The following is a 57,671-nucleotide window of genomic DNA, read 5'->3' as shown; positions in this document are numbered from 1 at the left end:
AACTGACCTAAATGTATTTTTATCACAATACAAGGACGTGATAGAGATGATTTATGATAGATACAAAAGGATAGATGAAATGGAAACAGCAAATTTGGTAGAAATTTTTAAAGAAAACTATACTGCGGCATCGGAGATAGCAAATAACTATCAAGAGACGAGAAAGAAGATAATAGATGAATTTTTTGAAAATGTAAAAGAAAATTTGGAAAAAGACGAAGCAATAAAAGGCACATATAGTATCGAATTAAATAGCGTAGCTTATAGACCTATAGCAATAAAGAATGTAAAAACTCAAGATGAAAAATGGAAAAATTTTTACTTCACAGTCGAATTTCAAAAATCAAGCACGTATTCTGAACCATTTGTCGGCTTTCGCAAAGACGATGATAAAGAAGTTAAAGTCTCAGATTTTGATAAACCAAATATAACGCAATTAGGAGAACAAACAAAATATTTTTTGGCTTATGGCAAGTTATTCGATGATGATATTTGTAAGAATATAATAGACGATAAGCCTAGTCCAGAAGATTTTGCAGGGACAATAAAAGACATTTTAGAGCAGTTTGAGAAATATAACTTATCCCAAAAACCAAAACAAAACTAACCCCAAATTTTAGTGGCTCTATGCCACTAAAATCTCAAATTTAAGACCAAAATTTTACAAAATAAGACATACAAAAGTCCAAAAAGCCAAGTATCATCTCAAAAATAAAAAAAGGAGATGAGATGAGAAATTTTGACAGACTTGTTACATTTTATCTGTTGCGTGCAGTGCTTTATTACGGGCTGTTTGACAAAGTAAATGGACATACAGCTGATAGGGCTATAGAGGGTCTTGGCTATGGCGAGGAGCAGATAAAAGCGATAGGCGGTATGTCAAATTTCTTAAAAGAGCTAAAGAAAAGGCATGATGATATCTTAAAAAATATGCCAAAATTTCCTGCTTTGTTAGATAAAAACCTACAAATGCTTAGCAAAAAGTTAAATTTAGATGAGACGCAAAAGCAAATTTTAGGCTTTTTGATCGTCGTATCAAACTCAAGCACGCTTGAAAACACTATCGGCAAGATCGAAGATATACACAATAGTGATTTTAATAAAATGATCGCCACTATCTTAAATTTACCGCAAAGCGCTGTAAATAACGCACTAAAATATGATGCAAAATTGCTAAGCTCAGGGCTACTTGTAATAGAGAGATATAAAATCAATTTTCTTGCTAAATATAGCTTTTTAAATGATGACTTTGCTTTTGAGATGTTTGATACCAAAAACTATATAAGCAAAATTTTCTTAAAAAGCGTAGTGCCTTGTGGCAAGGGCGATCTAAAGAGCTGTGACTTTGAGCACATAAAAGATGAGCTAGCTCTTATGCTTGAGTATCTTAAAAATGCCATTAGCACAAAAAGGCATGGGGTAAATATCTTGCTTTATGGACCTGCTGGCACTGGCAAAACAGAATTTGCAAAGCTAGTGGCAAAAGAGATCGGCCTTGAGCTTTTTGAAGTGGCTTATAATAAATTTGAAAACGACAAAAGGGCTACAAAGAGATATCTCGCCTACACGGCGGTGCAAAATATCTTTTCTAATAATATTTTATTGATGTATGACGAGGCTGAGGATATATTTAGCCTAGATAATGGCATCATGATAAACAAGGCTGCGATAAATCGAGCCCTTGAAAACAATAAAATAGCGACTATATGGATAACAAACAAGGTGCAAGATATGGACGAGGCTGTCTTAAGACGCTTTGATATAGCCATAAATTTACCTATCCCAGATGAAAAAACACGCAAAAGGATAATAGAAAAATACTCAAACGGCCTTAGTACAAATGAGAGCGTAAAAAGGCTTTTGGGATACACTTCTCTATCGCCAGCTGTCATACAAAAGGCAGCCAAAGTGGCGTTAAGTTTAGATAAATTTGACAAGCAAAAGGCGTTTGAAATGGTGATAGATAACACGCTAAAGTCGCAAGGGCATGACAAAGAGAAAATCGCCGATCAAGGTCTATCTTTGCCGCAAAGCTACAATGTGGAATTTATAAACGCAAGCACCGATCTTAACAAACTTGCTTGTGGCATAAAAGAGAGCTCTAACGCTAGGATATGTATATACGGCGCAGCTGGCACTGGCAAAAGTGCCTACGCCAAATACATAGCAAAGTCGCTAAACAAGCCGCTTGTTCTAAAAAAATCAAGCGATCTAATAAACCAATATATCGGCGAAACAGAAAAAAATATAGCTCAGGCTTTTAAAGAGGCTAAAGAAAAAGGCGCTGTGCTTGTTTTTGATGAGGTCGATACCTTTTTACAAGATAGAAGTAATGCGGTTAGAAACTGGGAGGTAAGTCAGGTAAATGAGATGCTAGTGCAGATGGAGAACTTTGAGGGCATATTTATCGCTACGACAAATTTGCTTGACAGGCTTGATAGCGCGAGTATGAGGCGTTTTGATATGAAGATAGAATTTAGCTATCTAAAAAGCGAGCAAGCACTCAGCCTTTTTAAAAAAGAGTGTGAAATTTTAGGGCTAAAGGCTAGCAGTAGCGATCTAGAGCTTGTTGGCTCGTTCGCCTTTTTAACGCCTGGAGACTTTGCAGCTGTGCTAAGAGCAAACAAATTTAGTCCGCTAGCAGACGCAAACGAATTTGCAAATCGCCTAAATGACGAGATCAGATATAAAAAGATAGAAAACGAAAGAAGGGTTGGGTTTTAGCTTAAGCCTAGATATCTAGGCTAAATCCTGCTCATAGTCTATTATCTCATCAAAAAACTCATCCTTTGTCTTTTCAAAGCCCACATTTAGCCCGTAAAATCTTGCTTTATCTACCTTATCTTTTGATAAATTTCTCTTTACAAACTCAAAGTCGCTTATTACTAGCATGTCTGCATTTTTGGAATTTTCATCATCCATAAGCGCAAGTTTGCTAGGCAGGACATTTTCTAAGTCTCTGCCAAGCCTTACGCCATCAAATTTGGCTATTTTTCATTTCTCTTTTGCGCGATAACGCAGAGCATATCCTTTATAAGCCTTTTGTAAAAAGGCACCATCTCCTTATGACGTGTATCTTGAAAAGGATCTGAGCTAATGCAAACACAAAGAGGCGTTTTGCTATCTCTTGCCAAAGTAGTCACGACCGCATCACGCTCGTTTAGCAAATTCGCATCTACATTAAAAAAACCAGACGTCATAGTCACATCTGAGCTATAGATGATGAGATCTGGCTTTATATTGCTTATAGCTTTGCTAAGCCCATCTTTTATATTTTGTAGATATTGTTCTTTTGTGGTATTTGGCAAGACAGAGTCACAATAGACATTATCTAATTTGGGGCATATATCCTTAGTAGCTTCATAGCCTCTTGTATAGACCTCATAGACCCAAAGGCTCTTATCATCTTGCGCTAGCTCAAAGACGCCTTCGCTTTTTTTGCTACCAAAATTTACATATAAAATTTTAAGATCTGGCCTATCTTTGTGAAGCTTTATAACGCTTAGGGCTATATCATTATATGGGGCTCTTACTGCACCAGAGTTTTTAGTGGAGTACCCAAAGCCACCACGAGCGTTTATGGCAAAGCCTAGCTCAAGCGCTAGCTTGCACGCATGTAAAGTCCCTTCGCACATCGCTTTATATGCGTCTAAAACACTCCTTGCGATCATGTTTAGCGGTACATATTTTGATATCATAAGCCCAGTTATTTGCTGAGCAAATTCATAGTCTTTGTATAGTTTTGATAAATAATCCTTGCTGTGAAAACTATCTAGATCTATAAAGCTTTGAGTTGGCGTTTGTCTAGAGCGTGTGATAAAATTTTTATAACTTTTTGGCAAAATTTTATATTCAAAATCAAACCAAGAGGTCAAAAAACTGCTACGAATATACATATTGTCAAAGTCTTTAAAGGTGCCTGCCTCTCTAACGCCCTTTGGCAGATATATGTTGTAGTCGTCAGAGCTTACAATAGGCATCCAAATGAGTTTCTCGTTGAGCGAGGCACCTATTTTTTCTTTTTTGTAGTATAGCCTTGGCTCAAAATGCCAACATATATCATCAATAGACAAAATTTCTTCTATAGTCATTGAGGCGCTAGACATCTTAGTGAGTATGATCGAGCAGTCAAAGCCATGTGGTCGCCCGTCATAGCATAGCTCTATACCACTAAGATCATCATCTTCAAAGTAAAAGTCATGTAGCTCAACAGAGAGAATTTCCTCCTCGTAGTCTTTCATATAAAAACTAACCTCGCAGACAATGTCTATCATATCTTTATCATGGTCAAGATATGCCTTGAAAAGCTTTTTAAGACGCAGATACTCTGCCGTCATCTCGCGCTGTATCTCAAGAAGCTTTTGATCAAAAGCTACCAAAAGCTCTTTTTCTTCTTTGGTGCAAACCATTTTTACCTCCTAAAAATTTAAGCGGATATTAGCAAGAGTTAAAGACAGAAAAATGTCTGTTTTTTGGATATTTTATAGACAAATTTTGTCCAAATTTTTATTTATAATAAAAACATAGGAGTAAAAAATGAGCGATCAAGAACTTTGGCAAGAGTATGATGAGTTTTCTTTTTTGGCACAGGCTAAATCAAGCTATGACTACGTAAATAATGCAAATTTTATGAAATATAGCAACACAGAGATGTCAAAAGATTTTTACAGGCAAGCTGTCAAGGCATTAAGCAACCCTCATGATGTCGTTATTGAAGCTAAATTTATACTGCAAAATCTAAAAAACGACTTTGGATGTGAGAGCGAATTTATAAAAGAGATATGCTCTCAAATTTTAGATACAAAAATGACGCCATACGAGCATCAAGAGGTGGCTAAAATGATAAAGAGCTATAGCTCTATCGCTTGATAAAATGGCTCTTTTTCGCCACTACTTGCTGAGTTATAAATTTTAACTCCGTTTAAAATGTCTATGTGAGATTTTGGCTCGTGGATATGCCCACAAAGGATGATCTTTGCCTTTAAAAGATTATTTTTTATAAGCCTTGCAAGCTCTATATCTCCGTGATCTTTGCCCTTTTTGCTAATGCTCGTATTTGTCTTTGCTGGGGGAACGTGGGTCAGTAAGATATCACACTCTGCAAATTCAAGTAGGTCATCACACAAGTATGGCGCGCAACCAAATTTAACGCCGTTTATAGTCTTTATGGTGCCATCAGAGTATATGCCATTTATGGAATTTAGCCAAGAGGACGGCATATCATGGTTGCCAGAACATATAAATACAGGCTTTTTAAAGCTTTTTAGCCACAAGGAGGTTTGCTCTTTTTCTTGCGCGCTCTCTTTGTATAGAAAATCGCCACTAAAACAAAAGATGTCAAATTTGTCTTGAAGGGCTAAAATATAGTCAAAATAGCCAGCGCCAAAGTGCAGATCGCTAGCGTGGAGAAGTTTTAAGCCGCTCATTTGTATCTATCAGCCTTTAATCCCCGAGCAAATTTGTGATCAAATTTACCACCATATCTTTTTGCTTTGGCTCACTTTGCGCTACAAATAATGCAAGTGCAACAAGGGCATTGTCGCTCATCCTGTGCTCGCCGTTACTTTTAAAAAGCAGTTTGCATTTTGACAAAAACAATATGAACATAAATGATCCGATGCGTTTGTTGCCGTCGCTAAAAGGATGGTCTTTGATGATGTAGTAGATCAAATTTGCCGCTTTTTCTTGTGGGCTTGCTAAAAGATCACGTCCGCCAAATGTCTGATAGATATTTTTTATTATCCCTTCAAATTCATCTGCCTTTTGAACGCCAAAGATATCTGACGCCTCGCCCTTTTTCATAAGCTCTCTTTTTAGCTCACCCACTGCCATTAGCGCTTCACTATATCCAAGGATGAAATTTTCGCCCACTTCGCTTTTGCAAAGACCAAGCGAGCCATCATCAAATTTTTGCAGTAGCGACCAGCTCTTTTTGTAGTATCTGATAAGCTCTAGCGTATCTTTATCGTTGCTGCTCATAGCGCCTCTTTGGTTAGAAATTTATCTCTTTTAGATACTCGCTGACATCTTTTTTGACCTCGTCAGCCAGCTCTTTTGGCTCAAGTACCTTGATAAATGGCAGGTAGTAGTATATGAGCGGTTTTATCTCCATTATGTGTGTAAATTCTATCTCTATCTCGACTGAGCCGTCGCTATCTTGACCAGTTATGCGCTGCTTTGCGTGTGGCTTTCGCTCAAAGTATTTTGCCACTTCAGGCGCTAGCAGTAGCCTTGCTATTTTTGGAGCTTCTAAATTTGCCCATGCCGAGTTCATCGCCTTTATACGCTCATCTAGCTCGCTACTTAGCTCAAATTTCTCCCCGCTATGCTTTATATCTTTTATGCTCTTTAGGTGAAATTTCTTAAATTTATTACCCTTTTTGCTATCAAACAAGAGCAGATACCAAAATCCCTCAAAAAGTGCTAGTTTTAGAGGCTTTACAAGAAACTCAAAGCCGTTATACGTGCATGTTATCTCCGCTTTTTCTCTTATAGCATCCTCAAGCGTTTGAAAATTTACGAGGTCATCCTCGCTTAGCTTTTCGTTGTTTATGTTTGTAAGTATCGGGTGGTTTAGCTGCTGAGAAATTTGCTCTAAAAGCACGTGAGCCTTGCTGTAAAAATTTGAGCCCATATTTTTTGCCACGTTATCAAGGATATTTAGCACCACTCTATCATCTCCGTCCAGTCCGTCGCTCGCCTCTTCGTCATTTATGCTCCAGTAGTGCCCCTTTTTGACGGCGCCATACTCTCTTAGCGTGTCGTAAAGGTCGCGCTGGATGGTCTTTGAGGTCACTCCAAGCATGGCTGTTAGCTCTTTTATCGTGTGCGGTCTCTCTCTTAGCTTTAGGGCTATTAAATTTATGCGTTCAAATTTGCTGTTTTCTTGTTTGGTTATGATGGGTTTCATTTGCTCTCCTAGTTTGGGGATTATATCCAAATTAGGACTAGAGGATGTCTTTTCTAGCATAATATCTGCCTAAGACCATCTAGCGCGCCACATTTTAGACTTATGCCGAAATACTGCGAGATGTAGTTATCTCGTGGGTTTATGCGAATAAGTGTTGCTTTTTTGGAGCGCTTGACAAATTTCTCACCAAAATTTCTGATTGTTGGCACCGCAAGCCCAGCGCCTAGCTCTATGATCACAAAACGGCTATCTTTGTTTTGCTCTAGCCACGCTTCATATCTTCTATACTGCTCGTTTATGCGCCTTGTATTTACCATCCAGTCGTAAAACATCACGATATTTGGGCGGCTCACACAGCCACACTCTGGGCAAACTGGCATATCTAAAGCGATAAATTTCTCTTCATCTATTTTGACGTCGCTACAAGTTTGCCATATAGCGCCATCACGCTTGTGGATGCACTGAGAGTAGTGGATAGAGCCGTGGCACTCGTAAATTTTCTCTTCGCTAAAGCCAGCCTTAGCAAAGTGTCCATCGACGTTTGAGGTATAGACGAAGTAGTTTTCGTTTTTACTTTTTACAAGATCTAAAAGTAGCCTAAAGCCCTCATGTGGCTCTGTGTTTTTGTATAAATTTAGCCTGTGTCCGTAAAATGCCCATGCTAGCTTTGGATCGTCTAAAAACCACTGCGGATTTGCCATATCTTCAAAGCTTAAATTTTTATCCCTTAAAAGTGGATACGCCCTCCAAAATCCCACATCTCCCCTAAAATCAGGCAACCCACTATCCACACCCATGCCAGCACCTGCTGTGATGATGATAGCATCGGCCTCCGCGATGATCTTTTTGATCCTATCTATCTTCTCTTGCATTTTGATCCTTTTAAAGAAATTTGGGTAATTGTAGTGAACTGATCAGACATTTTTATGTCCGTTGTTTTTAATATATTTACTTTATAAAAGTGATATAATCGATTAATTAATTTTTAAAAAAGGGAGAGATAATGAAGGCAAATGAAAAAGATTTTTCATTTATGGCAACAGAAAATAATATAGAAATACCATTTTTTCAACGTCCTTACGTATGGAGCAAAATTCAATGGGAGCAACTTTTTGATGATCTACTTTATAGTTTTAAAGAAAGTAGATCGCATTTTCTAGGATCAATCATACTAAAACAACTACCAACTAGAACTGGAGAGTGGACTCGTAAAAGTTTAATAGATGGGCAGCAAAGACTTACTACATTTTCTATTTTAATTAAATCTATTTTTGACATATTGGAAAAAAATACTATTGGCGGTTACAGGCATTTTTTATATAAAATAATGCCAACAGAAGAAGATGCTCCCAAAATAAAACACTCTCAAATCAATAGAGCTTCTTTTGATGCTATTATAAAAGCCAAAGATTATTCTGAAGTATGTGATTTAAAAAATGATGATAAATTACTTGCTTGTTATAAGTATTTTTCAGAAAGACTAAAAGATAGTGTTTTAGAAAGAAACGAAATAATAAATTTTCTAAATTATATACTAACAACGAAACTGTGGGTTGTGATAGATTTGGAAGGTAATGAAGACGAACAAAAGATATTTGACTCTATAAACTCGGCAGGTTTAGTTTTATCGTCAATGGATATTATCAAAAACGCAATATTTGATAGACTTATAAAATCTGGAAATATGGGTGATGAAAAAGCAAAGGAAATATACGATAAGTGCTGGAAAAGTATATTTGAAGGTTCAAATGAACGTTTAAAATTTTGGGAAGAAAAAGCTTCAAGAAGATATAGAAGCGAGATTTTACTTTATGCTTATGCTCTCATAAAAGGCTTTTTTAATATAGAAAAGCATACGCAAGATGGACTTAGTATGCTGTATAAAGAGTATATAAAAGATAAAAGCCAAGACGAGGTTTTGGATATTATAAAAGAGATAAATTGGTACGCAAATCTTTTTTATGAACTTCCTTGGGCGGATAAGGGTGAAACCTTTAAATTTAGCGATAACGAAAAAAGATTGCTTCATATAATGAGTATATCGGAATATAATATTTTTATACCTCTCGTGTTAAAGCTACGTAGTTTAGAGCTTGATAAAAAAGAGCTTGACGAGTGCTATGCAATACTTGAAAATTTTATAATCAGACACTGGATGTGCGGGAAAGTAACAAATAGCATAAATAAAGTTATCGGTAGGAATATTAAAAATATCAAAGGTAAAGTTGATATGCAAAAATTTATCGCTAACTTTGAAATAACCAACAATGATGAGATAAAGGAAGCATTGTTGGATATAGACAATAAACGTGCCAGCTTAGTGCTATTTTGGATAGAGTTATATAATTGTAGAAGCGAAAAAAATGATATTAGCGAGTTGCAATATACCTATACGCTAGAACATCTTATGCCGCAAGCTTGGCAAGAAAACTGGTCAAATGTTGGTAAAAATGAGGAAACGGCAAATGAACTAATATATCAAATAGGAAATATGGCGCTTCTAAAAAGCAAGCTAAATACCGCTATACAAAACAACAACTGGGATAAAAAAAGAGAAGAGATACAAAAACATGCAATGCTTAAAATAACGCAAGAAGTTATAAAAAATAGAGTTTGGAATAAAAGTAAAATAGAAGAACGCTCAGAAAAAATATTTAATGATTTTCTTGAAATTTGGCAAAATCCAACTATAAATTAACTCTCTAAACTAGAATGGACATTTTTTGTCCATTCTAGTCGCTATAATTTCACAGATCGCAAAAAATGTATCGGCGATAAAAATCAAAAAAGGATAATCAATGATCTACGAGCAACTTAAAATTCTCACACAAAACAGCGATAAAAAGGCGCTCTCAAAAGCACTTGGCTATGTTAGAGAGCAAAATTTCACAAGAGCACTTGCAAATTTAGAGGCAGCAAAGAGCCTTGATGAGTTCATCACAAAGGGGCACTTTGACTGGGCGCATAGCTCAGAAACGCTCATCCTAGCTCTTAGCAAGCACTTTGCCCTTGACATAGACGCTGAGCTTAGCGAGGTGCAAAAACTCTACAACGAGCGAGTGAAATTTAGAGGCTCATATATCTATATAGATACGGATTTTAGGCGCAAGGGCGAGCCTATATTTGCCCTTGCTATGGCGCAGCATCTAAGATATATCAGCCTAACGCCATTTTTAGATGAGCTTTGTTTTAAAGCATTGCACGAGCAGCTAAAAGTCATCTCAAAGATTACCAAAAACTACTATCAAAAAACGAAAACTCTGCCTATGTTTGGAGCTATAACTGGCTTTAAGCTCTATTTTCTAGGCAAAAACTACTCGATTGATACGGATGGCAAATTTGTTGATAAAGAAATTTACGAACAAGTCGCGACGATTAAATTTTAAAGGACAAAAATGGGACAATTTACGCAAGAGCAAAGGCGAAAGCTAAATAGCATAAACGAAAGGCTCTATGACCTTGAGCGCCGTGTCGTGCCACGTGCAAAGCAGATAAGTGTATCTGTAAAAAATATAAAAGATGCATGGGATCATGAATGTAGCCTACTGCTCTCTTTTTACTCAAAAGATGAACTTCTTATGCGATATTGGGAGTATATGAAACTCATAGATGACTACTTTTTTACTGAAAATCAGAGCGAATTTAAAAACTGGCCAACGCATGAGATGTCTGGCGAGTGGCACTGCTGGTTTTATCACTGCTTATATGACCATACGGATCTTAGCTGGGATGAAATTTTAACTATCGACAGGATGGATGGTAAGCTTCGCTCATGGTATGACTATACGCCTATAGATCTTTGCCTGGAGAAGCTAGAGTGTAGCGAGAGGGAAGAGTATATCTCTGATGCCAGCAAGGATCAGTGGGAGCAAATAGAGAAGATAAATAAAGCTCTAGCTAGTTACCAAGATATCCTAATAAGAGATGCAAAAATGCTTGAAAACAGGCTAAAAGCAAGGGTTGAGGGTGGATTGATCGAAGACTATGCTATGGAATTTCGTTTGGTCTTTCGCTTGCGCGAAGACGATCCAGATTATGATGAAAATTACGATAATTTCTTAGCTATCATCAACGAGCCTATCGTCCCTGGCGAAATGAGCAAGAAAAAGAGCCGTTGGACGCAAAACTGTAATGAATATTTTGGTAGCTCTGTCTATTTTGATAAGGAGGCATATTTTTGCTATCTATTTGCAGCTTTTGAAAACAACACACATATCAATAAGATCAAAGACATACTGCGCATAGGCTCTGTTGATATGGCGCTTTGTTGGGATGAATACTATGAAATTTAAAGTAAGATAAAAAATATTAAATTTTTAATTCAAATTTCTAGATATAGACATTTCTTGTCCATTTTGCCTGTTATAATTTCACATGTCACAAAGATATCTTGACAAAAGCGATTAAAACAAAGGAGAAAAAATGTCAAAGAAAAAAGTTGTTAAAACCGCTCCTATAATTGAGCAGTTTGTAGATTTAGCTAGCACACAAAGAGAGCTAGCAGATGAACTAGGAGCTAAGTTTTTAGAATTTTGCAACACATACCTAAATGAAAAATGTGTTATTGCCAAAAATGAATTTACTTACCAAGACTCTTTTTTGCCAGCAAACCTAACTATCGAAGCCTACACTAAAAAACCGACTGCTAACACAACAATGGTAGATGCATACATTGGTAATGTGCATTTTAGGTTAAATTATGCTTATGTATATGAAGAGTATGATGAAGATGACCATTTTAAAGATGAGTTAGTTAAGTTCTTAAATAAATAACATTTTGCAGTAAAAATGAACCTACAATACAAGATCGCGCTAGTATAGTGCAAAAGATCTAGAACTGCCATATGGCGGTGATACGCTAGAGTAAATAAAGAGCGTTTTAGGACGCTCTTTTTAAATTTATCTCTCACAACAAATTTCTCAAATTTTATCTTTATGGACATAAAAATGTCTTTTCTGCTAAGTAAAATAACTTCAACAAAAGTAAAAAGGAGCTTATCATGCAAAAAGAAAATTTTTTCGTAGATAATGAGATATATGAGCTTGCAACACTTTGGGTGCTTCGTGCCATTTTTTATGCTGGAGGAGAGAAAGAGTTTTTAAGATGCAGAAGTGATGATGTTTTAGAGTTTTTGGATATATGCACAAGTGAGCCCAAAGAAGAAGACATTGAGGCTCTAAAAAATAGGCTTTGGCTCCTTGAAAAAAGCAAAATTTCATGCGAGCTAAAAGAGCTTGAGCACAACCTAAATTTACTTCAAGAAAATTTAGGTCTTAATGAGACTGAGAAAGATATCTTAAGATTTGCCGCGATCATGTATAACTATGAAGTAGTCTCAAATGCTTGTGATCTGCTAGGAGAGCTAAACACCAGACAGGCTATAAAAGCGATCTCAAAGATACTAAAACTTAAATTTAGCGATGTGCAAAATGCCTTTAGAAAAGATGGAGTTTTTGCTAGGACCTCGATACTAAAAATAGATAGTTACGGACGCAGTCTAAGGTCAAAAACCGATGTTATAAATAATAGTTTCATGGGTGACTTGTTTGTTGAGTGCAAAAGCATAGACGAGATATTTGAAAGTGCGATAAAGCCATGCAGCAAGACAAATTTAACCACAAAAAACTACCCTCACATAAAAGAAGATGTGAAAATTTTGCTCTCGTTTCTAAAAAACGCTATTCGCAAAAAGCAAAAGGGAGTAAATGTGCTCCTTTATGGCTCTGCAGGGACTGGTAAAACTGAGTTTAGTAAAGCAGTAGCTAGTGAGCTAAATTTAAAGCTTTATGAAGTAGCTTACGATGATGGAGATGGCTATGCAAATGAGTACCAAAGGATAAGATCATATTGCCTTGCACAAAGTGTATTGTCTGCTAGGTCAAATCTACTCATGTATGACGAAGCAGAAGATATATTTAATACCAAAAATGATGAGAAAAGGCAGTATGGCAAAGCCTTTATAAATAGATCTCTTGAAACTAACGAAGTGCCAACTATCTGGATAACAAACAATATCCTTGATATGGATGAAGCCGTAGTTAGAAGGTTTAATCTAGCCATAGAGATAGGCATACCAACTGAAGATGTAAGAGAAAAGATCATAAAAAAATATAGTGAAAATTTGATAGATAGTAAGCTCGTAAAAAAGCTAGCTAAAAATCAGTTTGTAGCTCCAGCAGTCGTTAGTAACGCTAGCTTGGTCGTTTCAAATTTAAACACAAAAGATAAAAACAAAGCCTTTGAGCGAGTGATAAGCAACACTCTAAAAGCACAAGGCTACGACGAGATAGAAAAAGACGAGAAGCCAAGCGTTGATCTGCCAAGTAGCTATGATCCAAATTTCGTAAACTCAGACTGCGACCTAACTGAGCTAATGCAAGGCATAAAAGAAAGCAAAAACGCAAGGATATGCCTTTACGGAGTGCCTGGAACTGGCAAAAGCGCTTACGCTAAATTTATCGCTAAAAGCCTAAAAAAGCCGATCATCATCAAAAAAGGGAGTGACCTTTTATCTATGTATCTGGGAGGAACTGAGAAAAACATAGCTCTAGCTTTCAAAGAAGCCAAAGATAAAAAAGCCGTGCTAGTCTTTGACGAAGTCGATAGCTTTTTACAAGATAGAAGCTTGGCTGCAAGAAGCTGGGAGGTAACCCAAGTAAATGAGATGTTAGTGCAGATGGAGAGCTTTGATGGCATTTTTATCGCCACGACAAATTTGATAGATAATCTTGATAAAGCCTGTCTTAGAAGATTTGATCTAAAGCTTGAGTTTGGATACTTGCTGCCAGAGCAAGCAAGAAATTTGTTTAAAAAAGAGTGTGCGCTACTAAAGGTCAAATTTGACGAAAACGCAAGCAAAAATGTCTCAAGTCTTGGCTTGCTAGCACCTGGAGACTTTGCTAGCGTGAGAAGACAAGCTAAATTTAGACCTATAAAAAATGGCGACGACTTTTGCCATAGACTTGAGCTAGAAGTCGCACTAAAAAATGAAGAAAGGAGTGTGAAGATAGGGTTTTAGGGATGATCCCTAACGAGGTCTTTTGTCTGACTTGTCAGACAAAAAAGTATCCTCGCCCAGATGATATAAAAGAGCCTTGTGTGGTTTTGGTGTCATAATTTGGCGAAGTTTTCGTGTAAATTTGTTTATTAATACCAATGCCTCATCGCTTAAAAAATTTATATATCTCTTTTCTTTATATTTAATATGCCATCAAACCTAGTTCTTATTCTCTTTATTCATCCTAGCTTCATTTTAGGCTTTTATAATGCGCTCATCCAAACAAAAGTTGGAAATCAAAAATAAAAGGATCAAAAATGAAAAAGGCATTAGGCGCAGCAGTTTTAGCAGTAGTTTTGGGAGCGATAAGTTTGCAAGCAGCCATCACATCAAAGGATGCTTTAAATATAGCCGAGAAAAACTTTCCAGGCTCAAGCGTCAAAGATATCGAGATGAACGTCAAAAAAGGCGTGACATTTTATAAGATAGAGTCTTTTAAAGACGGCGTCAAACAAGAGATCAAGATCGATGCTAACAGCGGTCAGATCGTTAAAGTAGAGAATAAAAATAAAAAACATATCTTGCCAATCGAAGCAGTAGATTTTTCAAAATTTGCCCTAAGCATAGACGAGGCTGTGGCCAAAGCTCAAGCGCTCGAGGCTGGCTGGAGTCTTGATGAGGCAGAGCTTGATAATAAAAATGGTGCTTGGATATACAAAGTAGAGCTTAAGCGCGACAGGAGCGAGAAAAAAGTGATCATAAACGCTCAAACTGGCGAAATAATCGATACTTACACAAAGTGATCTAACGCCCTTTTTGGGCGTTAAATTTTTATAAAGGTGAAAAAGATGAGTGAAAATTTAGAGCAAAATTTAAACGATAACGTTGGCGAGCAGGGTTTAGAGAGAAATTTGAATAAAAATTTAAGCGAAAACGAGATAGAAAATATAAGTGAAAATGTTACTAATAAAAATAGTTACGAAAATTTAGGCAAGAGCGAGCAAAGCCCTGAAAATTTGGATAAAAATCCTAGTGAAGAAAGTAGTAGCGCAGAAATTTTAAGTCAAGCTACCTCAAAATGCAAAGTTCAGAATTTATTTAAAAAGACGCTTGAGCTTTCACTTCAAGGTGTAGCGGATGCGCTCATCTACACTGGCAAGGCTGGAGTGTGGCTATCAAACGCTTCAAACTGCCTAAAAGACGAGGCGCAAAGGGCTGAGCTATCAAAGATAAATGAAGAGCAGGCCAAATTTGAAGGGCTAGCTCACATCTTGCCAGAAAGAGTTAAAGAGCTTATCATTGACCGTCTAAAAACAAAGCCAGAAGAGGTGGAGTTTTCGCCGATCTATCTAGCTAAAAAACAAAGTTTTGGCACGCTTGGAGCGGAGTATTTTTATGACGCAAGGGCTAAATTTAACGGCTTTTTATATGATTTTAAGATAGGCGCAGCAAATGGCGAAATTCTAAATCTAAAAATAAAAAGCCAAATTTGATAAAATAGCTGGCAAAACCAAGTGAGGCAGGTAAGGCAGGGATGAAAATTTTAGTCGTCGAGGACGAAATAGACCTAAATAACGTCATCACAAGGCACCTAAAGAAAAATGGATATAGCGTCGATAGCGCGTTAAACGGCGAGGAGGCGATGGACTTTACCGCCGTGGCGCACTACGATCTCATCGTGCTTGATCTTATGATGCCAGTGATGGACGGACTTACATTTTTGCAAAGATCGCGCGCCGCAAAGCTAGCGACCCCTGTGCTGATACTAACGGCAAAAGACGATGTAGACGACGTTGTAAAGGGGCTTGACGCGGGTGCGGATGACTACTTGGTCAAGCCATTTGACTTTAAGGAGCTGCTAGCTAGAGTGCGCACGCTCATTCGCCGAAACAGCGGCAACGTGGCTAGTGAAATTTACGCAGGTGAGCTCAAGATCGACCTTTCTAAAAAGTCAGTCGAATTTAGCGGCGAGCAGATCGATCTCACCGGCAAAGAGTATGAAATTTTAGAGTTTTTAATGCTAAATAAGGGCAGAATTTTAACTCGCGACCAGATCAAAGAGCACGTCTGGGACTTTGACTACACGGGCGGCTCAAACGTCATCGACGTGCTTATAAAAAACATAAGAAAAAAGCTTGGCGAGTGCGAGGTGATCCAGACTAAAAGAGGGCTTGGTTATGTTGTTAAAGACTAAACAAGCACTTGCAAACATCCCGATAACCGCGCGCATAACGCTTTGGTATTCGTTTTTTATCATAGTTATCGTGGCGGCTCTCATTGCTATCTCGGCGGTCGTGGCGGATGAGGTTTTTGAGGACGTGAGCCAAAAAAAGCTAGCCAAATCAGTCACCAAAATAGCCAATGATATGGATGAGTTTGAGCCATACGATGATGGGATATTTTTTATAAAATATAACGCAAAAGGCGATGTGATCGGTGGTCTAGCACCAAAACACTTTCAAATTTCACTTAAAATGAATAGCGGTGCAGTGCGCCTTTTTGAAAACGGCGAAAACCGCTTTTACTATTACGATATCGCAGCTAGAGGCAAAGGGGTCTGGGTCAGAGGCGTGATAAATGCGGAGAAATTTTTTAAAAAAGAGAGGCTATTTTTACTAGCGCTTGGCGTTTTTGTGCCAGTTTTATTTCTCTTTGTGCTTTACGGTGGCTATAAAACGATAAAAAATGCGATGAAACCAGTCGCTACGATGTCTAAAACTGCGCTTGAGATAGGCAGTAGTAAAGACTTTTCAAAGCGGATAGACCTGCCTGCTGGCAAAGACGAGCTGCACGCGCTTGCAAGCGTTTTTAACCAGATGCTAGACTCCCTAGAAAAGGTCTATCAAAGCGAGAAACAGCTCACCTCAGACGTCTCGCACGAGCTACGAACACCGCTATCTGTCATCATGGCTGAGAGCGACTACGCTAAAAACTACTCACAAAATTTGGGCGAGGCCAAGGAGTCGCTGGAGGTCATCTCTAGGCAGTCAAGAAAGATAACCTCGCTGATAGATCAAATTTTGGAGCTTTCAAGACTGGAAGCTGGCAGAAATTTGGAGCTAAAAGATATAAATTTAAGCGCTATCTTGCAAAATTTAGCCAGCGACTATGAGAAGCTAGCAAGCGCTAAGGGGCTAAAATTTAGCTGCGTTGTAGCGCCAGATGTCCAAATTTTAGGCAATGAGCTGATGATCTCAAGGCTGGTGGATAACTTTTTAAGCAATGCACTAAAATTTGCAGAAGCTAAGATCGAGCTAAATTTAACCCTCGCAAAAACGCACGCACTTTTGTCTGTAAAAGACGATGGTGTCGGTATCTCTAAAAAAGATAGCGAGCTAATCTGGAATAAATTTTATCAAGTTGAAAGCTCGAGAAACAAAAGCCAAAACAAAGGTAGCGGACTGGGGCTTGCTATCGCTGCAAATATCGCTAAAATTCACAGCGCAAAGCTTGGCGTAAAAAGCGAAGCAGGAGCTGGAAGCGAATTTTGGGCTGAATTTGAGCTTGTAAATTTAAAGCAAGCATAAATTTAGGTAGTTTGCTAAGACAAAATTTATACAAGAGTAAAACAAATATAAGAGCGAATTTAAATTTCATACAAAACGGCGTCTATTCACAAGCACAAAACTATCAAGGCTATGAGATAGATGAATATTGAGCAAAGTATTAAGATATCTGATTTAAGCCAATTTAAAGGGCTTAAAAAGAGTTTGTAAAAAGATGTTTTGCAAAGTAATGTGAAGAAATTCTCTACACTCTGACTACGAATAAATCGCTTTTTTCTATGCCTTTTATAACTTTAATATCTAAGATAACTTTACAAAATTTAACTAAGAACCAAGAGCTGCAAGGCATGCATGCCGTAAGCCACGAACCACGCAAGCTACAAACCAAAAACCAAAAACCAAAAACCAAAAAGACACTAAATTTAGTGTCTTTTATCGCTATCTTTCGCCAAGCTTCCCGCATGCATCAGCGCGGCATCTACTGCAGTGCGTCATCTGCTCTATATCGCCGCCTATCGATCTGCGAATGCGGTGGATCTCCTCGGTTGAAGGGGACTTTAAATTTTCAAAAGGGGTGTCATGCACCGGTATCATCGCCATGCAGTTCATTATGTCAGCTCCCCACTGCTTTGCCTTTGCCGAGATGCTTTGAACGTGATTTATATTGACCCCAGGGATGACTACGGTGTTTATCTTTACTAGCATGCCAGCCTCTTTTAGCTTGCGGATGCCCTCGTCCTGGCGTGCTAGCAGTATCCTAGCAGCCTCCTCGCCGTAGTAGTTTTTACCTTCATATCTCACCCACGAATAGACCTTTGAGCCAACATCTGGCGTCACGGCATTTACAGTTACTGTCACGTGGCTCACGCCAAGGCGCACGATCTCATCAACGTGCTCAGGTAGCGCTAAGCCATTAGTCGAGAGGCAAAGCAGGGCGTTTGGGAAGTGGGACTTGCACTTTTCAAAGGTCGCTAGCGTCTTGTCAGCATCGCACATCGGATCGCCAGGTCCAGCGATGCCGATGACTGAGATGTCTTGTCTAAATTTAAAGAGCTTTTCTAGAAATTTCACCGATTCATCTGGCGTTTGCACCTTTGCCGTTACGCCAGGGCGATTTTCATTAGCGCAGTCATATATGCGGTTGCAGAAGTTGCACTGGATGTTGCAGTGAGGTGCTACTGGCAGATGCACGCGTCCGTAGTTAGCGGAGGCCTTTTTGTTAAAGCATGGGTGGTTATCTAGATCAGCTTTGGTGCGAAAGATCATTAGCTCTTTTTCCTTCCAAATTTAATGGCATTTGCATGGCAAACATTTAGGCAGTCTCCGCAGTTTGTGCAGTTTATCTCATCAGGTCTTGTCCCCATTTCGCACTTGCGCAAGCATGCGTCGCAGTCGTCACAAGCACTTGTTTTATAGACGCGAAATATCGAAAATTTACGCAAAATTTCAAGCACGCCACCTGATGGACAGACGAAGCGGCACCAAAGGTTGGCTATGATTAGAGAGGCTAGCATGACCGAGATGATGATCGCCGTGCGTGTGACCCACTCCCATTCGCCAAAGCGAAGTGACAAAGTAACGGCAGTTAGATACTCGTCGCTCGTTCTTATAGGTATCATCATGCGAGGATTGCCCCAGACGAAATAGACCCAAAGGCTGATTGCTATGGCAATTAGTATGCCTATTTGAGCGATTATCAGCTTTTTGCTGCGGATTTTTAGCTTGAAAAAGGCAAATTTACCAAGCATTTGATTGACAAAGCCTGCTGGACAGACCCAGCCACAAAATGCCCTACCAAAAAGGATGACAAGCGCTGGGATAAATAGCCAAAATCCAAAAAACAGCGATGTGATCCGCCCCCAACAGGTGATGATAGGGCAGTTTTGGCAATTTACAAATGGCACCACAAAAGGGCATCTAAAAATGCCGTAATACGCCCATTGACCGATGCCTGCTATAAAGATGAGCTGTACTAGGCGTCTTATCTTTGTTGTGGGAGAGTTTTTGCTTTTCTTTTTTAAATTTACATTGCCGCATGCACTGCTATTAGAGCATGCGCTATTACAGCTACTACACATCTTTTACACCAAACCTTTCTATAAGCTCTAGCCCACGCGCTGAATAAATGGAGGTAAAGCCATGTTTTTCAAAAATTTCTTGCCCCTCAGTGCCGCAAACAAAGTCTGCAAAGTCATTTGCGAGCTTTTCATCTTTTACATATTTCATTATATTTAGCGTAAAAGTGAGCGGTCCAGGCGGGATGAGCTTTTCATCGATGGGCATATACTCTATCTTGTCTTTAAACCTATCGTGCGTTGTTAGGCGCTTTTCGATGATCGAAGCGTCACCCTTGCCATCAACTAGCTCGCACATCATATTTATGACGCATGATCCGTTTGCGACCATGTTTTTCATCACCGCATCGGTTAGGTTTGAGTTTTTTAAGATCCCTTTGACTGGGCCACTGCCAGGGGGCGATGATCTAAGAGGCAGCATCACTCTAACTCCTGGCTCAGCAAGGTCCTTTAAGTCGCGAATGCCTGCTGGATTGCCTTTTGGCACGACTAGGACGTAGTCAGTAAAGCATAGCGGCCTAAAATGGAGGCTAAGACCAGCTTTGCGAAGTTTTTTAGAAAGCTCTAAAACCCTTGCTCCAAAGAGCTCGGTCGTGCTTTGAAGTGCTAAAAGCGACTTGCCAAGAGCGCCAGCAAAAGCGCCGGTGTATTGGATGTTGTGCCCTGTTCTTGACTCGTAAATGGCATTTAACTCGTTAAAAGCTTCAGACAAGCCTCCACACGACCAAACTTGAAGCGAGTCAGACTTAAATGGCGTAAAGCCAGCCAGCATCGTTTGTGGCGTGGCAGCAGCAGCTGTGGCTAAAGCACCTTTTAAAAAGCCACGGCGTGATATACCGGTTTGTTTTAATTCCACGAAATCTCCTTTTGGGATTTAAGAAATGTAAATTTGATATTTTCGGCACGCGAAACTTGTGAAATTTGACTTTTGAAATTTGCAAAAATGGTAGTTGAAGGTAAATTTATGCAAATGTAAATTGCGACCGCAATCTAAATTTGAGTGATTATAGCCAAATGCTAGCTTAAAAATCGAGATAAATTTAAAAAGGGCAGGGGTAAATTTGCTAAAGTAAATTTATCGTTTAAAAAATAATTAAGATTTTAATCATCAAAAGACTTAAAAAGGTATATAATGCCTCTTGTGATTTAAATGGAATTTATCTTAAAAATGGAGGTTTATCTTGAAAAATAATCTTAGCATTTCTCTTGTTTTATCTAGCATTTTATGTAGCTGTTTAGACGCTCAGGTCATGGATATAGGGACAAATTTTTATAGAGATTACCTCGATCTTGCGCAAAATAAAGGCATATTTAAAGCCACAGATGCACCACTAGAATTTACGCAAAGAAACGGCACTAAATTTACGTTTAATAAGATCCCAAACAACAATGCAAGAAACAATAAAGGCAACTTTACTGCGCTTGGACGAAATTTTGTAGTGACGGCAAATCACACACTCCTTGCCTCAGCTGCTACAAATTTTAATGAAAACAGAGGCTGGTTTGGCAACACACTTTATGAATATGCAACAAATTCTACGCAAAAGCTTTATGGCGCAGACACAACGTATCTTCGCACTTCAAAATACATAGTCGAAGGGCAGATCGATCCTTTGGATGTGCCAAATTTGGAGATCTCTAGCCAAGATCAAACAAAAGATGAGGCTAATACAAAAAAGATAGAAGATCGTTTTAGAGAGATAAAAAATAGCGGCGGAGCTAGCGGCGAGAACATCCTTGCATACGAGGCTGGCACAGGCTCACTTGCCCTTGAAAAGCCAAAGAGCGATTCAGATGGCTTTGCTGAGGTGATGAGCGCTACTGAGTTTGAGCACCAAAATATAGTAAATAACGCACTTGGCGCAAGCGTAAATGAGATAGGAGTGGCGTATTCTGCGGTTTATAAGAGCCATTACTCAAGTGTAAGCAAACCCGGGGTTTATCTATTTATGACTTCAAACAGAGGCTTTAGAAATAGACTTTTGCCAGGAGATAGTGGCTCTGGGTTTTTTGTCTATGACACGGTAGCTCAAAAATGGGTTTTAGTAGGCGTTTTAACCGGAGTTGAGGATAATAAAAACTACGCTTCTATCGTTACTGCAAGAGATTTTAACGACTATAAAAAAGAGTATGAAAATTTAGTAAGTGGCGTAAATGTCCTAGGCAGCGCGCTAGTGCAAAATAAAGATAATATATTTAGCAGCGCAAATGGCTCAAACATCACGCTAAACTCTAATCTAGACTTAGGGCATGGCGGTATCGTCGTAAATAGCGGAGATATTACGCTAAATAGCACAAATGGTAGCAAGATAGCGAAATTTGCAGGTTTTGACATAGCTGGGGGTGCTAGTTTAAATTTAAACGTCGTTTCAGACACAAGCGTGCATAAAGTTGGCAAAGGCAGCTTAATAGTAAGCTCAAGTGGCAACAAACCACTAAGGCTAGGCGAAGGCGTGGTTGAGCTAAGAGCTTTAAATGCCTTTGATAAAATTTATCTAACAAGTGGCAGGGGGCTCTTAAGGCTTGGCGTGAATGAAAATTTAAATGACAAAATTTTCTTTGGTAATGGCGGTGGAGCGCTTGATCTAAATGGCTTTGATCAGACTTTTGACAACATATCAGCCAACTCAAGCGACGCAAAGATAACAAATGAAAACTCACAAAGAGCAACGCTTGCTATAAACGGCGAGAGTGGCAAAGATACGATATTTCACGCAAGCATCGATAAAAATATAGAGCTAAAACATAGCGGGCAGGGCAAGGAGCTTGTTTTTGACGGAGGATTTGACATTGATGGTTCTTTAAACCTAGAAAATGCCAAAGTTACGCTCCAAGGACATCCAAAGACACACGCCATTGGCGATGCTAGCGTTTTAACTCCCCTAGCAAAGAGCAAGATAGCTGCAGCTGGTCTAAGCGAGCCAGCCTATATGGATCTAACTCGCCCATCCACACTCTCTCAGCCTGACTGGGACGAGAGAAAATTTAGTGCAAAAGATGGCATAAAGCTTAAATCATCAGAGCTTACCATAGGCAAAGATGCTAAGCTAAATGGTGACATCACGGCTAAAAACTCGGTCATAAATTTAAGTGGCGAGCTAACTCACTATATAGATAAATTTGATGGCTCAAATACCTACGATGACGGCTTAAAATACCGACAAGATGTCCAGAGTGGAAATTTACTTGTTAAAGACGTTAAATTTGACAATAAAATCGTCATGGATAGCGATAGTCTGCTAAGAGTAGGAGGTGGCGTTACTAAGCTAAAAGAGCTGGTTGTAAATGGCAAAGATACACCTTTAGCTAAAGATGTGCTCTTGGGAGATGGTAAATTTGAGGTAGAAAATTTAGAGGTTAGTGGCGCGCAAAAGCTTGGCTTTGAGCCTGATAGCCTCATAAAAAAGAGCCTAAAGATAAAGAGCTTTGGCAGTGAAAATGAGCCAGTACTTGACTTTAAAAAGGTCCTAACTCTTGGTGCTGGGATGAAATTTGATGTTGATTTTACTGCAGCACTTAAAGGTGGCATGGCACTTGATAAAACATATACCTTAGTAAGCGCGCAAAATATCATAAATGAGGGCGCTATCTTTAACAACGAGCAAAAACTTGGGGATTTGTTTATGACCTACGCCATAAGTGACGGCAAGATCGTGATGAAGCTAAGTGATAAAAATGGAGAAAATCCGGCTGTTTCGTCCAATGTAGTGCAAGAGAGGGTTTCTAAATTTAGCCAAAGAGAAAATAAAATCCTAAGTATGCTAAAAGGCACGCCTGAATTTGTGCAAGCAATCTCAAGCGGTGACGATGAGGCACTAAGAAAACTAGCGCAAAAAGCAGATAAAGATATGAAAGAAATTTCTACTTCGTCGCTTAAAGTGAGCATGAAAGCCTTGCAAAACAGCAATGAGCTGATGAACTCTAGGTTATTTCAGGTCACGCAACTAAGGGCAAAGGCTGATATCTCGCAGTTTAAGCTAGCTGGACTTGAAAGTGACATCATGCCAAGCGCGAAGATGGCTTACGAAGCAGCAGAAGCTAGCAGGGAGAGAAACAACTTTTGGGCAAATGTAAATGGTGCTTATTTTAAGGACAAGCAAAGCGATGGCGACCTTAAATTTTATGGTACAAATATCGGCTATGACAGAGGTTATGACGAGTTTATCCTAGGTGTAAGTACTGGAGTAAGCAAGGCTAAATTTAGCTCAAATGTATTAAAAGACGATGCTAAAATTTATAGTTTTGGTGCGTATGGGCTTTTTGAAAGAGGAGCTCACGAGATACAAAGTAACTTAAATTTTGCCTTTATAAACTCAAAACGCAGCCTAGATGAGGCGCAAAAAGCTAGCACAAAAGGCAGAGGCATCCTCTCAAGCAACTACTATAAATATAAAATTTCGCTCTCTAAAAGTGGCGAGTTTGAGCAAAGCATAAAGCCACTACTGGCACTAGAGTTTGGCGCTAACGGCATTGATGGATTTAAAAATGACCGATATGACCAAAAGAGCGTAAATGACTTTAATGTGGCTGTAGCAGCGGGAGTAGAATACGCTTTAAATAGCGATAAAAACGCATTTAGCGTGCAATTTTTAGTAAAGCAAAGTGTGTATAACTCAGAAGATAAATCTTATGTTTCGCTTAATAATTCAAGCGAGTATGTTGATTACAAGCTTGATAACAATAAGCTAAGCTATAAGCTTACTTTAAACTCAGATACCAAGTTTAGCGAAAATTTAGTCCTCTCTTCTCAGCTAAGTGGCATGCTTGATAATGATAAAAACTACGGCATAAGTGGTGGTTTGAAGATCGAGTATAAATTTTAAATTTATGTCAAAGTGGATTTAAATTTCACTTTGGCGTTGGCAAAAACAGTTAAATTTAACTAAGCTTGAGATCTAATGAAAAATGGTGAAATTTAAACTTGAAAGTAGGTGGTGGGTTCACCAGGACTATTGTATTAATAATATTCAGCAAATAATAGAGCCTTATGATCTAAAGTAAATACATCATTACTCTATAAAATACTTTTTTATCATCTAATAGGTCTTTATGATATTTACTATACATTAATTATATAAGACTTATAATTAGCTGTTTATTATTGATAAAAAATATATTACACTTACGAAAGTATAAAGGAAGGGATACTATTGTCTTTTTGAAAAAAGAGCTAAAAACAATAGACAATAGGTAAACCAAATTTTGCTAAAGCAAAATTTGGACTTTTATTTAAAACATGGGGGCAAGCCCCCAAACCCCAGACAGATAAAGAGAAAATAAATTTTTAAAATCACTCTTCAATATATTTAGGTTGATAATTCTTAAAAATGTTTATGACGTATCCTAAAATTTCTATTTTATTAAGTTCGTTTTGAGAAAGTTCAATATTGGAGAAATCATCTTTGCTTGAAAAAAACTTAAGGTTTTGATTAAAAGGGTTTATACGGCAATACTTAATTAATACCTCATTATTAACTCTTAAAACTAAGAGGGTATTATCTCTTGGGGTGTTATCTCTTACAATAATTAAAATATCTCCATCTGTTGCGAATGGCGTTGCCTTATTGTTTGTTACGGTAATAAAATTATAGTCATGTGGCTTTGATAGATTAAATAGTTTTGAAAGAATTTTAATACTTTGTAAGTAAGGATCAATGCTTTCTTTTTGGTTTGCAAAATCATATAGATCATCATAAATTGTGCAAATACTTTCAGAATTAGCTCTTATTTGAAGCTTGCCATTGTCGTTTTCAATATTATATTTGCTGATTGCAGCAGCTATATCAATATCTGTATCAAAGTAGTCAATTCCAAAACCAGTAGCTTCAGCAATTTTGTATTTGACTTGTATAGGAAGTGGGTTTATATTATTTTCATAAGAATTTACCCTAACTCTACTTATTCCGATCTTATCACCAAACTCACTCTGAGTAAGTCCATAGGCATTGCGTAATCTTCTTAGTTTGTCGCCGCATCCATTTGTTTTCATAAATTTTCCTTTTTTATTTATTTTAGCAAATATAAAATTATTTGTTAATGTATTAAGAGTAGTATAAGGTTGTGAGATATAAAATGATATTAGATTTTTTAGGAGGTTATCTTTTTATGATTGATGTAGTAGATGAAAAAATAGAAAAAAAGAATGAATTTATTACTCCAGAGCAGTTCGAAGAATTATTTGGAATAAGCATAGATAAACAAACTAGGCTTAGATTTAGTGTAAATTATACTGAGAAACGTAAAGCAAAGATCCCTCCTTTACCATATATAAGAATAGGTAAAAGAATATTATATAGACTGGAGAGTGTAAAAGAATGGTTAATAGAACAGGAAAGAAGATAATGATTTGCAGTAAAAGAAAAAAGGTTGTGATATGAAGCGGAACCACCACCATAGCACAACCCACAAAAGCACTGATATTCTATCAAATAAAATCATAAATGTCAAGGAATTCACTGCTTTGGATATTGAAAATGCTAATTTTGAATGGTTGATACCGAATTTCCTTTCAAAACAGAGCTTAAATATGGTATATGCTGGTGCTGGTGCAGGCAAGAGCATGTTTGCTATCCATCTTTGTAATTACTTAGTGAAAAACAATGTTAATCTAGATGAAATTGTTTATATGGATGCTGATAACGGCATTGATATATTACAGAGTAGGCAAGTCGATAAAATTATGGATAATAGCAATGGAAAAATAAAATATATTCTCTCTAACAGCTCGCATAGATTTACTATATTTAAAAAGTTAAACAGAGAATTTAAAGCAGGTGAAATAAAAAATCGACTTATTATTATAGATAGTATTAGAAATTTTATAAAAGGTAGTCTAAGTAAAGATGATAATATAACAAGATTTATGGCAGACCTGCAAGGATTGAGAGACAAGGGTGCTACTATTATATTCCTCCACCACCAACCTAAGCAGGGAATGGATAAAAACGATGAGAATTATAAAGGCGCTACAGCCTTCATGGATAGTGTTGATGAAGCTTACTATTTACAAAACGAAAGTGACAGCTCTATTTCTATCAACGACAATGAAATGATTGTTAGCTTAAAACCAAAGAAAAAGAGAAGCCATACAAAAGAGATGGTTGCTTTAATCGATACCAGGGAATTAGATCTAAAATTTATTGAAGATGATTTTATTGGGCTAAGCGACAAAGAAAAGATATCTTTACAACTGGCACAAGAAATTATTGATCAAAAAGGTGAAATTTGTCAAAGCGATCTTGCAATAGCCATACAAAAACTTGCAAATAAAAACTACTATGAAACGGTTGGACGTAATACGCTTTGGAAATTATTTGACAAATTTGATGGAAAACTTTTTGATATTAAACGATTAAGAGGATATCAAAATTGTAATAAAAAGGTATTTGTGAGCAGAATAATGAATAAAACACCAAAATCAGAACAAGTAAATTTCGACGTTCATAAAATTGAAGTATCAACCAATGATTTTGAAAGTGCAAAAGTAGCCAATAGCAACCAGCTCTCTATAAACAAAAGCAATTTAAAGTTTTTAACTGCCATTCCCGTTAATATTGAGCCTATATCTAATGTTGATCAACATGGGTATTCAACAATACGAGCATCTGTAGGAGGCTATTGTGTAGATATTGAAATAATAAATAACGATCTTGATCCGCTAGTAAATGAGTTAAAACAATGTATAAAGGACTATGATAAGGAAAATTCGTATCCGACGTTTTTTGGCGGCGATGAACTATTAAATATTTTATTAAAAATTAAGACTATCAATGAATTAAAAATAGTTTTAAGAAGTGATGGCTAACGAATGATAGTTGATATCTTTTTTATTGGTTTTCTAATGGTCGTAATAGTATCGTTTTTAACCTTACTTACTTTGGGTTATTTTGATACAAGTAAAGAATAAATCAAGAAGGTTATTCAAAAATGATTATAATTAGATATTTTTATAAAATATGCTCAACTCTTTTATCTATTACTTATTCTTGCCTTGCAGTTTGTGGAATGTTTTTTCTTGTTCAAAAAACAATCGATATATTGGAAATTAGAAAGATATATCAAGAAACTGGACAATACCCTATTGAAGTTATTAATCCAGTAAGCTTGCAGCAGTTAAACGATATAGTTAAAGATTTCAATGGAACAATCATATTTTCCAAGAAAGGAAAAATAGTTTTAAATAAATAGTAGATTTTGCTCCTTTTTACAGATAAATTTTATCAACTTTTCTTTTTAGCTTACGTGCTAGAAATTTTCCATTATCATCTTCACCTATCTCATATCCAGCCTTTTCAACATCCGCTTTTAAGTTGGCTATATTAGAATTTAGCCTATCTCTTTGCGCAATTAACGAAAATATATATTTAGCATTATTCACTAGGTTTTGTAACTTTTGTTCTTTTATCATATTTCTTCTACTTTATCTGTTTTTATAAAAATTTTATTTCCCCAAAATCTGGTTATTAAACCACCTATCCAAGCGATGACTGAAAAATTGACGAGAAGGATAATTAGCATTAAAAAAATATAAGTTTCATCCCCATCGTCCTTTGCGTAACCAACGATACTAAATGCGACTTTTATAAATTCAATTATATTTATGCCATTAAACATCGCATAAATAGGCGTTATAATCATCACAAAAAGACATATCATTGTCATTAAAATGCTAATACCAAGACCGACAGCAAATACCTTTGCCTCTCTTTCATTTTTTTCTTCATCTTCGATTTCGCCTCTTAAAAATGGATATGACAAAAACATTCCAGTTGTCAAAAGCATAATCGAAAAGATTGAAAACGTATAATTTATAAAATCTACGAAATTTGTTGATAATGTTTCTAGCATCATTCTTTATTCCTTTAGTCTCTAGCAGTTCATTTCATTAATTTTTATGGCGTTTTGCTATTTATTAATAAAATTTAAAACTCTATTCCTATATTGTGTTCTTTGATAAGGTTTAAAAAATCAATTTTAAACTGCTCATTTGTTTCAACTGCTTTTATGATCTTTATGCCTATATCCTTAAATTTTTGCTCATTTTCTTCTTTGATAGCATTTAATAATTGCTTTCTTTGCTCTGAAAGTTTCTTAAGTTGTTCTTCGTTTTTTAGAAGTCTCTCTGCTGCTGTAAGTTTTGACATTGTATAGCTCCTTTTTATGTTTTGATAATTTTTGACGTTTATATTTAAAAACAGAATATCAAATTCATGCACAACCTTTTTCTTTTTATTGGTTATTTTATTTGTTCTGATATTTTTTGTTATTATAACATATTCTTGGTATTTTTTGATAAAAGCTGTGTTATAATCTAAAATGAATAAAGAAATAAAAGCAAAAAAAGTTACATAAAATAGTAGATTGCAGGATAGCCTTTTTCTCCTATTTTGTAATACAAAATATTTGAGAAAAAGGCAAATACTCTGCGAGGCTCTTGTAATTTTTGCTTTGCAAAATTTTTGGTAAATAGGAAATGGAGGGTTTTTGAATTATGGCTAAAGAATTAAAAGCTTTTAGATTAGATGTTGAGAATTTAATTTTTTTACAAACCTTAAAAGAAAAAATGGGGGTAAAATCACTAAATGAAGCAATCAATTTACTTTTGTTCTTTTTAGAGAGAGATAATAAAATTATTGATGCCGTAAAAGAAAATTATCCACTTTTAAAAATAAAAAGGTCTGAGCTTACTAGAGAAAATATCAAAGAGGTTAAAAATTTTTTTACCGATGTTGAATTTAAAAAATTAAAACAACTTGCAAAGGATAATGGTTTTTCTAGTGTAAATAAGTTTTCAAAATTTTTGGTTTTGAGCCACCTTTACGATGATAAAATTTTAAGTAACGATACAATAAATGAATTTGCAAAAATGAATTATTTGGTTAAACGCATTGGTATAAATTTAAATATTTTTGTAAAAGCAATTCAACAAAATACTTCTGCTTCTTTTGAAAAAGATGCTATTGATAATTTAATAAATAGAATAAATAAACAAGTTCAAGAGACTGACAATTTTATAAAAGAACAAAAAATGTTTTTACAGGCTAAATTAAAATGAGTCATAAATTAAAATCATATTTGGATGATGAAAATTTTTTAAAAGCTAAAAAAATCTGGAGCGAGTTTGAGAAAAAACAGAGAAAATATTTTGCTTCTCCACAAAGTTTTAAAGATAAGATTTGGAATAAGTATCTTTTAAGCAAAGGTTTTATTTCTCAAAAATTTACTAAAAGTGAAAGAGAGCATACAACTAAACTTTTAACTAAAAGACGTGGATATAATTCTCAAGTCTTGATAAAAATTACTGGCAAGGATCAAAATTTTAATCAACTTAAAAGCCATATAAAATATATTAGCCGAGACGGCTTACTTGATGTTTTTATTAATGATCCTTTAGAAAGTGATAATGAAATTTTTATTAATGATATAAATGAAATAGCTGCAACATTCCAAGATGGGGTTTATGATATTCCCAATAAACATGATGTTGAAAAACTAAAATTAAAAGAAAAAAACGAGGTAGTGCATATGGTTTTTTCTATGAAAGGTGAAAATAATATCCCTGTCGAGGAAATTAAAAATGCTGCAATAAAAACCATTAAAGAAAGATTTGTAAATAATCATTTTATATTAGCAGTCCATAATGACACAGATAATCCTCATTGCCATTTGGACTTAAAAAGTGTTGATTGTAATGGAAAAAGAATTAAAATTTCCCCAGCTGATTTGGATATGATGCGTGATGAGTTTGCGAAAAATTTAACCGATTTGGGATATAAAGCAACAAATTTTTCTTATAAAAATAAGAAATTTTCTAAGAATAAATTCCCGGATGTTTGGGATGGACACAAGCCACATCATTATAAGATAACTGGATATGGTGAAGCAAAATATAATTTTTCACTAGATGAGCATACCGAAGAGTCGTATTATGTTAAATTTGAGACAAGTAAAGGGAAAGAAACTATTCTTTGGGGCAAGCATTTAAGGCAGTTAATGGAAGATTATAATATTACAAATGGAGATTATGCTAGGTTTGCAGTAACTGCTCAGGAACCGATTGTAAAGAAAATTTATGATAAAAAAACTAAACAATGGTGCGAAAAAACTCTTTATAGGAATGTGTGGGATTGTTCTGTAGAAGGAAAGAGAGAAGTTGAATTAACTCCCCTTAGTGAAGCTGAAAAGAAAAAGACTGAATATAAAATTCTTTCCAGAAGTAACACAAAAGTTGTTGCTCCATCCTCGCAAACAAAAGATGTTAATCCAAAACAAAATAAAACTGACTCAAGCAAAGCTCAAATTTTACAAGCCAGACAAAAGGTTGTAGAAAATACAACAAATATTGATAGCAAAAAAACTAATAGTCTTAATAAAAAAGATTTTAACAGATAGACACATCTGCTTGTTGTCTTTGGGGATTGTTTTAATTATCTCTATTTCTTTACGGTATAGCCATAACCTACATGTGGTCATGCTAAAATCTTCAATTTTAGATACCCAGACAAGCTCATAAACTGAGCTTTTGCTTCATTTTCTAGTCTTTCTTTCTCGCTTGGCATAAGATATATTGCAACCGAGACCGGTTTTTCACCTGTTTTTTTGGGGCGTCCAGCATTGCTTTTTTTCTTTTCATTACTATCTGCAGCACTATCTGCAGCACCAGAGTTTATAAATTCTTCCACATTGCTGCTTGCTGCAATGTTGGCATTGTTTACAAATGCAAATCCATTTTTCTTATCCAATATTCCCATTATCTTTCCTTTTCATTTGTATTCTTGGTTTCTTTTATTTTTATGACTCCACTTTCTACTTTTTTGACATATGCTATACCAAGTCTAGACAGAACAGCTTTTGAACTATCATTTTGCTGTTTTTGAGATCGTGTTGTATCTCTTTGTATTGCTGGCTCTAGCAGAGTATTGATGCGCCTTAATACATCTTGAGTATAGGTATCAGTTATGTGAATTTTGTCTTGTGATATAAGTTTATGTTGCAAACTTTCATCTTTTAAAAGTAAATTTAGTTCATCCTCGCCACAGTAAAAGATCTTTTCTCGTATCCCAAAAAGATTTTCTTTGCTAAATTTGTCAGGATAAGTTTGTAGTAGATATCCTAGATCATAAAAATCTCGAATTTTATCTCTGCCACTAAAAGCAACTCCTTTCATTTTTATAAGCTCATCCACGCAATAGACGTTAACACCATTTATATTTTCAAAATTTAAAGTCTTGGATCTCAGTAGATCTTTGTTTCTGCTACTAACTTCTATTTTTAATGGATAGCTGCCGTAATGAGAAGTTGCACCATAATCTATCATTGCTCTAAAAACAGTGTCGGTATCTTTTTTAATATTTATATTCCAATTACTAAAATCTTTATGGCGCTTTAGCTTGTTTATAAAATTCATATTGTTGGTTGTGCAATCCAAATCAATGTCTTCTGAATATCTATTTAGCCCATAATATAAACTAAGTGCCGTTCCACCTTTTAAAACAAAGGTATCCCCAAGATATGGCAAAATTTCTTTTATAAGTTTAACTCTGTCTTTTTGGTATTGCTCTAGCATCTTTTATCCTTAAAATATAGCTTTGTTAATTCAAATTTCATAAAATCATCAACTTTTTTGTTTTTATTTATAAGCTTTAAATAGTTGAAAAGCTCGCTTTCCTCGTTATCATCCAAGTAATCTTGCACGCAGTTCTTGAGACCAGCTATTTCGCCTTTATAGACTAAATCAGCTATCGCTCTTGCATAATTTGCTACATACTCTTCTTTATCAAGCATCTTTACATATCGCCTTTGTATCCCCAAAGAACCTAAAATTTCATTATTCTCATAAGTTTTTATATTGTTTTTATTGGCAAAATAAAGCAGTGGATGCCAATCGGCGATTGAACCATCAAGCCTAGGTATATTTAAAGCTTCCCAGCCAGATATATATGCCATTATTTTTTTCTTCCTTTGATTTTAGCCTTTTAATTCAATATATTATATTATTTTAAACTTTATAAAATAATATAATATTGTTTTTAATTATTAGCAAAATTGACAAGTTCGTTAAAGAAGCCTTCGAAATCAAGCTTTGCGTTTTCGTTATCTTTACAATATTCGCTCACACCCATTCCTGCTGAAAAGGCATTTCTATATGCTTCACGTTCATAGATTATGCTATTTGCTAGAAAAATATCTTCTAACTTCTTTTCGCTAATATATTCACGTAGTGCTTCTACCTTTTTAGCTAGAAAAGGATTTGGTGAAGCTTTAGAGATAACTATTAGTGCTTTTGAATTCGGATTGTAAATTTTCGCTTGATTAAAAACTAGTATCATTTTGTTCAAAACGGCAATATCAAGATCGCTCGGAATAACTGGGATAATAGCAATATTGCAAACCGCTAACGCTTGTCTCATTTCTTGGCTATCACGTCCACCAGTATCAATTACTACACTATCATACTTTTGCTTTAAGCTTTGTATCTCTTTTAGCATCGATGATCCAAGTTTTGAGACAGCATTAAATAGTAGTGGTAAATTTGCATCAGCTCTAATATCAGTAAAAACATCTATACTTCTTTGAGGATCGGCATCTACTAAAAGAGTGTCATCTTTCATAAGACCTAATTTTATGGCTAAATTTATAGCAATATTTGTTTTTCCGCTACCACCTTTTTCATTGCAGACTGCTATTACCATTTTTTATCCTTTAAACTATGCTTATTGTTTTTTAGTTCCGTATTTCTCGACTAATTTTTCCCATTTACTTGGCTCATTTCCCCATTTTTGAGTCAACCTTGATTTTCTGTCATATGCAGTTTGGCAGTTTTTCATTTGTGTTGTATTTAAATTTGCATTTTTGTTTAACTCACACCACTGAACCAATTCTACTAGCAATTGTTCATTATCCCTTAAATATTCAAATGTATATTCTTTATCACCATACTTAGATCCTTCGCCACAACCAATAAGCATGATTGTTGCTGCTGCACCAAGTGCAATTTTGCCTAGTAATCTCATCTTTTTTCCTTTGTATTAAATTATTTTTTACTATATTAAATTATTTTAAAATTTAATATATTAATAGTCACCATCTGTGACAAACTCATATTCTATTTGCCATTTTCCACCACCAAAGTGTAGATCGTTTTTAACTAATGGACAAGGTAAAAATGCTCCATCTCCTTGTGCTACCATTTCACTAAAACGAGGTAGTTTTTTTTCATCAAAACCATTCTCTAAAGCTTGATTTGAAAACATTAATCCCTCTCTTATTCTTTTTAAGAAATATTTATATCCCAACATATTGTTAAAGCCATGATGACTTAATACCTCATTTTTGGTAGCATTATTTTTTAGCCATTCAATGCTATCCTTTTTAACTAAAATTTGTAACTCAAAAAATTCTTGATACAAGATACCTTCATAAAGAAGTTGTTCTAAATCACTTTTTGCAATTTTTGCGACCTCTTTAAGCGAGTTAGCAAACTTACTGTCGGCAATTTGTCTAAACCATATTAGTGGAATTATCCTACGATTGCCTACGCCTAAAGACTCTTCAATGCCGCCATTACTGCTATAAAAAATTCCCCAAAATATTCTTTGACTAAAAAAATTAGCTAGTGCTTGATCTTGTTTTGCTACTAAGGCTTTTGTTGTGTCAAGCAGTCTTTCGTTTGGATAAAAGCCAAGCTTTTCGATAGCTTCGTCACCGATTTCTTCTATAAGGTGCGTATACCATACTCGAGCTGGAAAACTATTAGGATAATCTTGCGGTTTATTCGGCAGCATCTTTTCTCCTTTGTTTTAAATATAAAAGAATTCTAATATAAAAAAGTTTAAAATAATATTAAATAATATAATATAATTTAATATTGTATATAATTATTTACTTCTAGATTATTGAGAAATTTATTTTTTTATTGTTTAATACTGTATTAAATAATTTATAATTGTATTAAATTATTTAATACAATTATAAAATGTGCCATATTAAAGACTGATGCCAGTATCTATTGATCTGCTTTTTTCTTCTGTTTGTTTGGATAATTTATATTGTGGTTGCGTAAATGCTGGTCGTTCTACTTGATCATTATTGTTTCGTTCTTTTAGCTTTTCAAGCAACTTCTCTTTTTGAATTTTGTCCCAATTTTTATATTCCTCTAGTGCTGAACTTTTAAACTCACTTTTATACTGCCTGTCTACAATCATCTTCTCATTTTCGGAATTACAAATTTCAAGGTCTTTTTGAAGTTTGTTTAAAAGTTCTTGCTTTGGATAAACTTGGTTGCTTGCTAACCATTCTTTTAAAGTAATATTTGATTCTTTTAATTTTTCTAGATCATTTTTATTTTTCTCTAGCCTCTTTTGTAGGGCTTCATCACTTAGGACATTGTTTATTCTTGTAAAAAAGCCTCTAAGGCTAATTTGTTCTCTTGCGCTAATACCTTTTGATATATCGTCATTATATTCAAGAGATCTTGGTTCTAACTCTATATCGTATTCTTTATTTACGAGCTTAAAAAATATAATATTTCCATTAAATGCTGTATTTGTAACTTCTCCAATAACTTTAAAGCCCTTATACTCTGCAACCTCTCTTGGCGTCTCTTTTTCTGCAAATAGTAAATTTATATTATCTTGTAAGATGTCTGCCATTTGATTTTGCTTTATTTCTATTTCGTTAGTATCTGTGCTATTTTTATCTTTTGGTATATTAAAGTCATACACTATTGGCTCAAAACCACCAGTTGCAATAGAGGCTTTATATTTGTTCATTTTGCAAGTAAAGTTTTCACTTGTATTTTGTTTTACTATATCTTTAATGATATCTATTTTAGGTATTTGCATCTCTATGTTGGCCATTCTAATGTTGTTTTTCTCTTGTTCCTCGCCATTAGAAAAAACTTGTTCTTTATATCGTTTGAGCTCATTTCTCTCTTTTTTTATAGCTTCATTTAATTCAAACTCTGTAAAGATGAGAGGATTTTCGCTGGCGACCGCACGTGCCTCATTTGAATTTAATAAATCCTCCTCAAAGCCATTTAAACTACGTTCTCCGACGACACCTCTTCTGAAATTTAATATAGCCTCGTTCTTTTTGCTCTGCAACTCCCAGTTCCTTTCATCAAACGTTCCAGGAGTAATATGTCTAAATTCTTTGATTATAAAGTTTTCTGGATCGTTCTCATAAAAGAGATTACCTTGTCTAATCGCTCTTCCATTGCTTTGTGTTATATCACTTGGTCTCCATGGACAATCTATGTGGTGAAGTGCTGTGATGCGTCTTTGGACATTTACTCCTGTTCCCATTTTTGCACGGCTGCCCAAAAGAACTCTAACTTCACCATCATTAACTTTTTTAAAAAGATCCGCTTTTTCTTCGTTGCTAACCGCATCATGTATAAATGCTATTTGTTCTCTTGGTATTCCTTTATCAACTAGCTTTTTATAAATATCTCCATAAAGAAAAAATCTACTATCATCAAATTCATCCTTTTTTAGAACCTCTCCATTTTCATCAAGATCATCTACTGATACCTCGCTGCTTTCTAAAGCATCATTTATATTCTCGAATTCATCAACATATTCTGTTTTTTGCTCTTCTCTAGCTAATATCTCGTCTAGTTTTAAGTTAAATGATTTATCACTAGTGCTTTTTGGTGTTCCAACATCTAAGAATACAAGCTGAGTCCCCTTTTTATCACCCCATGTTTGCCATTCTTTAAATATCTCATTAACCGCGATATTTATTTTAGAATTTGGGTAATCAGGGGCTGTTGGATCTATTAGTCTAAAATCAATACTTGCTTTTTTTGCGTCGTTTGTTACTTTTAGTGGGTTATCGATACTTGGATCATATCCTCCACCTTCCATACTAATAAGTCGCCCAGTAATTGAGTATCTAGGGTAAATTCCATTTTCATCAGCTTCCCCTATATAATCTGATATACGTTTAGATTTTTCACTTTTTACGTAAATCACTTCTTTATTTGGAACAAATGTCTTTGAAAAGGCTTTAATATCATCATTTGTGATAGTGTCTGTTGTTTGGCTTAGTATATTTGATAGCTCAGGTAAGTTTGTAAGTGATGAAAACCTTGCTTCCATTTTTATGCGACCACTAGCATCTCTTACAGGGGCAATGTCAATACCAGCAAAATTACTAGCCCAATTTGAAAAGCTATCTATGCCTAAATTTTCAAGCTCTTTTGGCTGCAAATATCTCTGCATATTATAAATTTCGCTAAGTGAGTTTGATACTGGAGTTCCAGTTAAAAACATTACTTTACCATCTTTTTTGTCGTTAATATAGGTAGTAAGTGCAAGCATATTTAATGCTCTCTTGCTTGAAGTATTAGCTCCTTTGCCTTTTGCATTCATCGGAGAGATTACGCCTAAATTTTTAAAGTTATGTGCCTCATCAACCACTATACTATCAACACCAAGCATTGAAAAATCCATTGTCTTGGATTTTGCTTTATCGTCAAGTAGTTTTTCCACTTTTTTTTCAACTCTAGCTATCATTTTTTCAACTTGACGTGCAGAACGTTTGTTTGTTGATTCGTCACGTTCCTCATAATATCTAAGAGCTTCTTTTAGCTCATAAATTTCTTTGTCAAGTATCTTTTTTTGTGTTTCAAAAGGAACTGGTAGTTTTTCTACTTGTGTATATTTTATAACAACGGCATCCCAGTCATTATTTGCTACTTTAGCCAAAAACTCGTCTCTTTCTTTTGGGCTTAAAGAGTTTTCGTCTGCCACTAGCACATTAGCGTTAGGAAATGCATCAAAAATACTTTGATCCCATTGGGTTACAAGATTGTTTGGAACGATGATTAGAGGTTTTTTTACAAGCCCAAGCTCTTTTTGCTTCATAACAGCAGCTATTGCTGCATATGTTTTGCCAGCCCCAACTTCGTGATCAAGTAAAATATTTTTTTGAACCATGCTTCTAAAAATAGCATCTTTTTGGTGCTTTCTAAGTTTTATATTGCCATCAAGCCCTAAGATTTCTAAACCATCTCCATTAAATTTGGCTTTAACGTAGCAGTTAAATTTGTCGTTGTAAATACGTTCTAGTTCTTTTGCTCTAGCTCGGTCGCTATATATCCATTCATTAAATTTGCTTTTTAGCATTTCAACTTTCGCATTTGCTTCAGCTGTTTTTTCTGGATTTATTACTTGTTTAAAGACTATGTTGCCTTCTTTATCTCTCTTAATATTGCCTTCTTTATCTAGCAAAGGCTCATTTGTTTTTTCCATAATCTTTATAGGTGTATTATTTAGAGCACTTTCTATAATGTCATATACGCTTTTATTGTTACCTACATTTTGGTGTATTTCATAATTTCCATTAATTAGTCTTTGTGTGGTAAGTCCTTTGACTTCAACGGAATAGTTATAAGTTGCATATTGTGAAAGATGATATTTATCTCCATCTATTTGCCAGCCCATGGAACCTAAATTTTGAAGTTTCCATGCATCATTATTATAGTTTGATGTCTTTAGCTCGTTCTTTAAAAAATCATCATAGTATTTTATTGGTATCCAAGAACTGCCAAACCTCGTGTCTATATCAACAAAGCTAATATCTTGTGGTATGACCTTGCTAAGTTCTTCTATATTGTTTTGCATTAAGTCCGCATAAATGTCTTGTAGATTTTTTGCTGATTTTAATTTTTCCTTGACATTTCCACTAAGATAAATTGGAGTAAAAATTAGCTCTCTTTCGCCTTTTGATAATTTTTCTGGATCGTAAAAAGCCAGTTTTTCTGCAATAATTTGATCTTCGACTTCGATATTTGATTTTCCTAATTTTTTTGAAATATAGTTTGTATCGATCTTTCCAAACTGATACATGCTTACTAATACACCATCCTTTTCATTGTCAAACAAAATTTCAGGAGTAAAGCCTATTGTTCGGTGAAGTAAAATATTAGCCTTTTCGCAGCTTTCCTTTATGGCTTCTTTGCCATCTCTTGCACGTTCTGGTTTTTTATAGTTTTTTTCTAGAGCTTTGACTTTGCTAAACTCTACATCTAGATTTTTAAATGATGCTGCCTTATTCCCAGATAAAAATCCTTCGCTAATATGATAGTTGTCTAGTAACAAATTAAGCTGTTCTCTTGTTTGCTTTAGTTTTATATCATCGTCTTTGATATCTGTCTGCTCTAGTGCAATGAGCTCTTTGAGTTTGTCTCTTAAAGGTATATACTTTTTAATTCTATTTTGGATGGTGGGGCTTAAATCTTCAATTTTTGATGCTCTTATTTCTCCGTTTATCGACGAGGTTATTTTGCAAATTTGATCATTATAGATTAAAAGGCTATTTTCTTTTAAATCCTTAACATAATCATAGGCATCGTCGTAACTTTCTATTGCAAAGTCGATAATAGATGCCGGCTCTCTCCACTTATATACGTTAGCAGGAAGTTGATTTTCTATAAAATTTTCTATTGCTGTATCAAGACTAAAATTTATATCGTCTTTTGGATCATAAAAAATTGCTTTTCCAAATTGCCCATTTCTCAAGATCGGCTTAGCAAGTATGTTTTGGGGATTTTCAATAAAATAATGGTTTATGCTTTGATTTAATTCTGTGCCATCTTGTGCTACTTGAGTTGATTTAATATTGGATATTTCTTTGTTATACTCAGGATGCTTGCCTTTTTGTAGAAAAATGATATCTGTTTCAGCCTCTGTGTGCTTAAAAACATTGTTTGGCAAACGCACTGCACCTAAGAAAGTATGATTTTGCGCTATCTCATCTCTTGCTGAATTGTATTTAGCATCCATAAAGTGACGACTTACTACAAAAGCACTTATTCCATCTTCTTTTAAACTGTATTGTGTGGCTTTTTGTATAAAGAAATTATGGGCTGAACCATATAAATCTTGATGCTTATTATCAAAAAGTGGGACATCTAAAAATGGAGGATTGCCAACAACTGCGTCAAACTGCTCATCATAAGTAAATTTTTCGTAGCCAATGTTATTATTTTTTTGATTCGGATATAAAATTTTGTTCATTTTAATTGTAAGAGGTTCAATATCAAGACCAGTAAAATGAAAATTATCGTTTTTGTTAAACGTAATAAACGAACCATTTCCTACACTAGGCTCTAGAATTTCTTTGTTCAAATCTGCTCTATCGGCATTAATACCAAGTCTTTCGAGACCTTTATACATTGCCGAAACGATATTTTTAGGCGTATAATATGCAGTTAAATTTGAGCGTTTAGCAGCATCATATTCACTTTCGCTAAGTAGCTTTTTGAGCTCTTCTCTTTCATCTTTCCATTTTTTATTGCGTTCATCAAATAGTCCATTTATTCCTCCCCAGCCTGAAAAGTTAGCTATTGTTAGCTGTTGCTCTCTTGTAATATTTAGTTCTATTTCGCCTTTCTTAGCAAGATCTAATTTTGGGTAAATTTCGTTAGTAGTTTTAATTGCTGCAATATTTTTTCTAAATCTATCCTTTTCCCCACCTAGTTCTAGGGCATCGCTTAGTTTTAGGTCCTCAAAGGTATTATTGAATTTTTTTATAGGATTAATTATGGTTTCTTCATTTGGTGTAACATCTGTTGTGTTTATAGTTTCAAATAAGCTATTTTCTATCTCATTTATCTGTGCATCTATATCAATCGTTTTTTCTATAATTGAATTGAGATTACCTCCAAAGTATTCTGGATGAGCATCTGCCATACTAAATAGATCAAGACTATCATATAGATTATTATCATTTTTCTGTTTTGCCATTTAAAATCCTTACAAAAAAATAAAATTTTAAAATAAAATTTTATCTAAATTTATGGCAAATGCCGATTTTTACATACTTTTATAACAATATATTATTATGTGAAATATTAAATATTTTTATACAATATTAAAATATTTAATATTTTTAATAGCCATTCATTTCTTTGTCTTCATTAATAAGCATTCTAATATATGCGGCACGAGTTGGAAAGAATTTTTTATTATAGATATAGTCTAAATATTTTAATTCATCTTCTTCTAAATAAATTACAACCTGTCTTTTCTTTGGTTTATATTGGCTATTATCTTTTTCTTTGTTGTCTGTCATCTATTAATTCCTTGTTTTTTTTCCCTCTCCTTGGCACTAAGTTTTAGAAAATCAGTGAAATCAAATCCTTTCTTTAGCTCTTTTTCTAATCCGTTTTGTTTGAGTATCTTTTCCCATTCTATTATTTCTACAACTTTACAAGAGTTATTTAACTGCTCTTTTAAAGCCTTTGCACCATTTTTCCCTGCCTCGTCATAATCATATGCTACAACAATGTAACTATCTTTTAACATATCAATTTGAATTTGTTTTAAATGAGTGGCAGCACTCCCAAAGCTTATAGCCTTATATCCACGTGACAACATATTTAAGCAGTCTTTTTCACCTTCAGCTATGAATATAGGACTATCATCTCTTGTATATTCTTTTAATGCTTGGATATTAAAGGCGCAGCGTGGTCTATTTTTGCTAAAAGTGTATTTGATATTTAAATTTGGATTATATTTCCAAAGCGTTACGATCTTGCCAGTCTCATTTCTTAATGGCATTACCAACCTATCTTCTTCTTTGGAATAACCTATTTGAAATCTTTGAGCTATTTCTTTACGTTGATTATTGTCACAAACTGGAAGCAGTTTATGTAAAAGTTCTTGATAGCGTGTAAAATTCTCACGCCTTTCATTTTCGTATTTTTTTACTATGTCGTCATCAAGATAATCTATTGTGGGTTCTTCTTTAATTGGTCTAACATTTATAGCTTTTTTATGAATAGCAATATTTGTCTTTTGCCCATGATTTAGATCATGATCTATTTTTAGGTTGTCTAGAATACCTGCTACTTCTAAAAATGCACTTCTTTCGTCGCAATTCTTTATTTCCTTATAAAATGCTATTATATCACCCCTAAAACCACTGCCAAAGTCTTTAATATAGCCATTCTTTGGATCAATAGAAGCAGAAGCGGTATGCTCATCTTCTCGCATCCTGAATTTATAGTGGCTATCCACGTCAAAACCAAGATATTCTAAAAAAGCCCTTGTATCATCTTTGTGTAAGTTCATTTAATTACTCTTCTTGCTTGTTTTAAAGTTTTTAAATTTGCAAAAACTTTACGAGAATATGGATTATTTTCAACTTTTCCGTTATAGCAGTTTAGTGCTTTATAATCCCAACCATGTTTATTAATGCAATTTCTTAGTATCATTGCTCCCATTTGAATGTTTGTTTCTGGCTTATATAGGTCATCAATGCTTAAATTTTTAGCTTTTAACGTTGTTTCATGAATTGAATTAATCTGCATCAACCCATAATCTATTGAGCCATTGTTGTTAATATTCTTTGCATTATTGGTAAAGTTACTCTCTGTTTTTGCTATAGCCCAAAGAAGTATCGGAGGGATATTAAACTCTTTGCCAAATTTATAAAAGAGCTTATTGTATCTACTTTCATTAGCATTGGGTATAGCTAAAACATTTGTCGCTATTGTAGATAATGATAATATAATAATAAATAGTTTTTTATAGTATTTTATTGTTTTAAATTGTTTTAAAAATTTCATCTATTAGCGCCTAAGCTCTTTTGATTTGAGTGTTCCATAACTTTTTCTTTTGGAAGTTTTATTGCACCACTTTTGACCTTTTCTGTGTATGCCTTACCTAATCTATTTATTACCTCTTTGTTGTTTTGTGCCGATACAATATTATTTATATGTTTACCTATACCAGATATGCCAGCAACACGATTTAAATTTTGAGTAAAAGCTGTAATACTTTCATCTCCTATGCTTTCAGCTAATGCTGCAGTTGCTTCTATGCCACCTTTTAAACATTTTTCAAAATTATCAATTGTTGCAGGATTTTTAAAATTTAATCCTTTGCCCCTCTCCTTGTTTTGTTCTTCATTTTGATCTAAAATTAGATCGTTTGTTTCAGTGGATTTTATAAAAATTTTATTAGCTATTTTGCTAACACTACCTATGCCACAATCATTGCAACCTATCTTTACTAAATGATCTAAGTCTTTTTGAAAGTGTCCTTCGCCAAGTCTTGCATTGATATGAATAGTTTTTCCATCAATATCAGTAAAGTTAAAGCCTATTTTTTCATGTATAGCTTTAAAATCCTTATTGTTTTCATCCATTAATGTTTTATCCATCATTTTTAGAGTTTGGAATAGGGCGATATTTTCATCTCCCCTAAACTCTTTGTTGGCAGCTAGCAACTTACTAAATTTATGTATTTGATAATTTCCGTCTTTGTTTATATCAATATCAATGCGTGAAGTTATATTTTTAGATAATGTTTTACTAAGAGCTAGTTCAGCTTCGTTATATACTGATTCATGCTCTATTTTGTTATAAAGTTCTCCATTGAGTTCTAGAAATTTACTAGCAACATTATCTATTATCTTATCATGAGGTGTATTCTTGTCAAAAATTTGATCATACTTTTCGAAAAAGCTCTCAAGCTGGTAATTGCTTTGTGCTTTATTGTTCTTGTCAATAATACTTGCGATTATGCCACCTTTTATATCCTTAAATTTTTCTTTATTCTCTTTTAAGTATTTTGGATCGAATTCATCCATGTTGTAATCAACATTTGAATACATTTCATTTAAAAATTCTGAAATTTGTTGGTTTTTATCCCCCATTTTTTCAATCTTCGACCTAACCTCATTATTGTAGAGTTCGTTTAGATTTTGATCTAGGTCACTGGCATATTGTTCTTGTAAATTGTTATCTAAATTACTTAATATTGAATTTTTGCTTTCATTGATATATTTTAAATTTTTGTAAGTTGGCATGTTATTCCTTTATTAAGACTCTATGGATGCTGACCTTTGGTGAGTGATACTCTTCTTCGTGATCATTCCAGTGTATACAAGCAAATTTTGTTTTATGACTCGAGATGTGGTATTTTTTGTCGATAATATTTACAAGCTCTTCTAGTTTTTCGTATTCATCAGCATAGATGTATTGTGATTTTTTATCAAATGCATCAAAATAAATAACATTGGCTTTTATGTTTTCGCAGCCGCATTCATTTATTAATCGTTCTAAAGACAAACCAGCTTCTTCTCTAGTTTGTTCGTTTCTACAAAGATCATATTTGGAATTTTTTTCTTCAATATCTTTTAGAATATTATTTTGTAATTTATAATAACTATTCCAAAAGCTGTGGCTGTTATCATGAATGCTATTTGGCTTATTGATTAAGAAATCACAATAGCATTTGAAATCCTCTGTATCTTTAAAAGTTAATAAAATATCATTAAATCTTACCGTATTGATAATTTTTTTTAGATCTTCTGCTTGCATTCTACTATCCTTATTTTTTCTCAAAAACCATCTCTTCAAGTTCGCCATTATCGTTTGTCTTAAATTTAGCATTGCACCAATTACCATTTTTTAACTTACCGTTACATGCAAAATAATTAAAACCTTTCGCGCTGGTTCTAGGCAGCAGCTTACCACTCTTACATTTTGGACACATAGGTGCATCACTTGGTATTTCTTGTTTTGGCTTAGTTTCAAGTTGTGGTTTGCCATCGTTATCGTAATAAAATGCCTTACAACCTTCACGCCATTGACTGCAACCCCACCAAAATACGCCTTTTTTATTTTGGCTTTCATGTCTTATAAGGTATCCCTTATTGCAAATAGGGCAAATTTGAGCATTATCTGGTTTTGTTTCAAAATTTCCCATATCGCTATCTTTTACCTTTGCTATCTCTTCCTTTATTTGTTGATTGATTTCTGTTAAAAAGTCATCCAAGCTTAAGTCGCGGCTTTCGATCATTTTTTGTTTTTCAAACCATAAAGCAGTCATATCAACGCAGGTTAAAATTTCAGGTGCAACTGAAATTAAGTCTTTACCTTTTTGTGTTGCATGTATTATTTGCTTTTTGTCATTGCTAACACTGATAAATTCATTATCTATCAAGCTTTTTATATGATTTGATCTAGTAGCTGGGGTTCCGATACCTCCATTTTCTCCTTTTTTGCCTTGATCTTTTTCAAGGAGTAATTTCTTAATGTTCGGATCTTTAGCATATTTGGCTACGCCAGTTAAGTCGGTGAGAAGTGTTGCCATGGTGTAAAATGGCTTTGGTTTAGTTTTTTTTGGCTCAAGTTTAATCTTTAAACACTCAGCCATAGAGCCTTCTATTAAATTATCCAACTTTGAAGTGTTTTCTATTTCATCATCATTACCATCTTTTTCATCTTTTTGCGGTTTAAGATAGAAAGTAAAACCTAGATCAGTTGTGGTATTTTGCGAGGCTGTAAATTTATATTCGTTAAGTTCCAAAACTATATTTGTTGCCTCATATTCTCTTGCTTTAAAAAATTGCAATGCAAATCTTTTTGCTATAAGTGTAAAAATATTTAATTCATCCTTACTTAGTTCATTTAAACACGCTTTTGCTCCAGTTGGGACAATGCCATGGTGAGCCGAAATATTTGCTGAGTTAAATGCTGCACCTTTTATAGTAAGATCAGCATTGTCTAAAATCCCTTTTAGCTCAATATCGTCTGTATTTTTAAAAATTTCTTTTAAACTTTGTATAATAGCTGGCGACTCATCATACATTGTATCAGGTAGGTATTCGCAATCACTTCTGTTATAAGTTATTAAGTGAAATTTCTCTCTTAAGTCTTGAGTAATAGCAAGAACTTTATCAGGTTTTAAGCCAAATTCTTTTGCGCATTGAGCTTGAAGTTTTAATAAATTGTAAGGAAGTGGCGGTAGCTCTTTCTTCTTTTCGGTTTTCTTAATTGTAATTCTTGCGGATTTGTTTTCGCACTCTTTTAATATGTTTTGAGCTAAATTCTTATCTGTAATTTTATCATCAGTTTTTAAATTTGCACGAAAATCTATACCATCAAAGCTTTTAAATTCACCACTAATTGCAAAGTATTCCAGACTTTTAAAATCTTCATTTTCTTTATCTCTATTTACCACTAAGGAGAGAATAGGGGTTTGGACACGTCCTAAATTTAAAACACCATTTTGATACCCCTTATTTCTAGCCACAACGGTAAATGCTCTAGTTAAATTTAGTCCGACTATCCAATCAGCCAAGCTTCTTGCAAAACCACGTTGAGAAAGCCCATAAAAGTCATCATTTGACTTTATATTATTTAACTCTTTCTTGATGCCAGCTTCACTAAGGTCATTTATTAACATTCTTTTTACTGGTAACTTATTATTTGCATAAGCTAAAATTTCATCAACTAAAATTTGTCCCTCATCGTCCGCATCACCACAATGAATAACTTCTGTTATATCTTTTTCTTTTAATAAGTTTAAAATTATTTTAAGTTGATCTTTGCTCTTGTCAATAGGCTTATATTTAAATTTCTCTATTTCAAAGGGTAGATCTTCTAAATTCCATTTTTTATATTTTTCTGCATAATCGTCAGGCTTAAAAAGCTCTAAAATGTGTCCAAAAGCCCAAGTTATGGTATCGTTACCTTTTCTAATGAAGCCATTACCTTTACTTTCATTGCCAATAAGCCCTTTAGCTATTGCACGTGCAAGTTCAGGTTTTTCTGCTATAAATAATCTACCCATTTTGTATCCTTCATTAATTTTTTAAATTGTTTTAAATTGTTTTTTATATTTTTATACATTTTAAAATTATTTTTTATTATAATTTTTGAAGGGCTAAAAGTAGCAGTTTTAGCCCTAAATACAGCAAAAAAGTTGAAGTGAGACTATCTATCAAAACCTTGACTTTTTTGCTCTTGCTTTAATTCGCCATTTAAAATTTCAGCACCTTTGCTTACTGATTTTGTGACTGCTTTCATGGTTTCTGGCAATACGACTATGCCTTGTTGCTTAACAAAGTCATAATTCATTGTTACGGCTGATCTGTCTGGAATTTTATTAACGATTTCCATAAGTTTTGGATTTTTAGCCAATGTCTCATTTTTTTCAGCGACCAGACCCAAGTTAAAGCCTTTGGAAATATTGCTTAAAAATTCTTTCTCGAGGGCACTATCATTTGTAACATCAAAAGAGTAACCTTTTACGCCATTTCTATTTTTTGTAGCAAAAATTCTCTCTTGCTGTTGAACTATTTCGCCAGCTTCGTTTTTAATCTCTGGGCGAATTGTGATTGCCATTTTATGAAGACTATAAGCTTGACCAGTCTTATCGTTTATGCCATTGTGTATCCAAGTAGATGCTGTATAGAAAGTGTGCTTTTCGTTTTGTAAGCCGCACTCTATTTTTACTGGGTGATTGCGACAATCAACACCATTGAGAAAATTTCTAGCATTTTCTATAGCATAAAATGCTTTTACTGCACCAAGTTCTATTTCTTTTCCATCTTTTTCGTATGGACGCTCCATGCCAAAGCCAATTAATGTTTTGTTTTGTTCTGGTAATTCAGTTTTGCTTATGAAAATTGTTGCAAGGTTCTTTTCGTTGCCGTTTTCTGTTCTGTCAAAATCTGCCATTGTTTTATCCTTTTAAGTTAAAATTTTTATAACGCTATTTGATTAAAAAAATAGCGTAACCGATAACTCCACCAAGTGTCAAGCACATCATGAAAAGTAATCCTGTTAGTGCGTATCCTCCTTTTTTTAAGTTTTTTAGTATTTTTGTTTCATTTTCTCTAATTTCTTTATACTCAGCCAGATTTACCTCAAAAACTTTTAACTGATCGTTTAAATGAGCGATCATATTCTCACTAAATCTTTTGTATTCATCTCCAGTATCATTTAGCCTTATGTTTATCTTATCCTTAAAAATTTCAATCTTATTTAGCTCTTCTTCAAAGAATTTGTTTTGATTTTCAGCAAAATTATTAAACTGCATAGTCATCTCGTTAAAGGCATCTTCTTGATCTTGCATGGTTGCCTTAATTTTAGTTATGTCTGCGATGTTTTCAAATTCTTTATAGTCTTGAGCTATTTTCCTAATAGCAAGTGTATTATTCATGAGAGCCATAAATTCTTTACTAGGAGGATTGAGCATAAATTCATTTAGGTATTCAAAGAGTTGTTTAAGCTTCGCACTCTCATCCATAAGCGATTGAACCATTTTGACGTATCTACTGTAATCTGCATTATTTTCTGTTGCAAATCTTTCAAAGGCTTGTTGAACCAAATTTAGCTCACTATTAAACATATTGAAACTCATGTCAACTCTTTTTTGGTAGTTGGAATAATCTAAGACAGAGACAACGCCTTTTTCGCTTATTTTCAATCCAGCTTTTTCAAATTTAGAATTTAGCTCCGCCACTTCATTCTTTAAAATATCAGCTGTTGTATTACGCTCATAAACTAGTCTTTCAAGTCTTTCTTGCAATTCTTTTTTGCCTTGCTCTACATTATCTAGCTCGTTTTTGGCATTTTCTGCCTCTTTTTGAAGCCTAGCTATGATTTCATCTTTGCTTTCGAGTTTTCTTATTGGTGCAACTTCAGATGAGCCAGTGCTATCAAATAGATTTTCATTTTCCATCAGTCTACCCAGCATGTTTTACTAAAATACTTCTTCTCAAAGAATAGGTATTGAGATATATGTTGACGACAACTCTGTCGCCAATGGTAACTTTTGTTTATGTCGCCACATTTCGAAAATTCTGGATTTGGTTGAATTTCTTTTTTATCGCTACTTAAAGCATTGTATTGAGCTTGACTTATAGTTTGTAGCTCATATCCTCTTTTCCATATATTCTCGTCATAAAACTTGGTGTCGCAAGTATATTTCAAGTCCTTAATATTTGTATAATTATGATGAGCAAGTCTTTTACAATATTCAGGCATGTTTGGGCTTATTCTAATTTGAGTTTGATATAGTCCTTTCTCACTATCCCAGACACGACGTTTGTCTAAATTCTTGTTAAGATCGCTAGCATCACATCCCCCACCTATCTCTGATATAGTATCAATCAAACTTGCGTAATCTTGGTCTGTTTTTATAGCAGTATCAGTTGGGCAAAGCTTTAAGAAATTTTTCCTCTTTTTTGCCGTTTCATGTGCCTTTTTTGCTCTTATTGAAAAGTATTTACTTAAACTTGCCGAACACTCACTTGGTCTTTCGCTACTTGATAGGCACAAAATAGCTTCGCATGCTAGTTTTGTATCCCCAGTAAGCTCGTCAGCTCCACATACGGCACTATTAAAAATCAAACAAGTTAGTAAAGCTTTTGATATAATCTTCATCGTTTTTCCCTTTCATTCCAAAAAATAAGATATTTACGCGTTTTTTAGATTGTCCAATGCTATCTACTGGATGAATAGCAATATTCTTACAACCATTGCTTGCCAAGTAATCTTTGTAGTCTTGGGCTATCTTTTTATTTCCAATAACTATGATCTTATCGGCATTGTGCGCTACATAAAATGTTTTAACAATCATATTATTTGGTATATACTCATCGTCATTTTTTTCAAACATTAAGTTATATGTCCAGTTATTTTGTTTTAAGAATGGATCTAGCGGAATATTGTGTCTTTCTTGCCTAATTAGCTCTTGGTTGATAGTGATTTGACTACTACTATCAAGTTCTATTGGCTTTGGTATGCTTGAACATCCAAAAAATAAAAAGGATATAGCTGCCATACTTGCTAAACTCGTAAATTTAATCATTTTGTCTCCTTGGAAATTACTTTTGTTCTATGTCTTCTAGCCATTGTTTGATGCTATCAATGTTGTATAAAATACGGTTGCCAATTTTTAAAAATGGCAAAGGTAAATGTTTTTGTCTATTCTCATCCGTATAGTTCTTTTGCATTCGTAACTTATTTTGAAGTCCTCTACTAATGCCAAACATCTCTTCCAGTTGTGCTGGTGTTATATATTTTTCATAAAAGCTTGTATCTTTCATTATCTACTCACTATAGTCTTGTCTCTCATCGTCTAATTCATCAAAATTTGGGCAACTAGCATTTTGAGCCATTAATTCTTCTATGCTATCGCTATCGTTGATTGTTTCTTCTGCTGCCGGATCAGTATCGATATTTTCTACACTTTTATTTGCATTACTCGATTGTTCGACTATTTGTTGCTCGTAAAGCTTTTGAGTCTCTTCTTTTATTGCTTCATCTTTATCCCTTTGAAGTCTAAGTTTTTTTTCATATTCTTCTTGAGTTTCATCTATTTCATGAACTATTTCAGGTAAATTTTTATATCTAGAACTTTCATCATTATAAAGCTCTTTAAAGTATGCTTTTATATTTGCTATGTTTTGAATAGGGACTTCTATGTTTGTCTCACCATTTTGAATAGCTTTCTCTAATTGATTGCGATTTGGTATCTTTCCATTTTCTTTCACTTTTATCTTATATTTATCTCCATCGATCGCTCTAAGGCTTGGACTTACTTCTTTGAACTTGTTCATAAAGTAGCGATCTGAGTAGTAAAATGCCTTTTTTGCCATAATAGGCTTGCCATTATCAATCGTAATTAGCTCGTTTTCAAAAGGCATTTCTCGTAATTCTTGCGCAAGCATTAAGGCTCTACTTGTGTCACTTTCACTTCCTCCACCGCCTTGTCCCAGATTTCTACTCCTATTTTTAATGGTTTTTGTTCCTAAAATTTCGCTAATCTTTTTAGCATCCTCTTGTTCTCTTGGTGTATAAAAAATTTGACAAGCATGGTTTGTAAGCAGTGTTTTAGCGCCTTCTCTACCATATCCATCAGGTTGATTTGCTTCAAGTTGTGAGTTTGATTGATAGATCATTAGGCTTCTTAGCCAATATCCAGCTATAAAGCTAATTGACTTTAAATATATTCCTAAAAAGCCTGGTGCAGTAAATTCATCCATTACTAAAAGCACTTTATATTTTAAATCGGGATTAGCTTGCGGTAACTCTTTTGTATTTACCAAGATTAATTGCTGCCAAAATATGTTTAAAATTAGCTTCGCATTTGCCAATTGATCAGGAGTAATACCTACATAAATAGTCATTTTTTCTTTACGAAGATCTCTAAAATCAAAATCATTTGCTGAAGTAGCAAGCCTCATATTGTCATTTCTAAACATCATCAAAGGAGCATTGAAGCTTGACATAACGCCACTTTTTGTGTTATCGCTATCAATCTTGAAATAGCTTTGGCAACGCATTTGAGCTTTTTTACCAATTAGTCCAAGCTCAGATAAAACATTATATGTATCATCAAATGCCTTGAATATAATTTTTCTATTGCCGTCTATATCAACTTCACCTTTAAAACCTTCGCTCATTTGCAAAATACCATATAGTGTAAAATCTATCTCCATATTTAGAGCTTTTAGGAGCGAAATGCCACCTTTTGAATTTAAAAGATCATGAACGATATAACAAATTCCTATAAATAAGTTTTGAGCTAGTTGGTTAAAAAACTGCGTAGTGCTATCGCCTGTCATGGGATATAAAATATTTGCAAAATCAGTTAGCTGTCCATCTGCATTATCGCTTGCCATATCAATATAAGCTAGTGGATTATATCTATGAGTGCGTTTATTGAACGGATCAAATAAATATACTTTTTGCCCTAGTATTTTTTCTCTATATCCGCTAGTAAAGTCAAAGCACTCTTGTTTAATATCTTGAACAACTGTACTCTCTTTCCAGTCAAGTAAATTTGGAATAACAATACCAACGCCTTTTCCGCTACGTGTTGGAGCGCCAAGCGATACGAACTGCTGACCGCCAAATCTTAAGAGGCGGTTTTGAAATTTACCAATGATTATTCCATCTCCATAAAGATCCATTTTCTTTACATCATTGGCATTTGCAAATCTTGCATCTCCGTGTAGGCTTTGTTTCTTTGGTAAAAATGGTAGTAAAAAAGCTAGAGTGAAACTTATTAAATTTGCAATAAAGTAAGCCAAATATGCTTTTGACCAGCCGTTTATCAGCATATCAAAAGTAAGCCCTAAATACCATATTTTTGGAAGCTTTTTAAAACTGTGATTTAGTCCAAAAAATAATACACTAGCCAAGAAATAGCCTATAATTAAGGCAATTGCAATTAAAAAACCAATCTGCATTTTTTTCATTGCTTAGCGTTCCTTAAGCTAGACTCAACAAAAGCATTACCTTCATTATTTCTTATGAAATATTCGCCATTAGCCAAGTATTCTGTAACTTGACGTTTCTTGCCAAGACGCTTAAAAACTACGATGTAGTCAATTGTATTTGAAACAATATCAAGCAACATATCTTTACCTAGAACTTGGGCTTGAGTATTTTGCATGCTCATCATTACAAGACGATCTATGGCTGACTTAACACTACCAGCATGACAACTTGTCATACTGCCATTATGACCACTTGAAATCACATTTAAAAAATCATATGTTTCACCACCCCTAACTTCTGCTAGTAGAATTCTGCTGGGTTTCATTCTCAAGCAGCTCTTTAAGAGAGTTGTGGCATTTACTAGACTATCGCTTTTTGCCTCACTTGGATAAAAGAGTTGAACAAAATTTTTATGATCCCAAAATTTAATTTCCTCAACATCTTCTATAGTAATAATTCTTTCATCTAATGGTATAAAATCGATAAGTGTTTTCATAAAAGTAGTTTTTCCGCTACCAGTTTCACCACAAATAATAATATTCTTGCCATTTTCGATAGCTATTTTTAGTTCATTTGCCATTTTTGCATCTATTGAACCATTATTAATGTAGTCATCTATCGTATAACGAACCTTACTAGGTTTTCTAATGGTGATTGATATATGATTTTCTTTTGTAGCATTTGGTATAACTATTTGCACTCTCTCTCCAGTTGAGAGAATGCATGATAAAATAGGTTTTTGTCTTTCTATCTTATCGTTTTTATAAGCGGCACATGCATTAGCAAAAGATTGGGCAGCATTAAAGTTTAATTCACTTTCGTGACTAGACCAATTACCGATTATATCTTCAGTCCAAATTAGATTTCCGCCGTTGTAAGCTATTTCATTTATACTTTCATCATCTAGATACTTGCCAAAATACTTTTTGACGTAGCCATCTAGCATAGCAGATTTGTCTAATCCCATTGTGCTCATTTTCTTCTACCTATTGTAAGCTTATACACCTTACTAAAGTCTATATCGCGATTGACGTAAACACCAACTATATCTCCTTGATTTCTATAAAGGACTGGTTTTATTTTTATAAATTCCTCAAGTGCAGTATTTGCCATTTGTTGTGTAGAGTCTCTTGTGTTTTCACTATAGTCATAGCTATTGTCACGTTTGCCATTTGCAGCATAATTAAAAACGTCATCTACCATTGAAAGCAATATGCTAGCACCAAATCTTTTTAGCCATTGATGATCAACGTATCCTTGTAGACCGCTACCGCCTAATTCATCACTAGCACCACTTTGAACTGGAATGTTAATATTGTTTGGTGTTCTGATCTCGCTCCAAATAACAAAAATTCTATTCATTCCATCATTCATCTCTCCGCTTCTGAAGCTGCCAAAGATTTTGCTTCCCTTTTCAATTAGGAGGGTTACGCCATCTTTGCTATATACGTCTTCGCTAGTTGTGCAAGATATTCCGCCTTTAATTTGAGACACAAGTCTAGTGTCGAGCGAACAACCAATATATGTGCCTTTTTGAAGCAAGAGACTAGGGTTAAATTTGTCTTTTACGGCAATTTTTGGAGTGTATGTATTGCCTTCATAATCCTGGTCTTCTTCAAAACGTTTGGCTTGTTCTGCCCAAGATATGTTTTGGTCGGCAACATATATATCTTTTTTGCTTGAACTACTTGTTGCAATCGCCAAACTACTACCAGTTTTAAAAACTTTAGGCTTAAAAATAGTTTTTTGAACTACCGTAGTATTTGATAAAGGGTCTGGCTTGCTCGCTACTTGCACAGGCGTTTGTTGTGGTGCTGGAGCAGTTTGAAACTCTTGAAAATTCTTTTGAGACACTTCTTGCTGAGGCAACTCAAAATTTTTATTCTTTACTTCAGTTCCTATTTGTTGAATTTGTGATTTTACAGCATCATTTGCCTCTCTATTTTTCCCTAAAAAACTAAGACCAACCATAACAAAAACAACCAGACATAAAACCATGACCGCAATAACCATTAATTTTTTGCTTGGCTCATTTTCGACTTCTGGATGCTCATATTCAATTCTTTCAACTTGAGACTCTTGATTATTCATATTTTCATTACTTCTATTTTTGCTCATTGTCTATAATCTCTCTTTGAATATTGTCTTTATTAGTGCTGTAGGTTTTATCAAGTGGATTTTGACCATAGCCATTATTTATGATTCCGACTAACTTATTGCCACTTCTTAGTAAAATTTTTTTAGCTGTCTTGTGGATCACAACTACGTCATATTTGCCGTCTTTTTTGATATGAGTATTGAGGATGCTTTCTTTATTGGCATCATCAAAGAGAAAGACACTTGGTATAGTTTTAGTTGAGCTAAAACCAAGATATGTAAAGATACCATCGTCATATGCATAATCAGGTGTTATAGTTTCACTATCTTTATTTACATGCATTACAAAGTTCCAATTTCTAGGTATTGTATTTCTATCGATCTCTTTTTTATATAGTGCCTTTTCTTTTGCTGCTTTTTCGGCGAGTTCTTTTTCGGCTTTCTCTTTTTCTATCTTTTCTTTAGGGGTTGCATAATTAAAAGTTAGTTTGTAATTAATCTTGTTAATCTCTCCTAGCTCCAAATCAAATGTATAAACTTTATCTTTATTTGTTGTGATGATTAGATTTGTCTTCCAATCAGCTGCATTTGGTTGAATAACCGAACTACCATAAAATTCTATTTGCTCACCACTTTCATTGGTCATATTTTGTTCTTCGGATTTTATGGTGTAACTCTTTGGTTTAATAAATAGATAGTTATCTTTATCCATTACTTCCCAACCATCGCTAAACCCAGTTGCTATATTTACGATGCGTTCATCTTTTTCAAATTCTATAATACTCACAAAACCCTCTTTGCACTTAACTAAGACAACGTCATCGGCATTGTATGTTGCATACGTGATGCGTTTGTCAAATTTAGATAGCCTTGGAGTATTTACTGCGTGTAAATTTGCTATTGCTAAGAGTAAAATTATTGCAATATTAAATAATTTTTTATTATTTTTTATCATTTAAAATCTCCCAGTATTGTTTAAATATAAGCCACGATCTAGCTGTAATGTGTTGCTTGTTCTCGTCTTAGGACTTATTTGTGGTGTTTGTGTAATGACTTGATTGCTCTTCATAGGATGACTTTTTCTTAAACCATCTATTAGACTATCACAACGTGCTCTCATCGTTTCAAATTGTTTAATAGCTGTATTTATTCGCTCTAATGGCGCCATTTCCTTTAGATATGCTATAAATTCATCATTTTTGCTATCTATAAAAAAGTCATAAATTTCACTATTACCAAAGACTTGTCTTTGTTTTTTGTCTAACTCATATTCTTCTTGTTGTGCGGTGCGTTGCATATCAAGGATCATGTTGTAAGAATTTTTTGCCATATCTTCTAAATGAAAAATTCTAGCCCTAAGGGCTTTTAGTTTTCTCTCTGCTTCTTGTCTATTTTTAGAACTATTGAAAATAAATTTTAAAAAGCTATGCGTGAGCTCCTTGTCTGAGAAGCATTGTTCGGCTTGAGTAAGCAAATCGTGCGTATATGCTGTTTTAAAATCCATTTTTTACTCCGAAATGTCAAATTTTGGTGCAATGGAGTTTGCTGCTGCAATTTCTTCATCTGTTACAAAATCTGGAACAAATTTCTCATATACTTTCAAAACTTGGTCACCGATATTTGAAGTCCCTACTACTTCAAATAGATCCTTCTGCTCATATAATGCGAGTTTTCTTTCTAAGGTTTCGACCTCTTGCACTAGTTCTGCAATGTCAGTATTTTTTTGAGCTAAAAGCTCAGTCATAACATCAATTAACTTTGTGAAATCATCATAAGTAATCATTTCTATCTCCTTATTTCGTCATCAACTCTATACGTGCTAACTTTAAATCCAAGTGGGTTTTTAATACGCTCTTCCTCTGTTGTGAGTGTATTTGGTTGGTAGTCATATGAAAGTGTCACAATCTTTGCTTTGTTTGATACAGCTATTTTTTCGCCTTTTTTTCTGGTAATTTGATTAAATCTGATAGTTGCAGTAGGTGCTCCAGCGCTATTTCCCAGTGTAACCGAAACAATATCAATCTCTACTTCGTAGTCATCTTTTAAAACTTTGTCTCTAGAATTTTCACCTTCGTAAATTCTCAAATAATCACTGGCAACACTTGGATAGCTTAAAATTTGAACTAATTCATAGTCGCTTTGCAAAATATCATAATAGTATCCCTCTCTCGCTTTTACATATGTTGTTGCAAAATACTTATCAAGTGCTTCATTACCTGTGAATTCGGCTTTATTTACGCTTGTTATTATGTCAACCATTCCGGTTGTATTATCAACCCTAATAACATAAGGCTCAACCGATTTTAATGGCGTCAATAAGCAAACAGCGATAACGCTGATGATAGCAATAAGCAGAGCCACACCTGATATAAAATAAGCCCTCTTGTTAGCTTGTTCCGCTATGTATCTAATGCTTGCTTCATAGCTAATTGCTACATCATCTGGATTATTAGAAGCCAAAAAATCATTTTTATCATTAGCTCTTTTCATTTTACATTGCCTTTTTTATACTTTGTTTGAGATCTAAATTTTCTCTATTTTCATTTACTGGCTTGTATTCATTACTATCAAAATAATCTTCCCATTTTTGATTACTGCTATTTTCAAATTTAGGAGAATTATGAGCGGCACAACCGCTCATAAAGCTAGTGCCTACAAGTAAAGATAAAAATATTAAAATATAATTTAATATTTTTTTAAAATATTTTTTATAGTTTAAAATATTATTTAATTTCATTTTATTTCCAACCTTGACCTTTTGTAAAATTGTTAATTTTTGAACCTATGTTTTTCGCTTGGTTAAGTCGTGATCCAACGGCTTGGGCTGCTGAAGAATTTTTAATCGTGTTTATTCCAGAGTTGATGCTTTGACCGAGCTTTGAATTGCCAACTTCTTTTGCTGCAGATGTGGCTGCACCTAAAAGACGAGAGCCTATAAAACCAGTTGCCTTGCCAGCACCCATTGCCTGAGCACCTCTTACCGCCAACATTGCACCACCTATTGCACCACCCCCAACAGCACCTGCAAGACCCATTGCACGTCCAACGCCTGTTCCAGCTAATCCATCAAGGCTAACATTAGTGAGTTTTTCGGCTATTCCAGTAGCCATACCGCACATTATATTTGCAAGAATTCCATAAAATACCATTGCTAGAGCCAATACAAATACTTCATCCTTAAAATCGTGATTGCTATTGATTTTTGGAAACATGTAATCAAATAAAATATTTAAGAATAATGATAGGCAGAGCAACGCAATAATATTTGATAAAACCATTTGGAACCACTGTGCAAATGAATTTTTAGTTGTTTTAAAGATTAAAAAATAAAATGCCAATGGAGCCAAAATCATAAGCAATAGAAATGATAGTGTATTTACAAACAGCGCTCTCAAAATAGGAACTGCACCAATAAAAAAGCCAATAAAAGCTATAATAATTATGAAGATAATGTATGCTAGCTCTAAAGTGCTTGACTGATCCCATACCACATCGTAGTAGTCACCCATAAATCCAGCCCATGTTGCGATTTTTGAGTATAAGCCTTTGCCGTCATATGACAAAAAGGTGTTTGCATATTCTTTTGCACCATTGAATGCTTCAAAAACAAGATTTATCCAGTTTCCAGCATTCATTGCTAAGACTATAAAGACAAACTTAATGGTTGCATCAAAAGCAAAATTTTGAAAAGTTTGTTTGCCATTACCCCAAAGAATTTTATATCCCTCGATCATTATCCAAGCGGTAAGATATACAGCTAGAATATTTCCAGTTGTATTAATTAATGATTGAAGTGCTCCCACTCCGTTTGAATAATTATTTTGAAAGAAACTATCAACATTCTCTGATATATCTATGACTAGATCGTGTAATCCTCGACCTGAATCAGTTGTTACTTTATACATACTATGAGCCTATTTTTGTAAAATTTTAAATGCCGCTCGCTGCCTATCTTTAGTCATCTTAAACTCTGCGTCTTGTAATCTTTTTCTTTCGTTTTCTAACTGATCCATGTCTCTTTGATAGGCGCGCCAGTTATTCTCTTGT

General features: G+C 34.5%; 58 protein-coding genes and 1 pseudogene (2 of these 59 cut by a window edge). 18 read left to right on the top strand and 41 right to left on the bottom strand.

The window, feature by feature from the left end:
• Both CYO89_RS01220 and CYO89_RS01215 read left to right on the top strand, forming a co-directional pair.
• On the top strand, positions 1-607 hold the 3' portion of the coding sequence (locus tag CYO89_RS01220; RefSeq protein ID WP_103596842.1) for a PD-(D/E)XK nuclease family protein. It extends 638 nt beyond the left edge of the window; the window shows 607 of its 1,245 coding nt (coding positions 639-1,245); the start codon falls outside the window, past its left edge; its stop codon occupies positions 605-607.
• Positions 608-729: 122 nt separating this feature from the next.
• Positions 730-2,724 (top strand): AAA family ATPase, encoded by a 1,995-nt coding sequence (locus CYO89_RS01215; RefSeq protein ID WP_103596841.1) that lies wholly within the window; start codon positions 730-732, stop codon positions 2,722-2,724.
• A 15-nt stretch (positions 2,725-2,739) separates the two neighbouring features.
• Here CYO89_RS01215 and CYO89_RS01210 read toward each other — a convergent pair whose 3' ends face one another.
• Both CYO89_RS01210 and CYO89_RS01205 read right to left on the bottom strand, forming a co-directional pair.
• A complete protein-coding gene (locus CYO89_RS01210) occupies positions 2,740-2,922 on the bottom strand; it encodes a hypothetical protein (RefSeq protein WP_103596840.1) in 183 nt (60 codons plus the stop codon).
• Positions 2,923-2,987: 65 nt separating this feature from the next.
• Complete coding sequence (locus CYO89_RS01205; protein ID WP_103596839.1) at positions 2,988-4,409, bottom strand: hypothetical protein; 1,422 nt, start codon at positions 4,407-4,409, stop codon at positions 2,988-2,990.
• A 127-nt stretch (positions 4,410-4,536) separates the two neighbouring features.
• Here CYO89_RS01205 and CYO89_RS01200 point away from each other — a divergent pair, with 127 nt between their 5' ends.
• Positions 4,537-4,869 (top strand): hypothetical protein, encoded by a 333-nt coding sequence (locus tag CYO89_RS01200; RefSeq protein ID WP_103596838.1) that lies wholly within the window; start codon positions 4,537-4,539, stop codon positions 4,867-4,869.
• Here CYO89_RS01200 and CYO89_RS01195 read toward each other — a convergent pair.
• From CYO89_RS01195 to CYO89_RS01180, 4 genes are read right to left on the bottom strand one after another with little or no spacing between them, the layout of a single operon-like run.
• On the bottom strand, positions 4,851-5,426 hold the full coding sequence (locus CYO89_RS01195; protein ID WP_103596837.1) for a metallophosphoesterase family protein: 576 nt from the start codon (positions 5,424-5,426) through the stop codon (positions 4,851-4,853). The genes CYO89_RS01200 and CYO89_RS01195 overlap by 19 nt on opposite strands.
• A 16-nt stretch (positions 5,427-5,442) precedes the next feature.
• Positions 5,443-5,979 (bottom strand): type II toxin-antitoxin system death-on-curing family toxin, encoded by a 537-nt coding sequence (locus tag CYO89_RS01190; protein ID WP_103596836.1) that lies wholly within the window; start codon positions 5,977-5,979, stop codon positions 5,443-5,445.
• Between the two features lie 13 nt (positions 5,980-5,992).
• Positions 5,993-6,910, bottom strand: coding sequence for a helix-turn-helix transcriptional regulator (locus tag CYO89_RS01185; protein WP_103596835.1), 918 nt, complete (start codon positions 6,908-6,910; stop codon positions 5,993-5,995).
• Between the two features lie 53 nt (positions 6,911-6,963).
• A complete protein-coding gene (locus CYO89_RS01180) occupies positions 6,964-7,782 on the bottom strand; it encodes an SIR2 family NAD-dependent protein deacylase (protein ID WP_103596834.1) in 819 nt (272 codons plus the stop codon).
• 131 nt (positions 7,783-7,913) lie between these two features.
• Here CYO89_RS01180 and CYO89_RS01175 point away from each other — a divergent pair, with 131 nt between their 5' ends.
• From CYO89_RS01175 to CYO89_RS01135, 9 genes are all read left to right on the top strand, one after another.
• Positions 7,914-9,608: a DUF262 domain-containing protein gene (locus CYO89_RS01175; protein WP_103596833.1), complete on the top strand. Its 1,695-nt coding sequence runs from the start codon at positions 7,914-7,916 to the stop codon at positions 9,606-9,608.
• Between the two features lie 100 nt (positions 9,609-9,708).
• The gene (locus CYO89_RS01170) at positions 9,709-10,296 is read left to right on the top strand and encodes a hypothetical protein (RefSeq protein ID WP_103596832.1); all 588 of its coding nucleotides are present in this window, start codon (positions 9,709-9,711) and stop codon (positions 10,294-10,296) included.
• Between the two features lie 9 nt (positions 10,297-10,305).
• Positions 10,306-11,202, top strand: a complete 897-nt coding sequence (locus tag CYO89_RS01165) for a hypothetical protein (RefSeq protein ID WP_103596831.1) — start codon at positions 10,306-10,308, stop codon at positions 11,200-11,202.
• Positions 11,203-11,332: 130 nt separating this feature from the next.
• Positions 11,333-11,683, top strand: coding sequence for a hypothetical protein (locus tag CYO89_RS01160; protein ID WP_103596830.1), 351 nt, complete (start codon positions 11,333-11,335; stop codon positions 11,681-11,683).
• 227 nt (positions 11,684-11,910) lie between these two features.
• Positions 11,911-13,929 carry an AAA family ATPase gene (locus CYO89_RS01155; RefSeq protein ID WP_103596829.1) on the top strand — a complete coding sequence of 673 codons (2,019 nt, stop codon included), beginning with the start codon at positions 11,911-11,913 and terminating at the stop codon, positions 13,927-13,929.
• A gap of 296 nt (positions 13,930-14,225) precedes the next feature.
• Positions 14,226-14,711, top strand: a complete 486-nt coding sequence (locus tag CYO89_RS01150; RefSeq protein WP_103596828.1) for a PepSY domain-containing protein — start codon at positions 14,226-14,228, stop codon at positions 14,709-14,711.
• A 45-nt stretch (positions 14,712-14,756) separates the two neighbouring features.
• A complete protein-coding gene (locus CYO89_RS01145) occupies positions 14,757-15,401 on the top strand; it encodes a hypothetical protein (RefSeq protein WP_103596827.1) in 645 nt (214 codons plus the stop codon).
• Between the two features lie 41 nt (positions 15,402-15,442).
• Complete coding sequence (locus tag CYO89_RS01140; protein WP_103596826.1) at positions 15,443-16,102, top strand: response regulator transcription factor; 660 nt, start codon at positions 15,443-15,445, stop codon at positions 16,100-16,102.
• A complete protein-coding gene (locus tag CYO89_RS01135; RefSeq protein ID WP_103596825.1) occupies positions 16,086-17,435 on the top strand; it encodes a sensor histidine kinase in 1,350 nt (449 codons plus the stop codon). Before CYO89_RS01140 ends, CYO89_RS01135 begins: the two co-directional genes overlap by 17 nt.
• 417 nt (positions 17,436-17,852) lie before the next feature.
• On the opposite strand, the gene nifB is transcribed toward CYO89_RS01135, so the two are convergent.
• Genes nifB through CYO89_RS01120 form a run of 3 tightly spaced genes read right to left on the bottom strand, consistent with a single transcriptional unit; the run spans position 17,853 to position 20,345 of the window.
• Complete coding sequence (nifB, locus tag CYO89_RS01130; RefSeq protein WP_103596824.1) at positions 17,853-18,680, bottom strand: nitrogenase cofactor biosynthesis protein NifB; 828 nt, start codon at positions 18,678-18,680, stop codon at positions 17,853-17,855.
• Positions 18,680-19,492, bottom strand: a complete 813-nt coding sequence (locus tag CYO89_RS01125; RefSeq protein WP_103596823.1) for a 4Fe-4S binding protein — start codon at positions 19,490-19,492, stop codon at positions 18,680-18,682. The genes nifB and CYO89_RS01125 overlap by 1 nt, the downstream gene beginning before the upstream one ends.
• Complete coding sequence (locus CYO89_RS01120) at positions 19,485-20,345, bottom strand: substrate-binding domain-containing protein (RefSeq protein ID WP_103596822.1); 861 nt, start codon at positions 20,343-20,345, stop codon at positions 19,485-19,487. The genes CYO89_RS01125 and CYO89_RS01120 overlap by 8 nt, the downstream gene beginning before the upstream one ends.
• Positions 20,346-20,670: 325 nt before the next feature.
• Here CYO89_RS01120 and CYO89_RS01115 point away from each other — a divergent pair, with 325 nt between their 5' ends.
• Positions 20,671-24,312, top strand: a complete 3,642-nt coding sequence (locus CYO89_RS01115) for a S6 family peptidase (protein ID WP_103596821.1) — start codon at positions 20,671-20,673, stop codon at positions 24,310-24,312.
• A gap of 467 nt (positions 24,313-24,779) precedes the next feature.
• On the opposite strand, the gene CYO89_RS01110 is transcribed toward CYO89_RS01115, so the two are convergent.
• Positions 24,780-25,478 (bottom strand): helix-turn-helix domain-containing protein, encoded by a 699-nt coding sequence (locus CYO89_RS01110; protein ID WP_103596820.1) that lies wholly within the window; start codon positions 25,476-25,478, stop codon positions 24,780-24,782.
• A 116-nt stretch (positions 25,479-25,594) separates the two neighbouring features.
• Between CYO89_RS01110 and CYO89_RS01105 the strand changes: the two genes are divergently transcribed.
• The 3 genes from CYO89_RS01105 to CYO89_RS01095 all read left to right on the top strand — a co-directional run bounded on the left by CYO89_RS01105 (position 25,595) and on the right by CYO89_RS01095 (position 27,676).
• Complete coding sequence (locus CYO89_RS01105) at positions 25,595-25,831, top strand: DNA-binding protein (RefSeq protein WP_103567046.1); 237 nt, start codon at positions 25,595-25,597, stop codon at positions 25,829-25,831.
• A gap of 31 nt (positions 25,832-25,862) precedes the next feature.
• Entirely contained in the window at positions 25,863-27,293 is a 1,431-nt protein-coding gene (locus CYO89_RS01100; protein WP_103596818.1) for an AAA family ATPase, read from the top strand.
• 122 nt (positions 27,294-27,415) lie between these two features.
• The gene (locus tag CYO89_RS01095; protein ID WP_103596817.1) at positions 27,416-27,676 is read left to right on the top strand and encodes a hypothetical protein; all 261 of its coding nucleotides are present in this window, start codon (positions 27,416-27,418) and stop codon (positions 27,674-27,676) included.
• A 16-nt stretch (positions 27,677-27,692) separates the two neighbouring features.
• Here the strand turns inward: CYO89_RS01095 and CYO89_RS01090 are convergent, their stop codons facing one another.
• From CYO89_RS01090 to CYO89_RS01080, 3 genes are all read right to left on the bottom strand, one after another.
• Entirely contained in the window at positions 27,693-27,896 is a 204-nt protein-coding gene (locus CYO89_RS01090) for a hypothetical protein (protein WP_103596816.1), read from the bottom strand.
• A complete protein-coding gene (locus CYO89_RS01085; RefSeq protein WP_103596815.1) occupies positions 27,893-28,339 on the bottom strand; it encodes a hypothetical protein in 447 nt (148 codons plus the stop codon). Before CYO89_RS01085 ends, CYO89_RS01090 begins: the two co-directional genes overlap by 4 nt.
• Before the next feature lie 71 nt (positions 28,340-28,410).
• The gene (locus CYO89_RS01080; protein ID WP_103596814.1) at positions 28,411-28,632 is read right to left on the bottom strand and encodes a hypothetical protein; all 222 of its coding nucleotides are present in this window, start codon (positions 28,630-28,632) and stop codon (positions 28,411-28,413) included.
• A gap of 347 nt (positions 28,633-28,979) precedes the next feature.
• On the opposite strand from CYO89_RS01080, the gene CYO89_RS01075 reads away from it, so the two are divergent.
• Together CYO89_RS01075 and CYO89_RS01070 are read left to right on the top strand one after the other, a co-directional pair.
• Positions 28,980-29,543, top strand: a complete 564-nt coding sequence (locus tag CYO89_RS01075; RefSeq protein WP_103596813.1) for a hypothetical protein — start codon at positions 28,980-28,982, stop codon at positions 29,541-29,543.
• Entirely contained in the window at positions 29,540-30,880 is a 1,341-nt protein-coding gene (locus CYO89_RS01070) for a relaxase/mobilization nuclease domain-containing protein (RefSeq protein ID WP_103596812.1), read from the top strand. Before CYO89_RS01075 ends, CYO89_RS01070 begins: the two co-directional genes overlap by 4 nt.
• Before the next feature lie 77 nt (positions 30,881-30,957).
• Here CYO89_RS01070 and CYO89_RS01065 read toward each other — a convergent pair whose 3' ends face one another.
• The 28 genes and pseudogenes from CYO89_RS01065 to CYO89_RS00930 all read right to left on the bottom strand — a co-directional run.
• Positions 30,958-31,239 carry a hypothetical protein gene (locus tag CYO89_RS01065; protein ID WP_103596811.1) on the bottom strand — a complete coding sequence of 94 codons (282 nt, stop codon included), beginning with the start codon at positions 31,237-31,239 and terminating at the stop codon, positions 30,958-30,960.
• On the bottom strand, positions 31,239-32,054 hold the full coding sequence (locus CYO89_RS01060; protein WP_141090712.1) for a nucleotidyl transferase AbiEii/AbiGii toxin family protein: 816 nt from the start codon (positions 32,052-32,054) through the stop codon (positions 31,239-31,241). The genes CYO89_RS01065 and CYO89_RS01060 overlap by 1 nt, the downstream gene beginning before the upstream one ends.
• Entirely contained in the window at positions 32,048-32,434 is a 387-nt protein-coding gene (locus CYO89_RS10500) for a hypothetical protein (protein WP_103596810.1), read from the bottom strand. Before CYO89_RS10500 ends, CYO89_RS01060 begins: the two co-directional genes overlap by 7 nt.
• A gap of 83 nt (positions 32,435-32,517) precedes the next feature.
• Positions 32,518-33,180 (bottom strand): AAA family ATPase, encoded by a 663-nt coding sequence (locus CYO89_RS01050; protein ID WP_103568038.1) that lies wholly within the window; start codon positions 33,178-33,180, stop codon positions 32,518-32,520.
• Between the two features lie 21 nt (positions 33,181-33,201).
• Entirely contained in the window at positions 33,202-33,501 is a 300-nt protein-coding gene (locus CYO89_RS01045) for a hypothetical protein (protein ID WP_103568037.1), read from the bottom strand.
• 60 nt (positions 33,502-33,561) lie between these two features.
• A complete protein-coding gene (locus tag CYO89_RS01040) occupies positions 33,562-34,272 on the bottom strand; it encodes a hypothetical protein (protein WP_103568036.1) in 711 nt (236 codons plus the stop codon).
• A 201-nt stretch (positions 34,273-34,473) separates the two neighbouring features.
• Positions 34,474-40,242: an SNF2-related protein gene (locus CYO89_RS01035; protein WP_103596809.1), complete on the bottom strand. Its 5,769-nt coding sequence runs from the start codon at positions 40,240-40,242 to the stop codon at positions 34,474-34,476.
• Between the two features lie 145 nt (positions 40,243-40,387).
• On the bottom strand, positions 40,388-40,570 hold the full coding sequence (locus CYO89_RS01030; RefSeq protein ID WP_103568034.1) for a hypothetical protein: 183 nt from the start codon (positions 40,568-40,570) through the stop codon (positions 40,388-40,390).
• The gene (locus CYO89_RS01025) at positions 40,567-41,571 is read right to left on the bottom strand and encodes a toprim domain-containing protein (protein WP_103568033.1); all 1,005 of its coding nucleotides are present in this window, start codon (positions 41,569-41,571) and stop codon (positions 40,567-40,569) included. The genes CYO89_RS01030 and CYO89_RS01025 overlap by 4 nt, the downstream gene beginning before the upstream one ends.
• A complete protein-coding gene (locus CYO89_RS01020; protein WP_103568032.1) occupies positions 41,568-42,068 on the bottom strand; it encodes a lytic transglycosylase domain-containing protein in 501 nt (166 codons plus the stop codon). The genes CYO89_RS01025 and CYO89_RS01020 overlap by 4 nt, the downstream gene beginning before the upstream one ends.
• Positions 42,065-43,312 (bottom strand): hypothetical protein, encoded by a 1,248-nt coding sequence (locus CYO89_RS01015; RefSeq protein ID WP_103596808.1) that lies wholly within the window; start codon positions 43,310-43,312, stop codon positions 42,065-42,067. The genes CYO89_RS01020 and CYO89_RS01015 overlap by 4 nt, the downstream gene beginning before the upstream one ends.
• A gap of 1 nt (position 43,313) precedes the next feature.
• Entirely contained in the window at positions 43,314-43,826 is a 513-nt protein-coding gene (locus CYO89_RS01010) for a hypothetical protein (protein WP_103568030.1), read from the bottom strand.
• 10 nt (positions 43,827-43,836) lie between these two features.
• Positions 43,837-46,083, bottom strand: a complete 2,247-nt coding sequence (gene topB, locus CYO89_RS01005) for a DNA topoisomerase III (RefSeq protein WP_103596807.1) — start codon at positions 46,081-46,083, stop codon at positions 43,837-43,839.
• A 143-nt stretch (positions 46,084-46,226) separates the two neighbouring features.
• Positions 46,227-46,973, bottom strand: coding sequence for a hypothetical protein (locus CYO89_RS01000; protein WP_103568028.1), 747 nt, complete (start codon positions 46,971-46,973; stop codon positions 46,227-46,229).
• A gap of 34 nt (positions 46,974-47,007) precedes the next feature.
• Positions 47,008-47,979, bottom strand: coding sequence for a hypothetical protein (locus CYO89_RS00995; RefSeq protein ID WP_103594658.1), 972 nt, complete (start codon positions 47,977-47,979; stop codon positions 47,008-47,010).
• Complete coding sequence (locus tag CYO89_RS00990; protein ID WP_103596806.1) at positions 47,979-48,683, bottom strand: TrbM/KikA/MpfK family conjugal transfer protein; 705 nt, start codon at positions 48,681-48,683, stop codon at positions 47,979-47,981. The genes CYO89_RS00995 and CYO89_RS00990 overlap by 1 nt, the downstream gene beginning before the upstream one ends.
• Entirely contained in the window at positions 48,640-49,110 is a 471-nt protein-coding gene (locus tag CYO89_RS00985; RefSeq protein ID WP_180999549.1) for a cag pathogenicity island Cag12 family protein, read from the bottom strand. Before CYO89_RS00985 ends, CYO89_RS00990 begins: the two co-directional genes overlap by 44 nt.
• 16 nt (positions 49,111-49,126) lie before the next feature.
• Positions 49,127-49,348: a DNA-binding protein gene (locus tag CYO89_RS00980; protein ID WP_103568025.1), complete on the bottom strand. Its 222-nt coding sequence runs from the start codon at positions 49,346-49,348 to the stop codon at positions 49,127-49,129.
• A 363-nt stretch (positions 49,349-49,711) separates the two neighbouring features.
• Positions 49,712-51,505, bottom strand: a pseudogene (locus tag CYO89_RS00975) (type IV secretory system conjugative DNA transfer family protein); the annotation flags it as partial.
• A complete protein-coding gene (locus CYO89_RS00970; RefSeq protein ID WP_103594655.1) occupies positions 51,502-52,503 on the bottom strand; it encodes an ATPase, T2SS/T4P/T4SS family in 1,002 nt (333 codons plus the stop codon). The pseudogene CYO89_RS00975 and the gene CYO89_RS00970, both read right to left, overlap by 4 nt.
• On the bottom strand, positions 52,500-53,645 hold the full coding sequence (virB10, locus tag CYO89_RS00965; protein WP_223155225.1) for a type IV secretion system protein VirB10: 1,146 nt from the start codon (positions 53,643-53,645) through the stop codon (positions 52,500-52,502). The genes CYO89_RS00970 and virB10 overlap by 4 nt, the downstream gene beginning before the upstream one ends.
• Positions 53,632-54,579, bottom strand: coding sequence for a P-type conjugative transfer protein VirB9 (virB9, locus tag CYO89_RS00960; protein WP_103594654.1), 948 nt, complete (start codon positions 54,577-54,579; stop codon positions 53,632-53,634). The genes virB10 and virB9 overlap by 14 nt, the downstream gene beginning before the upstream one ends.
• Positions 54,580-55,128: a hypothetical protein gene (locus tag CYO89_RS00955; protein ID WP_103596805.1), complete on the bottom strand. Its 549-nt coding sequence runs from the start codon at positions 55,126-55,128 to the stop codon at positions 54,580-54,582.
• A gap of 3 nt (positions 55,129-55,131) precedes the next feature.
• Positions 55,132-55,407, bottom strand: a complete 276-nt coding sequence (locus tag CYO89_RS00950) for a hypothetical protein (protein ID WP_103568020.1) — start codon at positions 55,405-55,407, stop codon at positions 55,132-55,134.
• Between the two features lie 2 nt (positions 55,408-55,409).
• Positions 55,410-56,114: a virB8 family protein gene (locus CYO89_RS00945; RefSeq protein ID WP_103594652.1), complete on the bottom strand. Its 705-nt coding sequence runs from the start codon at positions 56,112-56,114 to the stop codon at positions 55,410-55,412.
• A gap of 1 nt (position 56,115) precedes the next feature.
• Positions 56,116-56,361 carry a hypothetical protein gene (locus CYO89_RS00940; RefSeq protein WP_103568018.1) on the bottom strand — a complete coding sequence of 82 codons (246 nt, stop codon included), beginning with the start codon at positions 56,359-56,361 and terminating at the stop codon, positions 56,116-56,118.
• 1 nt (position 56,362) lies between these two features.
• Positions 56,363-57,529: a type IV secretion system protein gene (locus CYO89_RS00935; RefSeq protein ID WP_103594651.1), complete on the bottom strand. Its 1,167-nt coding sequence runs from the start codon at positions 57,527-57,529 to the stop codon at positions 56,363-56,365.
• Between the two features lie 9 nt (positions 57,530-57,538).
• Positions 57,539-57,671: the final stretch of a type IV secretion system protein gene (locus CYO89_RS00930; RefSeq protein ID WP_103594650.1), read on the bottom strand. It continues 662 nt past the right edge of the window; the window shows 133 of its 795 coding nt (coding positions 663-795); its start codon lies off the right edge, out of view; its stop codon occupies positions 57,539-57,541.

The organism is Campylobacter concisus (assembly GCF_002913765.1).
Lineage (GTDB): Bacteria > Campylobacterota > Campylobacteria > Campylobacterales > Campylobacteraceae > Campylobacter_A > Campylobacter_A concisus_BB.
The sequence above is the reverse complement of the archived record's forward strand: the minus strand, read 5'-3'. Positions and strand labels throughout refer to the sequence as shown.

What these genes read in the sequence shown, in the direction of transcription:
- CYO89_RS10500 (WP_103596810.1), bottom strand. Translation starts at nt 32,434, where the DNA reads ATGGCATATATATCTGGCTGGGAAGCTTTAAATATACCTAGGCTTGAT.
- CYO89_RS01035 (WP_103596809.1), bottom strand. Translation starts at nt 40,242, where the DNA reads ATGGCAAAACAGAAAAATGATAATAATCTATATGATAGTCTTGATCTA.
- CYO89_RS00970 (WP_103594655.1), bottom strand. Translation starts at nt 52,503, where the DNA reads ATGAGCACAATGGGATTAGACAAATCTGCTATGCTAGATGGCTACGTC.
- CYO89_RS01170 (WP_103596832.1), top strand. Translation starts at nt 9,709, where the DNA reads ATGATCTACGAGCAACTTAAAATTCTCACACAAAACAGCGATAAAAAG.
- CYO89_RS01080 (WP_103596814.1), bottom strand. Translation starts at nt 28,632, where the DNA reads ATGTCAAAACTTACAGCAGCAGAGAGACTTCTAAAAAACGAAGAACAA.
- CYO89_RS01065 (WP_103596811.1), bottom strand. Translation starts at nt 31,239, where the DNA reads ATGGGAATATTGGATAAGAAAAATGGATTTGCATTTGTAAACAATGCC.
- CYO89_RS01045 (WP_103568037.1), bottom strand. Translation starts at nt 33,501, where the DNA reads ATGAGATTACTAGGCAAAATTGCACTTGGTGCAGCAGCAACAATCATG.
- CYO89_RS01085 (WP_103596815.1), bottom strand. Translation starts at nt 28,339, where the DNA reads ATGATGCTAGAAACATTATCAACAAATTTCGTAGATTTTATAAATTAT.
- CYO89_RS00995 (WP_103594658.1), bottom strand. Translation starts at nt 47,979, where the DNA reads ATGGAAAATGAAAATCTATTTGATAGCACTGGCTCATCTGAAGTTGCA.
- CYO89_RS01125 (WP_103596823.1), bottom strand. Translation starts at nt 19,492, where the DNA reads ATGTGTAGTAGCTGTAATAGCGCATGCTCTAATAGCAGTGCATGCGGC.
- topB (WP_103596807.1), bottom strand. Translation starts at nt 46,083, where the DNA reads ATGGGTAGATTATTTATAGCAGAAAAACCTGAACTTGCACGTGCAATA.
- CYO89_RS00945 (WP_103594652.1), bottom strand. Translation starts at nt 56,114, where the DNA reads ATGAAAAGAGCTAATGATAAAAATGATTTTTTGGCTTCTAATAATCCA.
- CYO89_RS00940 (WP_103568018.1), bottom strand. Translation starts at nt 56,361, where the DNA reads ATGAAATTAAATAATATTTTAAACTATAAAAAATATTTTAAAAAAATA.
- CYO89_RS01210 (WP_103596840.1), bottom strand. Translation starts at nt 2,922, where the DNA reads ATGGATGATGAAAATTCCAAAAATGCAGACATGCTAGTAATAAGCGAC.
- CYO89_RS00990 (WP_103596806.1), bottom strand. Translation starts at nt 48,683, where the DNA reads ATGAAGATTATATCAAAAGCTTTACTAACTTGTTTGATTTTTAATAGT.
- CYO89_RS01165 (WP_103596831.1), top strand. Translation starts at nt 10,306, where the DNA reads ATGGGACAATTTACGCAAGAGCAAAGGCGAAAGCTAAATAGCATAAAC.
- CYO89_RS01090 (WP_103596816.1), bottom strand. Translation starts at nt 27,896, where the DNA reads ATGATAAAAGAACAAAAGTTACAAAACCTAGTGAATAATGCTAAATAT.
- CYO89_RS00985 (WP_180999549.1), bottom strand. Translation starts at nt 49,110, where the DNA reads ATGATTAAATTTACGAGTTTAGCAAGTATGGCAGCTATATCCTTTTTA.
- nifB (WP_103596824.1), bottom strand. Translation starts at nt 18,680, where the DNA reads ATGATCTTTCGCACCAAAGCTGATCTAGATAACCACCCATGCTTTAAC.
- CYO89_RS01150 (WP_103596828.1), top strand. Translation starts at nt 14,226, where the DNA reads ATGAAAAAGGCATTAGGCGCAGCAGTTTTAGCAGTAGTTTTGGGAGCG.
- CYO89_RS01060 (WP_141090712.1), bottom strand. Translation starts at nt 32,054, where the DNA reads ATGCTAGAGCAATACCAAAAAGACAGAGTTAAACTTATAAAAGAAATT.
- CYO89_RS01190 (WP_103596836.1), bottom strand. Translation starts at nt 5,979, where the DNA reads ATGAGCAGCAACGATAAAGATACGCTAGAGCTTATCAGATACTACAAA.
- virB9 (WP_103594654.1), bottom strand. Translation starts at nt 54,579, where the DNA reads ATGATAAAAAATAATAAAAAATTATTTAATATTGCAATAATTTTACTC.
- CYO89_RS01205 (WP_103596839.1), bottom strand. Translation starts at nt 4,409, where the DNA reads ATGGTTTGCACCAAAGAAGAAAAAGAGCTTTTGGTAGCTTTTGATCAA.
- CYO89_RS01050 (WP_103568038.1), bottom strand. Translation starts at nt 33,180, where the DNA reads ATGGTAATAGCAGTCTGCAATGAAAAAGGTGGTAGCGGAAAAACAAAT.
- CYO89_RS00980 (WP_103568025.1), bottom strand. Translation starts at nt 49,348, where the DNA reads ATGAAAGATACAAGCTTTTATGAAAAATATATAACACCAGCACAACTG.
- CYO89_RS01140 (WP_103596826.1), top strand. Translation starts at nt 15,443, where the DNA reads ATGAAAATTTTAGTCGTCGAGGACGAAATAGACCTAAATAACGTCATC.
- CYO89_RS01040 (WP_103568036.1), bottom strand. Translation starts at nt 34,272, where the DNA reads ATGCTGCCGAATAAACCGCAAGATTATCCTAATAGTTTTCCAGCTCGA.
- CYO89_RS01215 (WP_103596841.1), top strand. Translation starts at nt 730, where the DNA reads ATGAGAAATTTTGACAGACTTGTTACATTTTATCTGTTGCGTGCAGTG.
- CYO89_RS01105 (WP_103567046.1), top strand. Translation starts at nt 25,595, where the DNA reads ATGATTGATGTAGTAGATGAAAAAATAGAAAAAAAGAATGAATTTATT.
- CYO89_RS01185 (WP_103596835.1), bottom strand. Translation starts at nt 6,910, where the DNA reads ATGAAACCCATCATAACCAAACAAGAAAACAGCAAATTTGAACGCATA.
- CYO89_RS01180 (WP_103596834.1), bottom strand. Translation starts at nt 7,782, where the DNA reads ATGCAAGAGAAGATAGATAGGATCAAAAAGATCATCGCGGAGGCCGAT.
- CYO89_RS01000 (WP_103568028.1), bottom strand. Translation starts at nt 46,973, where the DNA reads ATGGCAGATTTTGACAGAACAGAAAACGGCAACGAAAAGAACCTTGCA.
- CYO89_RS01025 (WP_103568033.1), bottom strand. Translation starts at nt 41,571, where the DNA reads ATGAACTTACACAAAGATGATACAAGGGCTTTTTTAGAATATCTTGGT.
- CYO89_RS01155 (WP_103596829.1), top strand. Translation starts at nt 11,911, where the DNA reads ATGCAAAAAGAAAATTTTTTCGTAGATAATGAGATATATGAGCTTGCA.
- CYO89_RS01175 (WP_103596833.1), top strand. Translation starts at nt 7,914, where the DNA reads ATGAAGGCAAATGAAAAAGATTTTTCATTTATGGCAACAGAAAATAAT.
- CYO89_RS01110 (WP_103596820.1), bottom strand. Translation starts at nt 25,478, where the DNA reads ATGAAAACAAATGGATGCGGCGACAAACTAAGAAGATTACGCAATGCC.
- CYO89_RS00950 (WP_103568020.1), bottom strand. Translation starts at nt 55,407, where the DNA reads ATGATTACTTATGATGATTTCACAAAGTTAATTGATGTTATGACTGAG.
- CYO89_RS01020 (WP_103568032.1), bottom strand. Translation starts at nt 42,068, where the DNA reads ATGAAATTTTTAAAACAATTTAAAACAATAAAATACTATAAAAAACTA.
- CYO89_RS01075 (WP_103596813.1), top strand. Translation starts at nt 28,980, where the DNA reads ATGGCTAAAGAATTAAAAGCTTTTAGATTAGATGTTGAGAATTTAATT.
- virB10 (WP_223155225.1), bottom strand. Translation starts at nt 53,645, where the DNA reads ATGAGCAAAAATAGAAGTAATGAAAATATGAATAATCAAGAGTCTCAA.
- CYO89_RS01100 (WP_103596818.1), top strand. Translation starts at nt 25,863, where the DNA reads ATGAAGCGGAACCACCACCATAGCACAACCCACAAAAGCACTGATATT.
- CYO89_RS01160 (WP_103596830.1), top strand. Translation starts at nt 11,333, where the DNA reads ATGTCAAAGAAAAAAGTTGTTAAAACCGCTCCTATAATTGAGCAGTTT.
- CYO89_RS01145 (WP_103596827.1), top strand. Translation starts at nt 14,757, where the DNA reads ATGAGTGAAAATTTAGAGCAAAATTTAAACGATAACGTTGGCGAGCAG.
- CYO89_RS01070 (WP_103596812.1), top strand. Translation starts at nt 29,540, where the DNA reads ATGAGTCATAAATTAAAATCATATTTGGATGATGAAAATTTTTTAAAA.
- CYO89_RS01030 (WP_103568034.1), bottom strand. Translation starts at nt 40,570, where the DNA reads ATGACAGACAACAAAGAAAAAGATAATAGCCAATATAAACCAAAGAAA.
- CYO89_RS01200 (WP_103596838.1), top strand. Translation starts at nt 4,537, where the DNA reads ATGAGCGATCAAGAACTTTGGCAAGAGTATGATGAGTTTTCTTTTTTG.
- CYO89_RS01135 (WP_103596825.1), top strand. Translation starts at nt 16,086, where the DNA reads ATGTTGTTAAAGACTAAACAAGCACTTGCAAACATCCCGATAACCGCG.
- CYO89_RS01095 (WP_103596817.1), top strand. Translation starts at nt 27,416, where the DNA reads ATGATTATAATTAGATATTTTTATAAAATATGCTCAACTCTTTTATCT.
- CYO89_RS01015 (WP_103596808.1), bottom strand. Translation starts at nt 43,312, where the DNA reads ATGCCAACTTACAAAAATTTAAAATATATCAATGAAAGCAAAAATTCA.
- CYO89_RS00955 (WP_103596805.1), bottom strand. Translation starts at nt 55,128, where the DNA reads ATGGATTTTAAAACAGCATATACGCACGATTTGCTTACTCAAGCCGAA.
- CYO89_RS00935 (WP_103594651.1), bottom strand. Translation starts at nt 57,529, where the DNA reads ATGTATAAAGTAACAACTGATTCAGGTCGAGGATTACACGATCTAGTC.
- CYO89_RS01010 (WP_103568030.1), bottom strand. Translation starts at nt 43,826, where the DNA reads ATGCAAGCAGAAGATCTAAAAAAAATTATCAATACGGTAAGATTTAAT.
- CYO89_RS01195 (WP_103596837.1), bottom strand. Translation starts at nt 5,426, where the DNA reads ATGAGCGGCTTAAAACTTCTCCACGCTAGCGATCTGCACTTTGGCGCT.